Raw genomic sequence first — 43,369 nt, forward strand, 5'->3', positions numbered from 1 at the left:
CCGCGGGGGACGCCTCGCGTCCCCCTCTCGTCCGGGCAAAGCCCGGCCGATTCACCCCCCGAGGGAAGATCGCTTCGCGATCTTCCGAGCATCGAACCGGTCGATGCTCTAGGTTCCCTTCCGCCGGCTGACAGCCGGCCCGGACGAGACGCGCCGTACCCGGTCAGGCCAAGACGACGCACCCCGAAGGAAAGGAGTGCGTGTCATGGCATGGGTATCACTCATCGTCGCAGGGCTGCTCGAGGTCTGCTGGGCCATCGGATTGAAGTACACGAACGGGTTCACGCGCCCGCTCCCGAGCGCCCTGACGATCGCGGCGATCGTGGCGAGCATGTATTTGCTCGCGTTCGCGACGAAGTCTCTGCCGATCGGGACAGCGTACGCGGTGTGGGTGGGCGTCGGCGCGCTGGGCACGGCCATCGCTGGCATCGTGCTGTTCGGGGAGTCGGCGGCGCCGGCGCGGGTCGTGTTTCTCGCGCTCCTGCTCGCCTCGATCGTCGGCTTGAAGGCGAACGGGTGAGCGCGGACCGCCGCCGGGCGTGTCACGACGAGCTGCATCGTTGCCGGAGCCGCTCCAGTCCGTCGAGGAGCAGCTCCAGCCCGAACAGGAAGTCGTGCACGCCGCGGTGGGCGCCGTCGATGACGAGCTCCGTCAGCGCGCGCATGTAGGGGTATTCGTCGGCGGGGAGCCGCGGGAGGAACATCTTCGCCGCGCTCGCGTACTCCGAGGGATCGAGCGGGAAGTTGAGCTCCTGCATCGTGAACCCGTAGATGTGGCTGTCGATCGCGTTCCACGCGCGATCGGCCATCTCGTAGGAAAAACCCGCCTCCCGCAGGCAGCCGAGCGTCGCATTGATGTAGCGGAGCATCGCCGGCCCCACGTTGACGCGTGATCCGACCAGCATCGGAGCCCACGAGTGGCGCAAGAAGACCTCGTGGGCCGACGTCGCGCGCTTGCGCATGGCCGTCTTCCAGTCGGCACCGCCGACGGCGGGCACTTCGATCTCCGCCACGACGAGGTCCACGATGCCGTCGAGCAGGTCGTCCTTGCTCGCGACGTGGTTGTAGAGCGACATCGCCTCGACCCCGAGCTCCTGCGCGAGCCTGCGCATGGAAAGCGACGCGAGGCCCTCCTCGTCGGCGAGGCGGATCGCGGCGCGGAGGATGCGCTCCCGCGTGAGGGGGTCGCGCCGGGGCGCGCGCCTTTCGGGATTTTTGGCTTTGGCCATCTCTTTTCGCGCTCCCACCTTGACAGACTTACGGTGTAAGCACAAGCTGGACTTACACCGTAAGTTCGACACGCCATCGCGACCAGGAGACGGACCATGCACGCGCTCGTTCAACCCGAATACGGCTCGCCCGACGTCATGCGGCTCGAGGAGGTCGAGACGCCGACCATCGGCGACGACGATGTTCTCGTCCGCGTGCATGCCGCATCGGTGTGCAAGGGCGACGTGCACCTGCTCACGGGCAAACCCTACCTCGTGCGGCTGGGCTTCGGCCTGCGGCGGCCCAAGCATCGCATTGCAGGGCAAAACGTGGCCGGCACGGTCGAGGCCGTCGGACGCAACGTCACCGCGATGAAGCCGGGCGACGAGGTCTACGGCCAGGTGACCTGCGGCGGATTCGCCGAATACGTCCGCGCGCGCGAAAGCGAGCTCGCGCCGAAGTCGACGAGGCTCACGTTCGAGCAGGCGGCCGCGATGCCCGACTCGGGCATGACGGCATTGCAGGCACTGCGCGACGCGGGGCGGCTACGGGCGGGACAGCGGGTCCTCATCAATGGTGCGTCGGGGGGCGTCGGATCGTTCGCGGTTCCGATCGCCAAGTCGATGGGAGCCGAGGTGACGGCCGTGTGCAGCACGCGGCACGTCGACAAGGTGCGGTCGATCGGCGCCGACGAGGTCGTCGATTACACGAAAGAGGATTTTACGAGGCAAACCGGGCGCTTCGACGTGATGCTCGACCTCGTGGGAAACCGCTCGCCTTCCGCGTGCAAGCAGGTGCTGAAGCCGACGGGCACGTACGTGTCGTCCGCCGGTTCGCCGGGCGGACAGTGGATCGGGCCGATCGTCTGGATCATGAAGGTGCTGCTCGCAGGCGCGTTCGCGAGCCAGAAAATGAAGCCGTTCCTCACCCAGCCGCGGCGCGAGGATCTGATTGCATTGAACGATCTGGTGGAGGCCAACGCGCTTTTGCCGGTGATCGAGCAGGAATACTCGCTCCGTGACGCCGCGGAGGCGATGCGTCACGTGGCCGAAGGGCATGCGCAGGGGAAGACCGTGATCGTCGTCCGGCGGTGAACGAGGTCAGGCGCGCTTGTTCGTGCGGAATACGTCGAGCGCTTTGACGGCCCCGCCGGCCGCGCCTGTGTCTCCGGCGGCGTTTTTCGCCCAGGAACGCAGAATGGGCATCAGCGCCGGCCGCTGAATCCGGAGCTCGTCGAGCACGGCGTTCGCCTGCCCCCGCACGAGCGAGGCCATGATCCGCGCATACTCCTCGGCCGTGATGGGCCCCCGAAACCCTTCCACCGCCGCGACGTACGCGCGGTCGTATTTGGTTCGCTCTTCATGCTCCCCGCGGGACGATTCGTCCGCGAGCGCGCGCGAAAAACGGAGCTCGAGCGCCGCGAACGTCCGCTCCGACAGTTCATTGCGCCGCAAAAGGTCGGCGCGGCTCTCGCGTCGCTCCGCGATTTCGGCCGAGAGCGTGGCGAAACGATCGATCGTGAAGGTCGCCGGATCGAGCTCGGGCAGCGGCTCCGGCGCGATCTCGACGGGCGCTGGAGGCGGAGGCGCGGGCGGGGCGGCGATTTCGAGCGGCGCGGCGAGTTCGGGCGGCGCGGCGGCGCGGACCGTCGCGAGGGGCCCGATCATCGGCGGAGCCGCCGGCAGGCCCGGCGGGACCATGTCCGGCGGCGGGGGGCGCGAGGCGGGCGGCGGATCGAAGTGCAGCGCCGGAGCCGGCGGCGGCACGGAGGACGGGGGCCGCGAGGGCGGCGGCGCAGGCGGCGGCGCGGGCAAGGCCGCCCCCACGACGGCGAGCGGGGCCTTCACGAAGGGCAGCGCCGCCCCCGGATCGACCCGCAGAGGCTCGCCCGACAGGCTCGTGGTGTCCTCGACCGAGAGGGCGTCCGCGGAGTCCCCCGGCGCGAACGGCAATGCGGGGGACACCGCAGCCTGCTGGCTCGAGCGCCAATCGAGCTGCACGGTCCCGGGCGCGCCGGGGCCCGAGAGCTGCCGATCGCTCTCCTCGGTCGTCACCACGACGCACCCGTCCTCGTTCGGCGCCGAAAGCGGCACCGTGCCCCGCCAGGTGAGCGAACAGATGCCCCGGTTCGTGTCGATGAACAGCGTATCGCACCGGAAACGCAGATCGGCGGGCGCTCCGCTCTTCTGCACGAGCGCGCGTGGCTTGATCAGGAGCAGGCGCGTCGAGAGCTGCGGCGTGTGCGGGTGGAGGTTCGTCAGCGAGATCCGCTCGTCCCCCCGGAGCTCCGCGACCCGCTGATCGAGCGGCGCCGCGTTGAAAAACGACGCGTCGATCCCGGCGGGCAAGGGTCCCTCCCCCAGGCGGTGCGGATCCCAGCCTCCCGCGTGCCGGGGCAGTTTGTCGCTGCGCTCGGGCCACGTCGGCGCGATCGGCCCGAAGCCGACCGGCGGGATCACGTCCGAAGGCCTCGACAGGCGGAATCCCGGCGGCACGAGGTTCGGCACGCGCCGGAGGTGCCGCGGGTCGGGCGGCGCGTTCGCCTGCACGCCGACCGGGTTCGTCGTCCCCGGCCCGCCCGCGGCCCGCTCCCAGCGAAGCGCGATCCGGCCCGCCGGGGGCTCCTCGAGCAGGCGCCCGTCCATGGTCCACGCGCGCTCGCCGTGCACCTCGATCGTCTTGTCGAGCACGTCGGAGATCACGAGCCGCGCGAAAAAAGGCCCGCTCTGCGCGGCGTGATGCGCGTAGGCGTGGCCGACGAGGAGGATGTCCACGCCACGCTTGAACGGGGCGAGATCACTCGCCGCGCTCAGGCTGCGTCGCTCGTCGTCGTCCCAGTACTCGTCGTGCTCGTTCGGATCGTCCTGCTCCTCGGCGAGGACCGACAGTTCGGGGCCGAGGGCGAAGGTCGCCTTGCAGACGACCGTGAGCGCATACGCGCCCTCCCGCGGCTGCCAGAGGAGGGAGCCGACACGAAGGGGACACGCCGAGACGACTTCGATCGAGGCCATGACGAAAGCGCCGCGCGCCTCAGGGTGCCAGGAGCAGGACGCGCACCTGGCTCGGGACGATGCGCATCCCCGGCGCGTTCGTGCTGTTGTGGATGTTCACGCTCGTCAGGCGCGTGCCCGGCAGGCCGCCCACGAGCACGGAGAACGCGGCCGTGAGGCTGCGCGTCGGGCCCATCACGGTCCCGGACGCCACGCCCGTCGCGATGCCCGGATTGTCTCCCAGGCTGATCGGGATCATCGTCGCCAGGTTGTGCGCGGGCGTGCCGCCATAAAGCACGACGGGGACGAACGGGATCCCGAGCGGGCCGATGGAGAGGTTCGGATACGGGATCGGGATCGGCGCGGGCGCGGGCGGCACGGGGGTCAGGCACACGTCCGGGAAGCCCAGGTTCAGCCCACCCATCTGCGAGTTCGCGAACATGGTCCGTGCCTCCTATCCGAGCTGGATCTGCTTGCCGTCGACCTTGATGAGCTCCTCGGCGTGCACGACCGCATGCTCGGCGCGCATGGCGAGCGTCGTCTCGGCCGCGTAGTCGACCTTGTTCGCCTTGAGCTGGTCGATGTCCTCGACGGTGCGGAACGAGCGTTTTACGCGCTCGGACACGCGCTCGAAGATCGACTCCCGCGTGGTGCCCACGGTCTTGATGGCCTCGATCTCGGCCTTGAGGCGATCACCGAGGTAGGCGAGCTTCTGCACGAAGAGCTTGCCCTCGAGCGCGCTCACCGAAAGCGCCCGGCCGACGAGGCTGATCTCGTCGCCCGACGCGACGCTCACGCCCTTGGCTGCGCGCAGGCCGAGCTTGCCGGAGCCTGTGACGAGGTCGAGATCCCCTTCGACCTCGATCAACGTCTTTGGCTTCGCCTCGCTCTCGGCGCCTTCGAGCACCGCGAGCACGAAGCATCGCCCCCCGGGGCCGAAGGAGCAGAGCACCGCATCGCCCGGAGCGGGCGCGACGAGGCAGCTCTTCGCGCGCCGGGCCGCGCAATCGAAATCACCCACGCGGATCGTGACGACCCCGTCTTTCACGTCGACGACCGTCCCCTCGTCGATCGTCGTGAGCTCGCGATTCAACTTCCGTGCGGCGCTGTGCATGGCGTCTCTCCTGATCGAAGGGTCAATACGGCGGGTTCCAGTCCTCGGACGTGACGACCTCGGCCTCGTCTCCGAGGGCGGCGGCGCGGCTGCACCAGATCGTATCCTTGTCTTTGACGCGGTGGAAACGCGTCCGAAAGACCTTCGCGCCCGTGAAGTCGGCCGCCGAGACGTCCGCGTGCGTGAAGTCGGCGTAGGTCAGATCGCAGCCGGAGAGCCGCGCTCCCTCGCACGCGGCGCGGTGGAAGATGGCCTCGTCCACGCGCGCGCCCGAGAGATCGGCGAGCGGCATCTTGGCGTCGGCGAAGAGCGCCCGCGTGAGGCACGCCTTCGTGAAGGTCGCGCGCGCCATCTTCGCCTCGACGAAGATGGCCTGCTGCGCCTCCGCGCCGTCGAAACGCGCGCCAGCGAGGTTCGCGCGCATGAAGTTGCACTGACGCACGATCGCCCGCTCGAAGGAGGCGCCCTCGAGGTCTCCGTCGATGAACTGCGAGAGCGTCAGATCCATCGCCGCGAAGCTCACGCCGCGGAGCTTGGCGCCGAGGAAGAGCGTGTTGTCGAAGCGCGCCTCGGCGAAATCGGTCTTCTCGAGATCGGCCTTGTAGAGCGTCGTCTGCTTGAGGCACGCCCGGGCGAGGATCATGCCCGTCACGTTCGACTCGACGAACCCGGCGCGATCGAGGTTGCAGCCCGAGAGATCGGCGCGCGTGAGGTCGCTCTCTGCGAACCCCGAGATCACGAGGTCGGACCCGGCGAACCGCGCCTCCGTGAGATCGCACTGGTAAAACTTCACGACGGGCATGTTCCCGCCGCGCAGATCGGCGCCGCGCAGGCTCGAACGATTGAACACGGCGTGGCGCAGGTTCGCCTTGTCCATGCGGGCGCCCTCGAAGTCGCACTCGCTGAGCACGCTCTCCTTGAACAGGCATCCGCCGAGGTTCGCCCCGCGAAACGAGACGTTCTCGAAGATGCCGCCGGAGAGATCGGCGCCCGCGAGATCCAGACCCGAGAGGTCGACGCCGGAGAGGATCTCCCCGCCCTTGACCATCTGCACGAGCTCGCTCTTATCCACGGCTCTCCTTGCTGCCCGGCTTGATCACGGCGCGCGGCGCGCTCGGATCCACGGTGGCGAGCGCGCCTGCGCTGCCCTTCGGCGAGACGCGGACCTGCGTGACGAGGGCATCGTAAAAGCTCGTCTTGTCGTCGCCGACGGCGCGCAGGAGGTCGGCGCGGAAGAGGTTCGCGCCCTTGAAATCGGCGCGACCGAGCTTGGCCTTGAGGAAGATCGCGCCCTCGAGGTTCGCCGCGACGAGGCTCGCGCCCGTCAGATCGGCGCGCATGAACAGCGCGTTCTTGGCGACGGCGCGGTAGAGCTTTGCTTCCCGCAAGACGCACTTCGAGAGGTCGGAGGACGAGAGCGTCGCGCCGCTGAAATCCGCGTGGCTGAAGTCGGCCTCGCGCAGCGTCGCCGCGGCGATCGTCGCGCCCGTGAAGTCGGCGCCGACGAAGGTGCAGGGCTCGGCGAGCCGCATCCCGCAGAGGTTCGCCTGCAAGAACGACGCGCCGTCGAGCGTGCACCGCACGAGCGAGGCGTGCTCGAGCGTCGCGTTCGCGAAGTTCGCGTTCCTGAGGTCGACCTCGACGAGCATCGCGTGCACGAACGTCGACGCCCGCAGATCACAGCCGCGGAGAAGGTTGCCCTTCATGATGCACTTATCGAAGCGCGCCCCCGCGAGGGCCGCTCCATCGAGCAGAACGTCGGAGAGGTCGGCGAGCTCGAACACGACGTCGCGGAACGACGCGCCCGTCAGATCGGCCTTGCCGAGGATCGCGCCGCGCAGCGTGACCCCGTCGAGCTTCGCGTTCTTGCCGTTCGAGGCGCCGAGGTTCGCCTCCGTGAGATCGGCGCCCGTGAGATCGGCGCCCACGAACGCGGCCCCTGCGAGCACCACGCGCGCGAGCTTCGCGCCCGAAAGGTTGGACCCCGAAAGATCGGCGTTCTCCAGGAACGCCTCCGTGAGGTCCACGCCGCGGAGATCCATCTCGGAGAGATCGGCCCCCGAGAGGTCGATCCGCGCGAGGCTCCGGCCCTCCGCGTGCGCGGCCGCGACGCGCCTGCGCAGCTCGCTGCGCGCGGGCTCTTCGAGGCGAGCGGGGCGGTACTCGGCGAGGTGGGCTCCGTCGCGATACGCGTTCCGCGCCTCTTCCTCGGTCTTCCGGAGCTTCTGCTCCGTGGCTGGATCCGCGAGCGCCGCGTCGAGATCGGGCGTCGCGACGTTCGCGTTGTGGCAGAGCGTCTGGATGTCGCGCAGGCGCTCGAGCTCCTTGTCCGCGGAGAACTTCGGCGGCCCGGCGGCCTCCTTCTTCATCCGCTGGACCTCGGCGTCGTAGTCGAGGCCCGCCGCGGCGTAGCGCTTGCGCGCGTCGCCGAGCGCCTTCTCGTGCGCCGCGTCCATCTTGCGTTGCGCCTCCGCGAGATCCCGCTCCGAGCGCTCCACGAAGTCCGGAAGGTCCCCGAACGAGGGCCCGTCCACGGGCTTCGGCCCCTCCACGACCGGCACGAGATCCGGATCTCCGCCGGCCTCCACGATGGCCGCGCGTGTCTTCTCGGCCTCGCGCCGCGCACGCTCCGCGAGGTTTTTCTGGAGCAGGTTCTCCGAGCGCGTGAGATCGAACATCGCGTCGATCTCCCCGCCCCCCGAGGCCTTGCCGCCCGCGTCGGGCGGCAGGAGATCGCCGTCGCGGAACACCTCGGAGGCCTCGCGTTTCGGATCGAGCCTGCGCGCGAGCACGGCGCGGTAGTGCTCGATCGGCCGGGGCGCCGCGCGATCGTCGGCGGCGACGAGCAGGTGCAGGATGTCGTCGGCGTCGTCCTCGGCGATGGCCCAGAGCCCGCGGAAGGAGAGCGCCACGCGCTCGTGGTGCGGGAAGAGCTGCACCGTGTCGAGATGCAGCGGGATCTCGCGGAACACGTCGCCCTCGGCCATCCGTTGGGTCACAAAACATCGACCGATGACGCCCGGCAATCGCCCCTCGATCCGAGGTTTGTCGGGGTGCATGTTCTCGACGAGGATCTCCTCGACGCCCTCGAAATAGCCGGCCGCGAGCTTCTGATCGTTCGGCGCGGCGTTCCACATGGAGAGGTCCATGTCCTTCGCCAGGCCCGGCAGCTCCTCCCGCATCCACTTCGTGTCGTAGGTGCCGATCTTCGGCCACCGCTGGGCCCAGAGCAGATCGTAAGGCCCGAAGCCCGCCGGCGGCGGCCTATCGGAGGTGCCCTTGATGAGCTTGTCCGGCAGCTCGATGTTCGGCAGCCGGTGCACCGCGCGCCCGTCTTCCTTCGTCGGCGCAAACCCCACGCCGATCGGGTTCTGGGGAAACCCTTCGCCGCCGAAGGACCGGTCGTAGCGGATGGGCATCTCGGTGAAGAGCTCGGGATCACTCGGCGTGCCATCGCGCCGGAAAACCCGATCGCCGATGACGTAGAGCGTCTTGTCGATCGGGCCGACCTTCACCCGCACCGAGGCGGCGGGCCGCGGGACGCGGCCCTGCGTGTAGCAGCGGCCGTGGACGAGCACCTCGCCGCGCTGCTTGGGCATGCACTCGTCGATCACCGCCTCCTTGCCGAGCTCCGCGGCCGCGAGGCGCCAGAGCTCGACCTCGGAGAGGAGGTTTCGCGCGGGGCCGAGTTCGCAGAACACGAAGATCGTCGGGACGAAGTAGTGCTTGCGATCGAGCTCGAACGTCCGCGTCAGGACGCCGAGCTTCATGGGCTTGATCGTCTTCAAGATGCCGTCACGTGAACGTATGCACGCCCGAGGGGTGGATGAGGACGCCGATCGCCACGAGCTTCACCCCGTCCTCGTCGAGCTTCGCGCCCGCGGCCGTGGACTTGAGGCCCGTCGTGCGGAGGTTCAGGCCCGTGAACGAGATGGCCGTGCCCTTCGCGGAGGCCGTGAGCGCGCCGTAACTCGAGGACTTGCCCGTCGCCGCTGCTTTGAACACGAACATGTTGAGCTTCACCCCGACGAGGTGCAGCTTGATCAGCATGTTGATGTCGAGGCTCGACGCCTGGTGGGTGATCGGGCCCGCCGCGACGTGGATGGTCGCCGCGCCGACGTCCACGGTCTCCGAGCCGCCGATCTCCGTGTCGTAGTTCCCGCCGACGAGCTCACCGAGCACGGCCCCCGCGTGGATGGTCCGCGCGCCGGCGATGTCCGTCGTCTGGTTGCCGCCGTAGTCCTGAAGAACGATCGCCCCGACGGTCTGATCACGCGTCGCGCCGTACGTCTCGGTCCAGTCGGCCGCGATGCTCGTCGTCCGCGTCGCGCCGTACGTCTCGCCCACGTCGCCGGAGACGCTCTCTTTCAGCGAGCCGCCGACGATGTTCGCGTGGCTCGCGCCCGTCTGCCGCGCCTCGTTGCCGCCGATGATCACGAGCCGACTGCCGCCGATCATGCGGATCTGGTTCGCCCCGATGGTCTCGGTCTGGTTTGCGCCGACGTTGAGCGTGTCGTTCGCGCCGATCTGGATGGTCTGGTTGCCCCCGATCTCCTCGGTGTTGTTGGCCCCCACGGTCATGAGCGCGTCGGCGCCGACGTTCTCCACGCGCTCGCTCCCGACGTTCGTGACCATGTCCTTGCCGGCGTTCGTGTAGATGCGCTCGCTGCCGGCCGTGTCCTCGAACGAGATCTCGTTGCGCACGCCTCCGCCGGGCGTCGAGAGCGACCACATCGTGCTGTGCGTCGGGTTCGTCTGCGCGGGGCGGTTCTTGCCGTTGTAGACGCGGCCCGTGACGAAGGGGCGATCGGGATCGCCGTCCTCGAACTCGACGATGACCTCGCTCCCGACCCGCGGGTGCCAGAGGCCGCCCTGGCCGCCGCGCGCGAACGGCTCGCTCACGCGGACCCACTTGCTCGAAGGCTCCTTGGCGAGCCGTTTTTCCTCCGTGTCCCAATGAAATCGGAGCCGCACGCACCCGATCGATCGCGGGCCCCCGAGGTTCACCTCGGCCCCGCGCGCGCTCGGCTCCGCCGTCACGAAGGCGGTTTGCGATCCGAGGATCCGAGGCTTGCGTGTCCTTCGCGCGGGGCGGTAGCGGCTCTCGGAGACGTCACTCCCGCGGCCGCGGCAAGCGCACTCGATCTCGACGCGGAACGGCTCCGCCGGGGCGCCGCCCGCATCGACCGAGAGCACGCCTTGCTGATGGCCGACGGCACGCAGGCGCGTGACGAGGTACTCGCCCTCGTACCGGGCCTTGGGGTGCTCCAGCGTGAAGATCGATCCGGCCGAGAGCACGCGCGTCACCCCCTCGCCGACGGCGAAGGAAGCCTCGGTGTGCAGTTCGTCGAGCCTCGCCTCCGCGAGGGACGCTCCGAGCTCGGCGCTCTCGAACGAGCCGCCGTGGAAGGCGTACACGGACAAATCCTGCGAAACGCCCGAGAGCGCGTCCACGTCGAGCGCGGGCTTCTCCCAGCTATACGCCCCGAGGTGAACCTTGGTCTCACGCAACCGCGCGCCGAGGCGGAACGTGCCGATCGCGCGGCCGGGTTTGCCCGGACCGAACACGTCGTCGCCCGGGATGCGCGATCGGCCGAAATCCTTGTCCGAGAGCACGAGCAGGCTCGCGTCGTCGGTGTGCTCGAAGTGGTAGCTGATCCCCTCTTCTTCGAGCAGCCGCGCCACGAAATCGAGATCGCTCTCGTTGTACTGGACCACGTACGGCCGCGCCTTCGGATCGTCGAGCCGGCTGCCCTTGATCCGGAACGTGAAGCGCTCGGCCGCGGCCGTGAACGCAGGCGGGCCAACCGGCGGATCGAGCGAGGCGCCCGAGGCGAGCGTCATCCCCGCGTCGGTGCGGAGCACGCTCTCGAGGATCTGCCGGAGCGTCTTGTCGAGGAAGATGCGGCTCCGCGTGCGGTATCGCGCGCGCGCGAGCGGCGGCTCGAGGACCACGCGGTAGACCGAGCCCTCGGGGACGGTGGTGAGGTCCTCGGCCTCGGTGACGACGCCGTGCACGACCTTCCACGCGGGCGTCGAGGCCGTCGCGATCCAGAGGCTCGCGCGCTTGCCGATCATGGCTTCGGGATCGAGATCGACCTCCTTCGCGAGGAGATGGACCTCGTAGCGGAAGAGGCGGCTCATCCCCTCCTCGCCCTCGAAGCGCGCGACACGCAAGGGCTCCGGGGCCTCGGCCTCGTCCTCCCACGCAAACACGAAATCGTCGGTGTTCATCGGTGTCCTCGTGCCAGCGCGAGCGCCCTCAAAGCTTGATGATGAGCCCGACCCTCGTCTTGACCCCGTTGTTCTGCATGTGCCCTCCGTCGACGCGCGTGAGCAGGCCGAAGAAGTCCACGTCCGCGCCGACGAACTCCACGTTGAGCCCGGCGGCCGCGGCGCTCACGCCCATCGTCGACGACGAGTACCCCGTGGCGCCGAGCGCGATCCCGCCGATGGTCACGTCGAGGCCCGTGATCGTGTACTTGGCGACGTCGACGTCGCTCCGGTTCGCGTCGAGCGCCTTGTACCGAGGCGCGAGGTAGATCGCGCCGCCGCCCGTCGTGAGCGTGTGGTCGGCGGCGACCTTCGTCGTCACCGAACCTGCCACGATGCGGATCGAAGCGGCGGAGACCGTCGTGTCGAGGCTCGCGCACGAGAGATCACGGTTGCCCCCGACCATCTTGAGGTGCGCCGCTCCGAACGACTGCGTGTGCGCGCCCGTGATCGTCGTGGTCCGGTTCCCGCCCACGCTCTCCGTCTCCGACGCGGCGACGCTCGTCGTCAGCGTGCCGCCGATCTCTTCGGTCACGCCGCCGCCGACGAGCTCGCTGTGCGCGGCGGCGATCGTGATCGTCTGATCCGCGCCGACGAAGTGCCCCTCGTTTCCGCCGATCACCGTCATCGCGTTCGCGCCGATCGTCGTCGACACGTTCCCCCCGATGAGGGCCGTGTCGTTGCCGGCCACCGTGACCGTCTCGTCGCCGCCGATCGTCACGGAGCAGTTCGCGCCGATGGTCTCGGTGTCGTTCGCGCCGACCTTCATCGCGCTGTTCGCGCCCACGGTCTCCGTGCGCTCGTTGCCGACGTCGGTCTCCATGTCCTTGCCGGCGTTCGTGTAGATGCGCTCGGCGCCCGAGGTGTCGTCGAACGTGATCTCGTTGTGCACGGCGCCGCCGGGGCTCGCGTTCGACTTCAGCGTGCTCACCGTGGGCGCGCCGCCGTGGTACGGCCGGTTCTTGCCGTTGTAGACGCGGCCGACGACGAGGGGGCGATCGGGATCTCCCTCCTCGAAATCGACGATGACCTCCGTGCCCACGCGCGGGTGCCATACGCCGCCCATGCCGCTGCCCGCGAAGGGCTCGCTCACGCGCACCCAGGCGCTCGACGGCTCCTTCGCGAGCCGCGCCTCGTCCGTGTCCCAGTGGAACCGGAGGCGCACGCAGCCGATCTGCGCGCCCGCCGGGCCGCCGATGTGGATCTCCGCGCCCGACGACGACGGATCCGCGGTCACGATGGCCGTTTGTGTACCAACGATCCGTGGCCTCGGCGTGACGCGCGGCGGGCGGAACCCACTCTCCTCGATCGAGGTCCCCTGCCCGCGCCGCGCGCATTCGAACCGCGCAAGGAAAGGCTCGCTCGCGCCGCCGTCCGCGCCGCTCGGCAGCACGCCCGCTTGCTCGGCCACGACCTCGAGCGAGGTCACGAGGTACTCGCCTTCGAGGCGCGGCTTCTTGTGTTCGAGCTTGAAGATCGTCCCGGCGCCGAGGACCCGCAGGTGCCCCTCGCCCCGCGCGAACCGTGCCTCGGTCCTGTGCCGTTCGAGCCGCGCCTTCGCGAGCGGCTTTCCCTGGCTCGATTCGTCGGGATAACCGCCCGGATACACCACCTCGAAGAGGTCCGCGTCCTTGCCGCCGGCCCACGCGGCCATCTCGAGGCCCGGCTGCTTCCAGTTGTACTCGCCGAGCGAGACCGCCTCGGGCCGCATCCTGCCGCCCGTGAAGACCCCGCGGATCTCGCGCCCGTCGATGCCGATGCCGACGAGGTCCGGCAAAAGGCGCGGGCGGCCCGCGTCGCCGTCCGAGAACACGAGCAGGCTCGTCTCCGCGCCGTTCTCGACGTGGTAGGTGATCCCTTCCTCCTCGAGCAGGCGCGAGACGAACGCAAAATCGCTCTCGTTGTACTGCACGACGAACGGCCGAACGCGCCGGTTGTCGAGCCGCGAGGTGTCCTCGACGCGCCACGCGAATGCTTCCTTCGCGGGCGCGAAGCCGGCGTCGCCGAGATCGGGCGCGGGCGCCTCGGCGCCCGCCTCGCGGACGAGCGGATCGCCGAGGAGCACGGCCGAGACGATCTCGCGCAGCGTCCTGTCGAGGAAGATCCTGCACCGCCGTCGATGCAGCGCGCGCGCGAACGGCGGCGCGAGGACGACACGCAGCGTGCGTCCCTCGGGCAGCCGCGAGATCTCCTCGGCCTCCACGACGATGCCGTGCACGGTCTTGAAGACAGGCGCCGAGAGCGTCGCGATCCGCAGCGTCGCTCGTTTGCCCACGAGCGCCGGAACCGCGATGGTCCCGGCTGGATCGAGCAGGAGGATCTCGTAGCGGTAGAGCGACGAGAGCGCCTCGGTCCCGCGAAACCGCGCGACCCGCAGGGAGGCCCAGGGGTCGGCCCCGATGGCCTCTTCACAAGCGAACGTGTAGTCGAAGCTCGGCATACGTCCTCTTGGTCTCAGGCCTCGACGTTCGGCCCGCCGCCCTGGTTGTCCACGCCCGACGCGAAGAGCCCGACGGCGGCGATCTTGAGGATCCCGCCGCACATCCTCTTCTCGAAGCCGTACGCGCTCGGGCTCGCGCCGCTCTTCGACTTGGCGAGCCCCGTGACGTCACGGGTCATGCCGATCGCCTCCAGCGTGATCACGTTGTACGACGAGGAGGATCCCTGCGCGTCGAGCTTCGCGCTCTTGATGTCGTCCTCGAACGCCGAGAACGTGAGGTGCAGCGGACCCGACCGCGTGATCGAGCCGCCGACCTCGAGCGTCTGCGGTCCACCGCTCGCCTCGATCTCGACCGCGCCCACCTTCGTCGTGACACTGCCCGTCACCACGGTGCTGTAGTTGCCGCCGATCATCATCAGTCGCGCGGCGCTCACGTCGAGCGCGTGCGAGGCCGCGCTCTCGGTCACGTTCCCGCCCACCGAGACCTTCATCATCGCGCCGAAGCTCTCGGTCACCGCGCCGCCCACGATCGTCTCGCGCGAAGCCCCGTACGACTCGCTCACGTCCGCGCCGACGCTCTCGGTGACGCTCCCGCCGACGCCGATCGTCTGGGAGCCGCCGACCATGTTCAGCTCGCTCGCGCCGACCGAATGCGCGAGGTTGCCGCCGATGATGGTCACCGCGTTGCCGCCGATCGTGATCGTCTGGTTTCCGCCGATCGTGAGCGTGTCGTTCGCGCCGACGTTCTCCGTGCGATTCGCGGCGATGGTCTCCGTGTTGTCGCCGCCGACGGTCATCTTCGCGTTCGACCCCACGCTCTCGCGCCGGAAGTTCGCGACGTCCGTCGTCTGATCCTTGCCGGCGAAGTAGTGCAGCACCTCGCCGCCGGCCGCGTCGCCGAACATGATCTCGTTGTACGTGCCGCCGCCGGGCGTCGAGAGCGACTTCATCGAGCTCTCGTGCCCCGCGCCGCGCGCAGGCAGGTTCGCGCCGTTGTAGACGCGGCCGACGACGACGGGTCTGTCGGGGTCGCCCTCGTCGAAATCGACGATCACCTCGTCGCCGACGCGCGGATGGAACACGGCACCCTCGCCGGCGCCGGCGAAGATCTGGCTGACGCGCACCCACAAGCTCGAGGGCTCCTTCGCGAGGCGCGCCTTCTCCGTGTCCCAGGGAAACCTGAGCCGCACGCAACCCACGCTGAGCCCGTCCGGCCCGCCGACGTTCACCTCGGCCCCGGAGGCGCCGGGATCGGCCGTCACCAAGGCCGTCTGCACGCCGCGAATGCGCGGCTTCGGCGTGCGAAGCGCCGGACGGAACCGCGACGGCTCGACGGCGCTCCCCGTGCCGCGCCGCGCGAGCTCGAAGCGCGCCTCCCACGGCACCGCGTCCTCGGCCGCCGGCTGCGACAGGACGCCCGCTTGCGCTCCGCGCGCATCGAGCCGCGTGACGACGTACTCGCCCTCGTGGCCCGGCTCCTCGGCCTCGAGCTCGAAGATCGATCCGGCCGAGAGCACCCGAACCGAGCCCGCGCCGGCCGCGTACCGCGCCTCCACGTGATACCGATCGAGCCGCGCGGACGCGAGCGGCTCGCCCTTGCCGGGAGCATCCGCGTACGCGCCGGGATAATGGTACTCGGCGAGATCGCCGCTGCCGGCCTTGGCCATGATGTCGAGGGTCGGCTTCCTCCAGTCGTGATCATCGAGCACGACACGCGTTGGACGCATCCGCGCGCCGAGCGCTACGTTGCTCACGCTCCGGCCCGGGATCGCAGCGCCGAGCTGCGCGGGCTCGAGGCGCGGCCGGCCGGCGTCGTGATCGGTCAGGACGAGCAGGCAGGTCTCGCGGCCGTTCTCGAAGTGGTAACTGATGCCCTCTTCCTCGAGCAGGCGCGAGACGAACGCAAAATCGCTCTCCTCGTACTGCACGACGAACGCTCGCGCGCGAGGATCGTCGAGCCGCGAAGTATCCGTCACGCGGAAGGTGAAGAGCTCGCGGGCGGGGGAAAAGCTCGGCGCGCTGTCGTCGTCTTCGACTTCGGCGGCGTCCCGGTGCTCCATGAGCGGATCCCCTGCGAGGACGGCCTCGAGGATCCGGCGGAGGCTTTTGTCGAGGAAGATGCGGCACCGCGTGCGGTGCTGCGCCCGCGCCCAGGGCGGGTCGAGGATCACGCGGAGGAGCGTGCCCTCGGGGACATCGGCGAGCTCCGAGGCCTCGCGGACGATGCCGTGAACGACCTTGAACGGCGGGTTCGACAGCGTGGCGATACGCAAGGTCGCGCGTTTGCCCACGAGATCCCGAGGATCGACGTCGGACGCGCCGGCCTTCGCGAGCAGGGTGATTTCGTAGCGGTACGGCTCGGAGAGCGCTTCCCGGCCTCGGAAACGCACGACCCGGAGCGCCCCCCACGCCCCGAAAGGCCCCTCGCCGGGGATGGCTTCGCATGCGAAGGCGAAATCGTCATTGGGCACGCGCGGGTTCCCCTTCCTCGATGGGGATGTTCACCTGGCGCAGGCAGGGTTTCAAGAGGGCGGTGGCGGCAGCGCGAACGTAAACGTTGACGCGCGCGGTAACCGTATGCAAGATTGCTCATTTTGGCGCGCGTCGCCGCAATCGATCCATTACGTATCGCGACGGAGGACACTCCCGATCCACACCCCTCGCGAAATCGGAGGCTCAAAGCCTTGCCTTGCCGGGCGGCCGGCAAGGCAGCGAGTCTTCGCTTACGTTTCTCCACACTTCCGTTTCAGACGATGTAGGATGCGCGCCGGAGAACGAGCCGATGATCGAGCGCGCGACCCTGGGCGGTGTGGAATTCGAATACGATACCGAGCGGAAGACGTTACGCATGGCCGGGAATCCCGGCATTTTCATCTGGGTCGAGAGTACCCTGGCCGGTCTGCTCTCGGGGCTGCAGCGCATGGTGGGCACCGAGCGGATACGGCTCTCGCTCCACGGCGGTGGGCGCGACGGCGTCGAGGAGGATTGGGGGTACATCTGCCAGTCTCCCACCTTCGAACAGGGCTTCGCCCAGCTCACCAAGGTGGCCGCGTCCGCCGGCTGGGGCGTCTGGGAGCTCGTCTCGCTCGATCGGAATGCCAAGGAGGCGCGCGTCCGTGCCCGAAATCACTGGGAGGCCGACTGCCAGAAAGCGCTCGGGGTGAGCTGGGGTTCGAGTTACCTCGGCGGCAAGTTCGCGGGGATCTTCCAGCGATTGTTCGGGGTCTCGCAATGCTGGGCCGAGCAGGTCGCATTCGCGGCGAAGGGGGAGGATTACGACGAATTCGTCATCCGCCCCTCGGAAGCGAGCCTGGAGGACCGCATCGAGCGCCTGCTCGGCACCGACGAGGCGACCAAGGCCGATCTGGCGGTGGCCCTCGAGCGGGTGCGCAAGGAGGTCGAGGAGCGCGCCGAAACCGAAAAAGAGCTGCGGGACAAGCTCGACCTCATCGCGCGTCAGGAGGAGGCCATTCGCGCCCTGTCCACCCCGATCATCGAGGTCTGGGACGGCGTGATCACCCTGCCGCTGATGGGCGTCGTCGATAGCCAGCGCGCCGCCGAGACCATGGAGCGGCTGCTCGAGGCAATCGTGCGGAAAAACGCGCGCAACGCAATCATCGATCTGACGGGCGTGGACGTGATCGACACGTCCACCGCCGATCACATCCTGCGGCTCGTCCGCGCCGCCGAGCTGCTCGGCGCGCGCTGCGTGATCACCGGCATCCGCCCCGCCGTCGCCCAGACGATGGTGTCGATTGGCATCGATCTGTCGAAGCTCGTGACGCTCGCCAGCCTGCGCGACGGCCTCTTGCTCTGCATGGGGGGAGCGCGCACGGGCAGTCGAGCGAACGTTCGGTAGAAACCGTCAGCTTTCCCCTTCCTTTCCAGCCGACCGCGGTGGCCCCGCGCGAGGCAGCTCCACCGTGAACATCGTTCCGCTGCCCACCGTGCTCTCGACACGAATCGAGCCGCCGAGGGCCTCGACGATGGATCGCACGATATAGAGCCCGAGACCGAGGCCGGCATAGGCGCGCGACGAGACCGCCCGCTCGAACCGTTCGAAGATGTACGGCAGGCGATCGGGAGGGATCCCGATGCCATGATCGCGCACCGTGAGCCGCGCCATTCCATCCGCCTCGCCGACCCAGATCTCGATCGGACGACCGGAGCCGAACTTGATCGCATTCGAGATCAGATTGGTGACGACCTGCTCCAGGCGGATGTGATCCCAGCGCCCGACCATGGATGGCTCGGCGTGCAACGTCATGGGACAGGCGGCCCGGGACAAGTCCTCCGTGAAGCGCTCGGTGACGTCACGGACGACGGCTGGGAGATCGACGTCCTCGATCTGCAAATGCATGCGCCCGGTCGTGATCCTCGTGACGTCGAGGAGCTCCTGGATCAGGCGCGCGAGCTTTTTTACTTGTCGCTCGACCCGCGTCAGGGACGGCGGGAATGAATCGCCTGATTGCATCGTGGCTCTCTTCAGCGTCTGCACGTCGAGCTGGAGGCTCGTCATCGGCGTATTCAACTCGTGCGACGCAATCGACAATATTTCGTCGCGCAGACGAACGGCAGCCTGCGCGTCACGATAGAGGCGCGCGTTGTCGATGGAGATGGCCGCGCGGCGGGCGAGCTCGGTCGCGAGCTCGAGGTCGGCGGTACTGTATTGCCGATCGGGCGTCGCGCAGCCGAGGGAGAGCACGCCGATCGTCTGTCCGCGAACCGAAAGCGGCACGGCCATCGCCGAACGCGTGCCGAGCGCTCGAATCAGGCGTGCATGCTCGTCATCGATGGAGTGCGCCCCGAGCACCTCGTCCGTGACGAGAGGCAAAAGCACGGGTTTGCCCGTGCGGAGGACACGACCCGCCGGCTGGGGCGAGCCCGCGTCGGCCGCGTAGTGCTCCTCGAGTCGACGGAGAAGCGCCTCATTGGAGGGATCACGATGCGCGCCGCCGAGACGCCGGATCACGTCACCCTCGCCGACGTCGATCACGCACCAATCGGCCATCGACTGCACGCAGAGCCGCGCCAGCGCAGCGAACCTCGTCGAAAAGTCCAGCGACTCCGAGAGGATCTCGGAGGCCGTGGCGAGAAACTTCATGCGCTGCTCCGCCCGCTCGGCGGCGGCTCGCGCCTTCTGTTCTTCGACGACGACCATCGCGAGGAGCAGGACGAGCAGATTGAGGACCGCGATATACGTCTGCACGGTCAGGACGCGCGCAGCCACGGACGTGCTCCCCATGGCGAAGGGGCCGCGGCCATGACTCGTGTGCAAGGTCGCCATGAAATCGACGATGACCGTGGCGGCCGTCGCGCCCCGAGGTCCGAAACGAATGGCCGCCCATGCCGTCAGGGGAAACAGAAGGGCGGGAAGCGCCGATTCGATCTCGCGCGGGCGCACGCTTCCGAATACCCAGAACGCCCCGACCGTCAGTATCACGAGCAGGCTCGCGGCTTCGGCTGCGCGGCCGGAGCGCGACGGCACAGGCTCCGGCTCGGTCCAGGTCAAAAAGAGCGGACACAGCAGGATGACCCCAAGGGCATCGCTGCTCCACCACCCGACCGCCACGTGCCAAAACGAGCGTTCGTCCAGCCAAGCGACGCTCGCAGCCGCCGCGACGAGGGTGCCGGGGATCGCCCCGACCACGGCACCAAGGAAAACCAGACGCACGAGATCCCATGGGCGCCGGAGCACGAAAACCGGGTGTGCCTGCCGGCGCAAGAGCGAGGCGCCCGTGAATGGCAGGAGACCCGCCGAGGCGCCCCAGGCCATGGCCAGGGCGAGCGGTTGCCCGTGCAGCAAGACGACCAGCACCTCTGCCAGAAAATTGACGAGGAGCCACGCGGACCAGTGGGCCGGCGTCGTGCGGAGAAACCACGCCATGGTCAGGCCGCTGGGCAACCAGAACACGGCGTTCTTGGCGGGCGGGAAGACGAAAAGGTAGCTCGCTTCCGAGAGACCGAGGTAGGCCAAAAAGAGCACGACGCAGGCGAGAATCGTCCGCGCCGGCTGGACGCTCATGAGCCAGCGGCGCAGCCCGCCCGCGACCACGCCGCTCTCGCAATCGACGGAAAGGGTCCCCATGCGGACCAAAAAACCTTCTGGCCCATACTACGATCGTAGGGCCGCGCGACCACGCGTCACCTTCCACTTCTGCCGCCGCTCCACTCTCGCCTGCGCGGCTGCTCCCTTGCGCTCGGTATGGCTCGTCCGGGCGTGTCCCCACTCCTCCAAGAATTCCGCTCGCGTCGACCGCTCGCTCGATCCATGGTGCCCGCCCCATGGCCACCCGCACAGCTCCAGCGAAGAAAACTTCCAAGCGTACACCCGCCGCGACGAAGAAGAAGAGCGCCGAGCGCACGGCATCCGCGAAATCGAAGCCGAAGCGCGCGCCCGCCGCGCAGAAAGCTCCCCCGACCCCCGAGCAGGCGGCGCTCGCCTTCGACGCGGTCGCGTACCTCCGCAACTGGCGAAATGGCTCGCGGGGCGTGCGGGCGCTGCTCAAGAATCCCCACTGCGACTATGGCACCGCGCTGATGCTCTACTGGCTGGGCACGCCCTACTTCGAGCGGCAATACGCCACCGATCGGGAGATCCCCGAGTTCGCGCGGGCAGACATCGCCCTGATGCGCGAGCTCGAGCAGCGCCTCCTCGCGCGCGACTTCGCCACCGCGGTGGTCGCCTTCAACCCGCGCCGCGACATGCACTGCGCCATCGATCCGCTCGACTGGGTGACGCCCAATCCGAACCATCCGCCGCTCTTGCGACCGCCCCCGCCCGCGGCGCTCATGGAGCCGAGCGTGCCCGATCCCGCGTGGGAAGCCGCGGGGCGCCCGTCGGGGCGCCCGGTCTGGCAACCCCAAAAGCCTTGACGCCGTCGCGCCCACGCCGCGGGCTCAGAACCCGTCGCGATCGGTCGCCTTCTGCAAGATTTCGAGCCCGCGATGCGGCGCGCCATTGATATCCTGCGGCATTTGTCGCAGGATATCGACCGTCGCCGCCCATAGGCCGCGCTCCGTCGTGGCAGACAGCAAGGGCCCGTTGCGATACGAGCGCATCCCCTTGCTGATCGCCATGAACGCCCGGTGCGCCCCGGCGAGGTCGCCGGCCGCGGCCATCACCGCCGAGACCTCTTCGAGTACGATGTCCGGATACCCCTCGCCTCGGGCCATCTCGATCGCTTGATCCAGCAGCGCGGTGCATTCGTCCGCGAGCCCGCCGCGGGAGGCGAGCGCCGCCATGCGCTGGAGCGGCTTGCGCTGCTGCTCCATTTGCTCGCGGGCGCGCGTGAACCACGCCATCCATTCCGGATGCGAAGGATCCAGCGAGCCGAGCACGCCGACGCGCACCTCGAACACGTCCAGCTTGTTCGGCGCGCCCTTTTCGAGCTTCGCCGCGATATCGAGCCGCCCGAGCGCCGCCGCTGCGCCGGCGAGGTGGCGCGGGAAGTCGAGGCTCTGCTTGCGTAGCTTCGGCGCCGCCTTGAGGATCGTCTCGAGGTGCTTGCCGGCTCGCTCCGGGGCCACACGCGCGAAGCCCAACAAATACTCTGCCGAGCTCGTGTACTTCGGCACGAGCTCCCCGGCGAGGGCCGCCTCGGCGCGGGCCGGCTCGCCGGCGGCCGCCATCGCAGCCGCCAGCCGGAGATGCTCCGCGGTGGTCGAAAGCCGATCGAACTCGGAGAGCCACGAAACGGCCGCGTCCCATTCTTTCAGCGCGATGAGCCTGGAGAGCCCGCGGCGGAGCAGCACGAATTCGTTGTGCGCGTCGCGCTCCTTCATCCGTGAAACGAGATATTTCAGCTCCGCCGCCGACGCGCGCGGGCAGATCGCCGAGAACGCGGCCGGCGTCTCGGTCCACGACGGTTGTTGTTCTCCGCTGGCCATCACGTCGATCGCCTCGCGGACCCGTCCGACCGCGGCCAGGGCCTCGGCGACCACGCGGCGGTTCTCGCTCACATTGGTCTCGGGATCGACCGTGGCAATCGCCGACGAAAGCAGTTTGTCGCCGCGGACCTTTTCGCCGAGCAGCACCCAGCCCGCGCCGATCATCGCCTGCGGCCGCGACGCGCTGCGCTCCTTCGCCTCTTTCTTCGTGAGGAGCTTCTCGGCCTCCTCGAGCCAGCGGCGCAAGATCTTCGTCTGCGCGCCCGTCAGCGGCGCCTCGCTCTTGCGCCACGCGAGCGCGGCCACGACCGTCTCGGCGCGTGCTCGAGCCGAATACCACGGATTGTGCCACCGCGGCCAGCCGTCCGTGCTGTCGAGCACAGCCACAGCGCGATCGAAGAAGCCGAGCACCATCACCCGCTCGGCAAAGTTCCGTTCATAATCGTCGCGGATATAACCGTTGCTGATCGCCTTGATGCTCTCCCCGACCAGCGCCGCGATGTCCTCGACCGAGCCTCCCGGCGGCGGCCATTTCACTTTTTGCGGCCGCGCCGGCGGCTTGCCCTTCTTGCCGAACTTGCGCTTGAACGACGCCGGCGCCGCGGGATCGGCCGCTGCCGCCGCCGCGTCCGGCCACACCTTCGCCTCGCCCCAGCGCCACGGCCACGCCCATTTGCGATCGATGACCCACGCGATCTTGGCGTCGATCTCGGCCACGCTGGCGCTCGCGTCGGGCGGCCCGATCACCACACCCTCGGGCAATGCCGCGGCCACACGCTCGCCGTCGAGCGGGAACGCCGGGTTCCAGTCCCAGGTCGATCCGAAATCGTCGCCGTCCTGCGCGAGGGGGCTCTCCCCGCTCGCCTCGACGGCCGGGCGGAACCGACCTAGCTCTGACCCGTCGTGTTCCAGGAAAAACCAAAGCCCCTTCGCCGTGCTGCTGACGAGCACGCCGTCGCCATACGCCACGCCGCCGCTCGGCGCGGCGATGTCGAGCCGTTTCACCGGCGCATCGCCGAACTCCCAGACTTGCAGCCGCTCACCCACCGAGATCGCCGCCGCGCGACCGTCGGGGCGCCACGAGAAGTGGTACGTCTCGTTCGTCTCATCGGTCCGCGGCACTGGCACGTCGGGGCTGTAGCGGTACGTGCCGCGATCGTAAATGAAGATCCCCGGCTCCGCGCTCCACTCGTTCTCGGGTTGCACGATCGCCGCGAGCCGCGAGCCGTCCCGCGAATAGAGCAGCGACTCGGCGCCGACGTGCATGGGCAGCTTCCCATTGGGCAGACCGGTGCTCGCGTCGTAATGGACGATGCCGGCCGGGTGCATCGCGAATTCGGTTCCGTCGGGGGAGAACGAGACCGGCGGGTGCGCCTCTTGCTCCCACAAGATCTTTCCGGTCTTCGCGTCGAGCGCGAAGACCTTCGACAAACCGCTGCAGCCGACGATGCGATCGGGGTGCGACCAATCGATGCCATCCAACGGGTGCAGGCGCGGCTCGGAGTGCGGATCGTTTGGGTTCGAACGGTCGCTCGATTGACACCAGCGCGGCGCAGGCCGCCGACCGACGAGCGGTACGATCGCCCCGAGCGCGAGGTTCGGGCCCCAGCAGGCGATGTAGACGTCTCGGTTGTTCGCGGACCACGCCCACGCCGGCGGCCGGTTCCACCCGTCGGTCACATAGGCGCACGAGTCGGGCTCGCCGGACTTGCCGAACGGGTCGAAGCTGCCGACCCCGTTGGTGTCGAACGCGAGGCCGACGCGCTTTCCGTCGGGTCGCCATTGAATGCAGCCGGCATGATCGGGCCAGCCCACCCCGCCGCGCACGCGCAGCATGTTCACGCAGCGCCCGGCCCGCACGTCCCAGATTTGCAGCACGCCGCCGAGGTCGTAGTCGTCGCCGGTCCACGATCCGGTGGCGAGGAAACGCCCGTCGGGCGAGAGCTCGCTCCAGGCGATCTCGACGTCGTGCCCGTGCGCGTGCTGCAGCGTCGCGCGGGGTCGCAGCCGCTCCGTCGCGGCGCGGTGGGCCGCCGTGATCCCGTGCGCCGCTTCGTGGGCGTAGAGCACCTCGCGCAGGGCCGAAAAATCGCGGTCGGCCTCGAAATCGTCCCACGGCAGCGCCTCGATCGCGGCCGCGAGCGCCGGCCCGGGCGTCTTCGGATCGAGCGCCGCGAACGACGACGACGCGCGGCTCGAAGACGCCTTCGTCTTCTTCTTCGGACCGGCGAGCAAGGCCATCAGTTCGTCCTCGCCGTGCACCGTGATCCCGAGGCGCCCCGCCGCGTCGATCTTGCTGCCGGCTTTCTCGCCCGCGAACAGGACGTGCGTCGACTTGCCGACGCTGCTGCCGATCTTGGCCCCGAGCGCGGCGAGTTGCTTCTCCGCCTCGGCGCGCTTCAGCTTCGAAAAGGTACCGGTGAGGACGACGGTTTTCCCGCGGACATCGAGGGCCATGGCTCACGGATCTACACGTTTTCCCGCGCACGATCCATCGCTGGCGCACGCTCGATTGACTTCGCTCGCGTGTAACGCTCAACTCTGCCGATGGAGATCGGGGGATGACCGAAGCCACACTCGACACGAAGCCTGCGGAACCCGAAGCGCCGGCCGCGCCCGAAGCGCCCGCCAAGCTCGATTTCGAGCGCGCCGAGTTCGGCGAACCCGCGGCCACGCACGTGCAGTGCGGCATCTGCGCGTCGGCCATCACGACCGCGTACTATCAGCTCCTCGACAAGGTCCTGTGCAGCTCGTGTCGCGACGGCGTGCAGCGCTCCGTCGAGGATGCCCGGAGCGGCGCGGCCTTCGGAAAGGCCTTCCTCCAGGCCGGCGCCGTCGCCTTCGGCCTGGGCCTCGTGTACGCGCTCTTCGTCCACTTCACCCACATCCAGCTCGCGCTCGTGACGATCGGCATCGGCTTGCTCGTCGGGCGCACCGTGCAGCGCGTCACGCGCGGGTTCGGGAGCACGAGGCATCAGGTGCTCGCGGTGGTGCTCACGTACCTCGGGTCCGCGATGGGGTACCTCCCCGTGATCCTCGCTGAGCTGAACTCGGGCGACGGTGAATCGGCCGCGGGGGCCCTGGTCTTCGTCATCCGCTTCGTGGTCATCTCGCTCCTGACCCTGGCCGTGCCGATCCTCGACATCGCGAACGGCATCAGCGGCGTGCTCGGCGCGCTCATCATCTTCTTCGGTCTGCGCACCGCGTGGCAGGCGTCGCGAGGCGTCGGCGGCCCCGTCGCCATCAGCGGCCCGTATCAGGTCAACGCGAGCCCGAGCCCGTGAACCACGCCGTCTCGCGCTGCGCAGCCTGCGGAGTCGAGCTCGCCCCGGGCATGCTCGCTTGCCCCGCCTGCCACAAGCTCGTGCACAGCGCGCGCCTCGCGGCGCTGGCCACGGATGGCGAGGCCGCCGAGCGCGAAGGCCGCTTCACCGACGCCCTCACGCACTGGCGCGAGGCGCTCGGCCTCTTGCCCCCGGGCAGCACGCAGCACCGCGTGGTCGGCGAGACGATCCGCCGCATCAGCCTGGCCCTCGAAAAGGCTGGCAACACGCCGAAGCCGCAGGGCGGCCGCGCGACCGCGGTGGCGGGCCTCGGCGCGCTCGCGCTCGTCGCGTGGAACCTCAAATACTTCCTGCTCTCGCTTCTCGGAAAGGCGAAGCTGCTCGTCTCGGGGCTCGCGTCGCTTCCGACGCTGCTCTCGATGTTCGCGTGGCTCGCGCTCGATCGATCCCGCGGGCTCTCGTTCGCGCTCGGGCTCGTGGCCTCGATCTACGTGCACGAGATGGGGCACGTCGCGGCGCTTCGACTCTATGGAATCCAGGCGACCGCGCCGATGTTCGTACCGGGCCTCGGCGCCCTCGTGCGAATGCGGCAGTATCCGATCGACGCCCGCGAGGACGCGCGGGTCGGGCTCGCGGGGCCCGTGTGGGGATGCGCGGCGGCGGCGGTCGCGCTCGCGGCGGGGCTCGTCCTGAAGGAGCCCACGATGCTCGCGGTGGCGAGCGTCGGCGCGACGATCAACGTCTTCAACCTGGTCCCGGTCTGGCAGCTCGACGGCGCGCGCGGCTTCCGGGCGCTCGATACGCGGCAGCGCGGGATCGTGTTGACCATCGCCGCGGTCACTGCGCTGCTCTCGGACAACGTGATGGGCTGGATCGTGTGCGCGGCGGGAAGCTTGCGGATCAAACGAGATTTGCCGGCGGCGGGAGATTCGCGTGCGTTTCGCACGTTCGCCGGGCTCCTCGTCGCCTTGTCGGCGATCGCGTGGGCGGCCGGGAAGGCCGCCCCGCCGGGCTGAGCATCAGAAGCAGAACACCTTGCAGAGGACCTCGCCCACGTCGTCCACGACGTCGGTCACGTCGCTGCCCACGTCGTTTGCCAGGTCCTCGAGGTCCGACACGCCGCCCTCGAACCAGCCCAGGGTCGAATCGAGCGTCGAATTCACGATCGACCCGGCCGTCGCGGTCCAGTTCGTGACCTCGGCGGCAGCATTCTCGGCCGTGGATATGAGCGCGGTGCTGGCCGTCCCGGCGACCCCCCCGAGCTTCGAGCCGATCTCCGTGGTGGTTCCATGCAGCCAAACCGTCGACTCCCGCGCGGCCTCCCGCGTCCACACCACCGCGACGCCCGCGTGATGGCTGATCACGATACGGCCGTCGTTCACCGCGTCGACGAGGCCGACGCGGACGTCCTTGGTCCAGTCGATTTGCCACGCGTGGAGGTTGTAAGCCATGGTCAGGAGCGACTGGTTCCAGCCGACGACCCAGCCCTTCAGGGAATTGAACGGGGCGACGACATCGGTGCCCTTCACGTAGACGGAGACGCCGACCGGGACGACCACGAGCGGGACGCTGAAACCATATTGCCCGTCCTTGCCATACTTGAGCTCGCCGTACAGGCCCACGCCCGCCGACAGGTTGAGCGACGCGGTCGTGCCGGAGGGATCACCCACGCCCGTCGTGAGGACGACGAGGTTCGATTCGAAGCCCATCGCGACGCCGTCGTCCGTGAACATCGCGCCGGCCTGGCCGGAGCCGATCTCCACGGAGCTATACCCGAGCGCGTTCTGCGAGGAGCTCGAGAGGAGCGAGCCCGAGTAGGTCATGCCATAGCGTGACGACTCGAAATCACCCGAGAACGTGCCCACCGAATACGTGCGCCCCTCGGGGAGGCCTTGACGAGCAGCGTCGAGCTCGGCCGCCTCGACCGTCGCGCCCACGTTCGACACGAGATCGGAGACCGTCGCGAGCAAGCCCGCCTGCTGCGTGACGCTGAGCGTCTCCCAGAAGTCCGTGCCGACGCCGAAATTGTATCCGGCCGTGCGCAGCGCCTCGGCGATCACGAAGGGGTCGGCCACGACGAACCCATTGCCGCCCGGCAGCTCGACGACGAGCAGGAGATCCGGGGCGCCGTCGGCGTCGACGTCCTGATACACGAACTTCATGGTCGGCGCCGGGACGTCGTCGAGGGCGTGCGTGAGGGCGAGGCGCGGGCCTTCGAGGGTCGTGTTCTCCTTCGCGGCGAACGCGAAGTTGAGGTACGGCGTGTACTTGGCGCGGATGAGGACGAGCGTGACCTTGCCGTTCGTGTCCGCGTTGATGAAATCGACGAGCGCGTCGCTGGTGAACGAGACGGTCTTGCCCACGTCGGTGCGCTTCACCGTGAATTGCCCGAGCGAATCGACCTCCGAGTTCCGGACGCCGTCGGACGAGCTGTCGATTTCGTTCGAGAACGTCGCGTCGTTCGCCGTCGCCTCGTCGAAGCTCTCGGACGCCGCGCCGTCACGGATCCCGAAGACGGCGAAGTTCAAGCTCTCCGGGATCGTGCCGACGTCCTGGAAGTAATTCGCGACGTCGAGGCTCATCGTGGCCTTTTCGACCTTGGTCCCGGGCGTCATCTCGAAACGAACCACGCCCTTGCGTGTATTGGCGTGCGTGCCGCCGTTGTTCTTCACGAGGATGTTGCTCTCGGCCCCGTGGACCGTCGCATCCCCGTACCGAGCATAGGTGTCCGCGGCGGCGCCGAGCGTCTCCTCGGCCTGAATGAAAAGGCGCGGCCCGCTCAGGGTCGTGTGCTCCTTCGAGGCGAACGCCGTGTCGAAGCTGTTGCTCCGGAGGACACGCGTGATGATGAGCGTGATCACGCCGTCGTTATCGGCGTTGATGAAGTCGACCAGGGCCGCGCTCGAGAACCGCACGGTCTTGTTGAGGTCGGCCTGCGTGAGCGTGATCGTCCCGAGCGGGTCTTTCGCGGTCGTGGCGGGGTTACCGTCGAAGACGCCGGCCGCGGACGTGTTCACGCCCACGGCGGTATTGGTGATGACGCCGAAGAAATTCGACCACTTGGCCGACTCCTCCTCGACGTCTTCCATGGATCCCGAAGCCTCGGCGAGGCCCCAGATCCGGAAGTCGCAGGAGAGCGCCTCGTCGAACCTGGAGAGGTCGAGGTAAAGCGCCGCATCCGTGGCCTTGTCGGTCGGGTTGATCTGGAACCGCATGACGGCCGACACCGCGTTGTACGATTGGTCCGTGCTGGTGTTGCGCTTCATCTTGACGACGAGCTCGGTCGAGCCGCCGTAAGGGCCCGCGCTCTCGAGGTCCACGTGGGTGTCGTCGGTCGGCGTGACGACGGTGGCGCGGGCGATCGCCGCGTTCCCGACGAACGCGAGCGCAAATGCGATGCATCGCAAGAGGAAGGTCCTGAAGTGGTCGTGGCAGTGGTTCACGGTGCCTCCGAATGTCGACGAGGCGGCGCCTCCGCCTCACGGAGTCGAAGGTAGCTCGCTGCAAAAACCCCACAATGGCCAGGGTTCGCCACGACATGTCCACGTGTGGACACCCTCGAAATGGGGATGGCCGAGCCGCGTCGTTCGATGGTAAGCTCGATCGAGCGATGGGGGCATGGCATGGCCAATCTCGGCCACCCGGTGCTCCGGAAACGAACATCCCATGGACCTCGAAGAGCTCCGAGCCTTCCTCGCGGTGGCCGAGGCCGGCTCGTTCCTGGCCGCGGCGACGTCCCTCCACATGCCGCGCGCGACCTTGCGCCGGAGGATCGATCAGCTCGAAGCGCGCGCCGGCGTGCCCCTCGTCGATCGGACGAGGGACGGCGTCTCCCTCACCGAGGCGGGAAAACTCCTGGCGGCGCGCGGGCGGCTGATGGTGCAGGAGTCGAACGCGCTCCTGCAATCGGTCCGCGAGGCTGGATCCGAGCCGGCCGGCGTGCTTCGTATCCTCTTGCCCGTGGGTTTGCCCCCGCAGGTCCTCCTCCACGTGCACGGCATCGCGCGCAAGTACCCGCGCCTCGCCTTCCGGCTGCATTTCAGTGATAATCCCGTCGGGGGTCTCATGGAAAACGTGGACCTCGCCCTCCATTTCGGCGACACGAGCCCCTCGGGGCCGTGGGTCTCACGCGAGCTCATGCGCGTCCGCATATGGCTGGTCGCGTCGCGTGAATACCTGGCACGGCGCGGGACGCCGCGATCCATCGAGGAGCTAGCGAATCACGATTTGCTCGCCTGGGAGGCTCCGGGCGAGGATGGGCGATCGTGGCCGCTGCTCCGCGGCGGCACGTTCCCGGTCGCGCCGATCGTCACGGCGCAAGACATTCACGTGATCCGGCTGCTCGCAGTCGCCGGGCGCGGAATCGCGCTCGCCCCCGACCCCGGAATCCCTGATGACGGAGTCCCCGCGGGCACGATCGTCCCGGTTCTGCCCGACGTCGTGGGCCGGGAGATCGGATTCCGCGTGGTCGTGCCGGCCGTGCTCTCCGAGATCCCGCGCATCAAGGCGATGCTCGATCTGCTGGAGCCATTTCTCGGAAAACTGGGCCTGTAGAACATGCATTCCCGTTGCCGTTCGTTCCCCCGCGCCCTTGCCGCCCTGCCCGCCGCCGCGCTCACGCTCGCCGCCGCGACGGAGGCGCGCGCCGATGGTCGGCGACGGCGTTTCACGGGCCCCGGGAATCGGCGTGAGCGGCGTCTTTTGAGGATTCGCCCCCGCGGGCGAACACCGCGTGGAGCAGGATGCCGGTCACGCTGCCGGCCGTGATGCCGCTTTGCAGGATTACCTGGAGCCACGGGGGCAAACTTCGCCAGAAATTCGGAGCGCCGAGCGGGATGAGGCCCACGGCGAGCGTCGCCGCGACGATCAATCCATTCATGCGCCCTTGCTCGCTGTCGAAATCGACCCGCGACAGCGTGCGCAGCCCGCTCGCGGCCACCTGCCCGAACATGAGCAGCCCCGCCCCGCCGAGCACGGGCGCCGGAATCGCCGCGACGAGTGCCGAGAGCTTCGGCAAGAGGCCGAGCACGACGAGGATCAGGCCCGCCGCCGCGACGACCCAGCGGCTCCGCACGCGCGAGAGCGCCACGAGGCCCACGTTCTGCGCATACGCCGTGTACGGAAATGCATTGAGCACGCCGCCGAGCATCGTGGACAAACCATCGGCGCGCAGGCCCCGCGCGAGCGCTTCGGGCGTCAAGGGCCTTCCCGTGAGCTCGCCGAGCGCCACGAAATCCCCCGTCGATTCCACCATGACGACCAGCATGACGAGGGCCATCGAGGCCACCGCCCCCGGATCGAAATGCGGGAGCCCGAAGGCGAACGGCGTGGTCACGGCGATCCATTGCGCCTCGCGCACGCCCGCGAGATCGAACTTGCCGAGCGCCGCCGCGATGAGCGTGCCCGACACGAGCCCGAGCAGCACGGCCACGCCTTGCCAGAATCCCCTGAGCACGCGTTTGTAAAGAAGAACCAGCGCGAACGTGGTGAACGCGAGCGCGAGCGCCGCCGGCGCGCCGAAATTGGGGGACGACGGATCCCCGCCGCCCGCCCAGCGCACGGCGACGGGGAGCAAGGAAATGCCGATGAGCGTGATGATGCTGCCCGTCACGACCGGCGGGAAAAACCGGAGCAATCGCGCGAAAAACGGCGCGACGAGCAAGGTCAGCGCGCCGGCCGCGATGACGGCGCCGTACACGGAAGGGAGGCCGCCCGTCTTGCCAATGAGGATCATCGGACCGACGGCGGCGAACGTGCACCCCTGGATGACCGGCAATCGCACGCCGAAGCCCGGAAAGCCCACGGTCTGCACGAGCGTCGCGAGGCCGCAGGTGAAGAGGTCGGCGCCGATCAGATAGACGAGCTCTTCCCGCGAGAGGCCGAGGGCGCCGGCGACGATGAGCGGCACCGCGACGGCGCCGGCGTACATGGCGAGCACGTGCTGGAGGCCATACGCGAGGAGGCGCGGCAAGGGCAGCCACGCGTCGACGGGATCGGGGGCGCTTTGCGAGGCCATGGCCGAGGATCGCCCCGCGCGGCCGCGGACGCAAGACCCGGTCAAGCGTACGCGCGGCCGTGATGGCTCGACAATCGTCCTCAGCGCAGCTGCAAGCGGAAGCGCGCCCCCGGGCCCTCGTCTTCCTCGACCTCCGGCGCGAGCGGCGCGGCGGTCCGGCCAAGCGCTGGGTTGAAGGGCACGTCGGCCCAATCGAAGATGCGGCTCATTGCGTGCAATCGCTCGTTCTCGGGCAGCTCTTCGATCCCCACGCCGTGATGCCCGTCGGGCACGAAGTACCGGAAGGAGTCGTTCTTCGCCCGGGCCTCGAACGGGTTGGTGCTCCAAGGATCGTTTTCACCATAGATGAAGAGCATCCGCTCGCCGCGCGCCCACGTCCGCGCTTCGATTCGCGCCATGAGGCCGTAGTCGAACGGGATCGTCACCGGCACGGGCGTCAGGTTTTTCGCTTGGTCCTGCCCCGGATACCGCAGCAGATCCTTCAAGGGGGCCTCGTCGAAACGCGGATGGCCGAGCTGGGTGGCCGACTGGTAGAAATAGGGCCCGTAGTGCACGTTGATGGTCTCGTCGTCGTAGTTGAACGGGGCGCCGAGGTAGTCGACGTAGAAGTGAAGCAGCTCCTCGTCGCTCGCGTCCGGCGCTGGGAGATGAGGTTCGCAGAAATCCACGGGGCAGAACTGCCAGTAGAAGAACGAGGCCTCGACGACGCCGAACTCGAAGGCCCGGTCGGCCCCCACGATATCGTACGTGAGGCCCCACTCGGCCATCTCCGCCACCATCATCGGCACGATCTGCTCACGCCGGGCCAGAAGGGCGCGCTGGTATGCGATCAACCTCGCCCGCATCGCCGGGTCCCCCACCTGACGGATGAAGGTGACGTACCGCGGATCGCTCGGCGAATAGGTGGACGGCGACACGAACGCGACCGTGCCGTCCACGTCGTCCGGGTAGTAGTAGCGATGATAGATCGAGGTCATGCCGCCCTTGCTGCTGGCGCCGGAGATCCAGCGGCCTGAATAGACGGGCCTGAACGCCTGCACGATCCGGTGGTGATCACCAGCGGCCTGCTCGATATCGAGGTGCTCGTACGTCGGGCCCGGGGGCACGGATTCGCCGTAGTAGCGGTGCTCGGCGTAGAGCTGATTGGCCTGGAGCATCTCCGTGACCTCGCCCTGGATCACTCTCCGCGTGTTCACCGCATACCCGCTGGGGAGGAACGACGTGGGCGCGTCGAAGGAGCGGTGCAGGAGGGCGATTTTCTGGGTGAAGCGCGGGCCGTCCGGGTCATGGTGGTCCACGGGCTGCTCGAACTTGAGCACGAAGAAGCGCGTGCCCGGGATGGTCGAAGGATTCTCGCTGACCACCGTGAGCCCGGGGATCGATGCGAGCTCGGCGAGGACCTCGTCCGTCACGGCCGCCTGCGCAGCGGCGACGGATTCGTCCGGCGAAAGGCCCTCTCCGGTGCCGCACGCGGCGACGCCGAAAGCGAGGAGGGTCGATATCACGGGAAAGCTACGATTTTGCCACATGTCCATGCTTTCATATTGGCAATCGCCGTGCCGGGCACCACGCCTTGCAGCAACGCCATGCCCGCGGGAGCCTCCGATCCCCGTGCACATGTCGAGCAACCGGCTTGCGCAAATCGCGCAAACGGGCCGTCGACGTCGCGCGATTCGTGCAGACGAGGGACGTGCCGTGCCGGCTCTGACGCAGCGCATGAATCGCCGAGCAAGCGGGGCGCGATCCGTGATACGCTCCCGTCACGATGTCCGCGCCCTCCCCTGCCCTCACGTTCCCACGCGTGTACAACGCAGCCGAGCATTTCATCGATCGGCACCTCGCCGAGGGGCGCGGCGACAAGACCGCGGTCATCGACCATCGAGGCGCTGTCACCTACGCGGAGCTCGCCGAACGCGTGAACCGCGCGGGCAACGCGCTCCGCGGGCTCGGCGTCCGGATGGAGGAGCGGGTGCTCTTGTGCCTGCTCGACGGCCGCGATTTCCCCGCCGTCTTTTTCGGAGCGATGAAGATCGGCGCCGTGCCGGTGCCCGTGAACACGTTGCTCCAGCCCGACGATTACGCGTACCTGCTCGACGACAGCCGCGCCCGCGTGCTCGTCCTCTCGTCCTCGCTCTATCCGAAATTCGAGCCGCTCCTCGAGAAGGCGCGTTTCCTCCAGCACGTCGTGCTCGTGGACGCGGACGACGAGGCCTCCGGAAAACACGCGCACCTCGGCCCGCTCCTCCGCGCCGCCGAACCCACGCTCGCGGCCGCGCCGACGACGCCGGACGACGTGGCCTTCTGGCTCTATTCGTCCGGCTCGACCGGCCGGCCGAAAGGCGCGGTGCACCTGCATTCCCACCTCCAGCAGACCGCCGTGCTTTATGGCGAGCGTGTGCTCGGGATCACCCCCGACGACGTGGTCTTCTCGGCGGCGAAATCGTTCTTCGCGTACGGCCTCGGCAATGGGATCACCTTCCCGTTCCATGCCGGCGCGACGGCCGTCTACCAGCCCGACCGCGCGACGCCCGACACCGTGATGCGCGTGCTCCGCGAAAAACGCCCCACCATTTTCTATGGCGTTCCCACGCTCTACGCCTCGATCCTCGCCGATCCCAGAAACAACCGCGAGACCGGCTCCGATCGCCTCCGCGTCTGCGTCTCCGCGGGCGAGGCCTTGCCCAAGGAGATCGGCGAAAAATGGCTTCTGCGCTTCGGGGCGCACATCCTCGATGGGATCGGCTCCACCGAAATGCTGCACATCTTCATGAGCAATCGGCTTCACGACGTGCGCTACGGGACCTCGGGCCGCCCCGTCCCCGGCTACGACGTGAAGCTCGTCGACGATGCGGGCGAGCCCGTGCCCGACGGCGAGGACGGCTCGCTCTGGGTGCGCGGGCCGTCGAGCTGCGTGGCCTACTGGAACCAGCGGCAAAAGAGCCTCGACACGTTCCACGGCGCCTGGACCCGCACGGGCGACCGGTACGTGCGCGACGCCGAGGGTTATTTCACGTATGCAGGGCGAAGCGACGACATGCTCAAGGTGTCGGGGATCTGGGTCTCGCCGTTCGAGGTCGAGAGCGCCCTCACCGCCCACGAGGCCGTGCTCGAGGCCGCAGTCGTGGGCCACGCCGACGAGGCGAAGCTCGTCAAGCCGAAGGCCTTCGTGGTGCTGAAGCGGCCGGACGAAGCGTCGCCGGCGCTCGCGGATGCGCTGAAGGATTTCGTGAAGGGGCGGCTCGCGCCCTACAAATACCCGCGCTGGATCGAGTTCGTGCGCGAGCTGCCGAAGACGGCGACGGGGAAGATCCAGCGTTACAAGCTGCGGGAGGGATGAGGTCTCGCGCGGATCCCGTCCAGCAAGAGCGCCTTGCAATGGGCGAATCCCTCGGGAAAACTCATCCCGAGCGCGGCGAGGACGTCCGGGCGAAGGATGTTCTGCACGTTGTTGATGGCGATGCGGACGATGAAGTCCTCGGGCACGTCGGGCCGGAAGACGCCCGCGCGTTTGCCCGCGGAAAAGAGCGCGCGCGAGCGCGTGTGGACGACCTTGCTCCGCCATTGATCGACGCGCGCCCAGAGCGAAGGCGCGTCGCGCTGCAGATCGGTGAGCAGCGGACCACGCGCCTCTTCGTAGCCGCCGGCGACGATGCGCATGAACCGCTCGAGTTTGTCCTCGAAGCCCAAGCTCGCGTCGTCGAGCACGGCCGCGAGCGCGGCGTCGATCGCAATGAACACGGCGTCGATGACCGCCTCGCAGAGCTCCTCCTTGCTCGCGAAATGGCGGTAGAGCGTCTTTTTGCTCATGGCGAGCTCGCTCGCGATCTCGTCCATGGTGACGCGGCCGAACCCGTGCGCGAAAAAGAGACGGCGCGCGACGGCGAGGATGCGGCCGCGCGCCTCCACCTCGGCCGTCACGCGACGGCCCGCTGCACGGGCCCGAGGTACCGGAGCGGCGCGCCCTCGGACGGACCCAGGGTCACGTTGCGGCGCACGACGTGCGGCGGCTCGGCCGAGAGCACCTGGAAGCGGTGCGCCGAGAGGAGCGTGCCGAGCACGATCTTCATCTCGTAGAGCGCGAACGCCGCCCCGAGGCAACGCCGCGCGCCGCCCCCGAACGGCAGATACTCGAACGGCGTGAATTTGCGCTCCAGGAATCGCTCGGGCCGGAACACCTCGGCGTCGGGGTACAGCGCCGGGTGATTGTGCACGAGCACGATCGCCGCCATCACGGCGACCCCGGGCGGGAGCTCCCGACCGCGGAAGGTGAACGGCGCGAGCAGCTTGCGCGAGACCATCGCGACGACCGGATGCAGCCGCAAGGCCTCGTCGCAGACGGCCGAGAGATAAGGCAATTTGACGAGCGCCTCGGGCGCCGGGGACGGGCCGAGCTCGCGGATCTCGGCGAGGAGCCGGTCTCGAATGCGCGAGTTTCGATGAATGCCGTCGAGCGCCCAAGCCATGCCAATGGCCGTCGTCTCGTGGCCGGCGATGAGCATGGTGCGCAGCTCGTCGTCGATTTCCTCGTCGGACATCGGCCGGCCCTCCTCGTCGCGCACCGAGAGCAGGAGGCTCAGGATGTCGTCGCGGACCTCGCCGCTCTTGCGCCGGGCCGCCATCTCCTCGGCGATGAGGGCGTGGAAACGCGCGGTGTACTGCTGGAAACGCGCCCAGGGGCCGAGGCCGCCGAAGGAGCGGCGCAATGGCTCGATCATCATGAGCGGCGGCGTGTACGCCTCGATGTAGCCGACGATCGCCTCGCGGAAGAGCGCCACGCGCGCCGGATCCCGCACCCCGAAGACGGCCTCGATGATGACCTCGAGCGAGATCTCCTGGGTGAGATCCTGCGCCTTGAACCTCGCGCCCGCGGAGAGCTCGGACGCCTTGCGCAGCGTGATGTCCGCCATGAGGTCGCCGTACGCGCGCATGCGATCGCCGTGGAATGGCGGGGTGAGCAGCTTGCGCTCGCGGCGATGGCGCGCGCCGTCGAGCAGGAGCATCGAATGCCGACCGACCACGGGTTCGAGCGGGAGATTCGCGAACGGGGTGAAGAGGGACGGATCCGCGGTGAAGATCTCGCGGATCCCCTCGGGCTCCCCCGTGACGACGACGTTCCCCATGGGCAACCGGAGCGTGAACGGGTCGCCGTAACGGCCGACGCTGTCGAGGAAAAATTCCTTCGTATTGCGGGCGAGCTTGAACGCCTGGAGCGCGGGGAAACGAGGACCGGCAGGCAAGGTGTGCATCGAAACCTCCGTGGGAACTCAGGAAACTATATCGGTTTCCTCGGTTTCCTGCAAGCGCCAAGAACGTGCTTCGGGTTACGTAGGCCCGCCCTCTGCTTTCGCTCCCGAACCGCCTACGTCCTCCCCAGCACGAGGTCCACGACCCAGCAACCGCGCGCATGCCCCGCTTTGCTCCGGCCGTGGACGAGAATCGATTTCTCGTTACATCCAGCGTCCGCGAGGGCATCGGCGAGCACGACGAGCCGATCGAATGCTTTGTCGTCATGGATTGCGCGAGCCAAGGCCACCACCTCCGGGGTGCGCCACGCGGGCTCGGCCACGATCGGACGAAAAGGGTTTCCGAAGATGCATCGCAGGAGGTCGGCCTGGGCGCGCTCCTCGGCGAGCCGACTCGTGAAAAACCCGCTGCCCGATGGCCCCTCCCCGGGGTTCATGAGGGCCGCCCATGCCAGATGTGCATTCGAGGCGGCATAATACGCGGCCTTCGGGGCCTCCGCCCAGAGGGCCATCCCGCCCAGAGCAAGCGCTTCATGGGTCGGAAGGAGGGCTTCGTGTTCGGCGCCCCGAGACGCTCTCCATCGACCCTCCATGGCGTCGAGACGCGCGCGAACCTGCGCGGCGGCCCGCTCCCGCTCCTCGCTCGTCGCCTCCCCGTCGGCGAACCGCTCGGCGACCTCCACGGCCGCGCGAGCAAGCGGATCCGGCAAGAGATGGCGGATGCGATGATAACAAGCGCAAGCGAACAGCCGCAATTTGCGATCGCTGACCTTGCAGTCCGGGAAGGCCTCCAGGGCTTGAATCCGTGGGAAATTCGTCCCGAGGAGGAACCGCAACATCCGGCTCGGCTCGATGCCGCCGCACCATTCCTCCTCCGTCATCTCCACGTTCCACATGTCAGCACGTTTTTTACAGTGTATGATGTGCCTCGTCCACCACGACGCTGCCCATGTACCCGACGACGCCGCTGCAGAGCCCCACCGACCTCGTGCGAGACCTGAAACAGCTCGGGATTCGCGCGGGCGACACATTGATGATCCACGCCTCGCTTCGCGCCATCGGGGCTGTCGAAGGCGGCGCGCGCGGCGTCCTCGACGCCCTCGACGAGGCCGTCGGCGCGACCGGAACGTTGATGATGGTCCTCGGCGCGCGTGACGACTGGGCCTGGGTGAACGAGCTCCCCGAGCACGAGCGCGCCGCGCATCTGGAGAACGCCGAGCCCTTCGACAGCCTGCACACGCCCGCGGATCCGGACGTCGGTTACCTCGCCGAAGCGCTCCGCCAGCGCCCCGGCACGCAGGTGTCGGATCATCCCGAGGGGCGATTCGGCGCTCGCGGCGCGCGGGCCGCCGAGCTCCTCCGTGATCCGCCTTGGCACGATTACTTCGGTCCCGGCTCGCCGCTCGAAAGGTTATGTGAGCTCGGCGGACGCGTGCTCCGCCTCGGCGCCGACTTCAATACGACCACCGTGCTGCACTGGGCCGAGTATCTCGTGGAGCTGCCGGACAAACGCCGGGTACGTCGACACCGTCGCGTCGCCGGGAGCCCGGCGCCCGAGATCCGCCATGTCGATTGCCTCGACGACAGCGACGGGATCGTCGAATGGCCCGGCGAGGATTATTTCGCCCTCATCTTGCGAGCGTATCTGGAGACGGGCCGCGCGCGCGTCGGGACCGTGGGCCGGGCGCGGAGCGAGCTCCTCGAAGCCGCGGACCTCGTGCGCTTCGGCGTGGCCTGGATGAGCAGCCATTTCGCGCCTCAAGCGAGCGTGAGACGCATGTGAATGCGCAAATTCCAGTCGATACCATGTTCACGTTGCGCTTCGGTCACCGCGCGCATCTCCGGGGACCATTCTTCCGGCGGGACCACGACGAACCCGTGACGTGCGTACCAGGGCATGTTCCAGGCGACATCCGATTGCGTGTTCAGCACGAGGGTCCGCTCGCCCGCCGCGCGGGCCCGCGTGATCGAATCTCGCAAGAGCGCCGTCCCGATGCCGAGACGCCCGTGCGAGGGCAAGACGCTCACCTGCCCGAGGCAGAGCTCCGCGCCGAGCCGCGTGACGAGGAGCCAGCCGACGACCTCGCCGTCCACCTCGGCCACGGTGATTCGCCCTGCCTCCACGGCTCGCTGGGCCACGTCGAGCGGGATGGTCTCCCCGTCGAGGAACGACGTATGCCCCGTCGCGCGAAAACGCTCGTCCGCCGCGCGCTCGATGCTTCCGAGCACGGGGATGTCTTCGACGCGCGCCGGCCGCAGGACGAACGAGCTCACGGCCGAGCTCTATCACACCTTCGCGAATCGGGAACTCCGCGCGCCCCGTGGACTCCCTCTCCCATGGTTCGTGTTCTCGCCTGCGCCGTTTCGATGATGCTTCCGGCGCTCGGGCTCGCCTGCAGCTCGACGCGCCCACCCGTCGAGCCGCCGCCCCCCGCCGCCTCGGCGCCCGCCCCGACCGAAGATCCGCCTCCGCCCGTGACGCCCCGCGCGCCTGTCTCGACCGCCGATTGCCCCTTCCACTGGACGCCTCACGAGATCGGCGCGAGCGTGCTCCGGTTGCCGGCCGAATACGGCGGTCGATTCATGAATCCGCTCTACGACGCGGCTTGCGCCTGCGTGCGCCCCGGGGAAGCCGTGTACATCGTCGCCCGCATCGTCCCCGAGCGCGGGACGATCGAGGCCGTGACGGGCGATCGCGAAGACCTCCCGACACACGCCGATCCGAGCATCGACGCCTGCTTCGCCGCCGTGCTCGGGGCGACGACCTTCGAGCCGTTCGAGGTCGGCAGCGACGTCGTCTGCCCCGAAGAGCCTCCGCCGCCGCCCAGCAAAGGCCCCCCGTTCTTCCGCCCTCCGCGCCTGGCGAATTGCCCCGCGCGCGGCGAGCAGACCTCGAAAATCGTCTATCCGCTCCTCGTGGACCGCCGCAAAGAGGCGCCCACGCCCGCGCCGGCCGAGGGCCCGTAAAAAGACATCCTTTCTCGTCCGCTGCGCGCCCGTGAACTGCTAGAAGTCCCTCGTGCTCTCGGTCGTGAATTTCGTTCGTCTGGTGAAAATCGCCGCGTGGGCGGTGTTCCTCCTCGTCTTCCCGCCCATCGCCTTTGCGAACGGGATGTACGCGGCGACCGTCCTCCTCGCGGTGCTGGGCCTCCTCCTCGACGTGACGGCGCTCGGAGAGCTCCTGCCCCCATCGACACAGCCGAAGGTGCGCCGCGGCGTCGTCGCGACCCTGGCGCTCCTGCACATTTCGCTCCTCGTCCTGTCCGTCGTCCGCCTCGTGTCTCCGCGTTACGGCGCGTGGCAACGCATCGCAGGGACCGACGAATGGAACAATCCCGCGCTGGTACGTCCCGAGCACGGGCCGCTGCTCGCCGTGGGGGGCCGCGGAGACGTCTTTTCGCTCGGCAAAGAGGGCAGGTTCGTCCCGGTGTCCGACATCGCGGGCCCTGTGTACGTGGTCGGCGCGGGGGCGCATCGCGCGTGGTTCGTCGACGTCGAGGGCAAGTTCGCGTGGGGCTACGACGGTGCGTCCCTCGAAAAGGTCCCGCTCGGGTGGGGCGCCTCCACGCGGATGCCCGAGGGCGCCGCGCTCGACGACGCGTTTTTCGTCGTTCACTCCCGCGGGCTCGTGCGCGTGGAGCGTGACGGCCATCATAGCAACGTGCTCGACGGCGCATCGATCACGGGCGTCGCCACCGATGGATCACGCGTCATCGCGGTGGGCTCTCACGTCTTCGTCAGCGAGGACGGCGGACGGCATTTCGACAATCGCGGGGCGACCGGGCTCCAGGCTCCCTCGGTGTACGCGGGCGGAGATTCCTATTACCTCGTGCAAGGCGGGATCATGTCCTCGCGGCTCTTCGTGAGCGAGGCGGGCGGGCGCCTCGAAGAACGAAAGGCGCCGGTGCGCGACATTCGTGTCCTCGCGGTGGATCCGCACAACGGCCGGCGTGTATGGGTCGGGACCTGGGGCGAAGGGATCTGGCGCTCCGAGGACGCAGGGCGAACCTTCCAGGATCTCGAGCTCGAAGGGCTCGAGGTGCAATCCCTGGTGGTCGATTTCGCGAAGAAGGAGGCGGGCCCCGAAGCGTGGGTCGCCGCGACGAACCTCGCGACGCCGAGCGGCGTGTTTCATCACGCAGCACGCTGACCCCACGGGCGAAGGCCGGCCGTGGGACGAGGGCTTGCGGGGGCCCGACCGCGGAAACATGAATCCGCTTGGCGACACGTCATCGGCGGCCTTTCGCGGGGGGCTCTGGTATGCGGCGGTTTTCTTCCATCATCGCGGCGATGGCCGTTGTTTGCGGCGCCCACGTCTCGGCGGCGGCCGACCCGATGGTGGTCCGGATCGAGGGCGGAACGATCCACGGCAAGACGGAAGGCGAGGTCCAGGCCTGGAAAGGCATTCCTTTCGCCGCGCCGCCGGTCGGCGCGCTCCGCTGGCGGGCGCCACAATCGGTAAAACCCTGGAAAAACGTCCTCGAAACATCGGCCTTCCGGCCCGATTGCATGCAAACCGAAGACGTGGCGAACATCTCGGAGGATTGCCTCTATCTCAATGTCTTCCGTCCGGCCGCGCGCACGGAAAAACCCTTGCCCGTCATGGTCTGGGTGTACGGCGGCGCCCTCGTCCGGGGCGGCGCTTCGCTTTATCCGGGCGAGGGGCTCGCGCGGCAGGGCGTCTTGGTCGTGACCTTCAACTATCGCCTCGGCCGGCTCGGGTTCTTCGCGCACCCGGCGCTCGCGCGCGAGGCGCCGAACGAGCCGCGCGGCAATTACGGCTTCCTGGATCAGATCGCGGCGCTCCGATGGGTGCGACGGAACATCGCCGCCTTCGGCGGAGATCCGAACAAGGTGACGATTTTCGGCGAATCCGCCGGCGGCGGCTCCGTCCTCGTCCAGATGACCTCGCCGATGTCGCGTGGCCTGTTCCACCAGGCCATCGTGCAATCCGCCGGCCTTCCGACCGCGCGCGCCGCGGCGATGCCTCTCCGGGAGCTCTCGGCGGCCGAAAAGATCGCCGTCGATTACGCATCGGCTCTGGGCATCGGCGGTGCGGACGCGGCGGCGCTCGCGGCGCTTCGCTCGGTCCCTGCCGAGAAGCTCGTCGCGGGCAGCGATAGCAACGCGGTCCTCTGGGAATTGTCGGGTGGTCCCGAGGTGCCCGGCGTCGCGGGCGCAATGCGCGACGGTCGCCTCGTCGTCGAATCCCCCGAGGCGGCAATGCGCGCCGGCCGGCAAGCGAAGATCCCGGTCCTTTCGGGCGCCACCGATCACGACCTCGCCACGGGAAATGCACGAACCAAGGAGGAGCTGTGGAGCTTCTTCGGCCCGCTCTCCACACGGGCGCGGAAGCTGTACGATCCAGACGGCAATGCTGAGCTCTCCGCGCTCGTCCAGGACGTCCATGCCGACCGGGTGATGGTCGAGCCTTCGCGTCACCTGGCGGAAGCAATGACCCGGGCTGGACAACCCGCCTATTTCTACCGTTTCTCCTACGTCGCGGAATCGCGCCGCACTCAGGTCCCGGGCGCCCCCCATGCCACCGACCTCGCGTTCACGTTCCATCTCCCGTCGAGAATCGCAGGGGACCAGACGACATACGCGGATTGGGCGATGGCGCAGACGCTGAGCAGCTACTGGGTCGCTTTCGCGAAGACCGGCAATCCGAACAGCGCGGGTCGCCTCGTGTGGCAAACGTACGACCCCCGACGACGCGATGTGCTGAATTTCACGAACGACGGCGTCGTCTTCGGGCCGGATCCGCTGAGGGCTCGCCTCGATCTGTGGAAGGGGGTGTTCCAGGACACGCCTGCGGCCGTGATTTCGGTGAGACGCCCCGCATCCCCCGGACGGCCGGTCAACGCGCCCGCGCGGCGGTGATCCACTCGCTCCTCCCGGGTCGCCTTCGAGCTCCGCGCCGAGCTCGGAACCGACCTCCGAGGTTACCTTCGAGCTCCGCGCCGAGCTCGGAACCGACCTCCGAGAACGGTTCCATCCCCACTGACCCGGCGTAACCCGCTCGATCCGCGTCCGGCTGACGACGGATCACCCCCGTTGACGCATGGTGGTGCCAGTTCGGATCCCGAGGCTGCCGTTTCGGCCACCCGGCTGGCGCGTGGTGGTGCCACTTCGGACGTTGCCGCCCTTTGGGGCTCAGGGGCAGACTCACGCGCGGGCCTTCTCGCGGTCCTCGTTCAAGGGGAGGTGGCTGCCGCCTCCTCCGGCGACGTTCTCGCCGCCACCATCGCGCATGAGGCGGCCGAGCGGCTCCTGGCTACCATCCCCAAGCATGACGAGAGGACGGCCGCCGCACGAACCATGCACGAAGCGGTGGGGAAGCTCCTCGCCAACCAACCCCCGCAAACCGGCACGAAATAGAAGCCGCAACCCCCCCGGGAGCGACCGCCCGGGGGGGTTTGGCCCGGAGCGCACCGCCACCGCCTTGCGCCTCCACGTCGTCCGCCTCCGCCACGGATTCCGGGGGCTCTGACTCGTCGCAACCCGCTAGATCCCGGTTCCGCTGACGACGGCTTGGCCCTGTTGGCGCGCCTTGGTGCCACTTCGGACCCCGTGGCCGCCCTTTGGGGCATCCCTGGAGCCGACCCGCGCACGACTCTCCTAGCTATGCTCGTGCAAGGCGACGGCTTCGAGGAAGTGAATTGGCGTGACGGTACGAAAGGCCCTCTTTCCGCGTCCTTTGCAGCGATCCGCGTACGACCGGCTGACGGACCGAAGGTGGTTCTCACACATCGAACCCCCCCGGCTTTGCCGGGGGATTGTTAGTTCTACTGCGGGACATTAGAATCAAGCAAGAGGGGTTGGCGCATGTTGGTGGCGTGGGATGGCGGCTCTCTACAGGAGGACCCGTGCATGACATCGCCGGTGCGGTGACAGAATGGGCACCGTG

31 protein-coding genes and 1 riboswitch are annotated in these 43,369 nt (G+C 68.6%); of the genes, 12 read left to right on the top strand and 19 right to left on the bottom strand.

The genetic code is table 11. From position 1 onward, the window contains the following. Positions 1-118: 118 nt before the first annotated feature. Positions 119-183: riboswitch (guanidine-III (ykkC-III) riboswitch) on the top strand. A 22-nt stretch (positions 184-205) separates the two neighbouring features. Beyond that, positions 206-520, top strand: a complete 315-nt coding sequence (sugE, locus tag QHF83_RS42925) for a quaternary ammonium compound efflux SMR transporter SugE (protein ID WP_282423892.1) — start codon at positions 206-208, stop codon at positions 518-520. 22 nt (positions 521-542) lie between these two features. On the opposite strand, the gene QHF83_RS42930 is transcribed toward sugE, so the two are convergent. Continuing rightward, the gene (locus QHF83_RS42930; protein ID WP_282423893.1) at positions 543-1,229 is read right to left on the bottom strand and encodes a TetR/AcrR family transcriptional regulator C-terminal domain-containing protein; all 687 of its coding nucleotides are present in this window, start codon (positions 1,227-1,229) and stop codon (positions 543-545) included. 96 nt (positions 1,230-1,325) lie between these two features. Between QHF83_RS42930 and QHF83_RS42935 the strand changes: the two genes are divergently transcribed. Then, positions 1,326-2,303: an NAD(P)-dependent alcohol dehydrogenase gene (locus QHF83_RS42935; protein ID WP_282423894.1), complete on the top strand. Its 978-nt coding sequence runs from the start codon at positions 1,326-1,328 to the stop codon at positions 2,301-2,303. Between the two features lie 6 nt (positions 2,304-2,309). Here the strand turns inward: QHF83_RS42935 and QHF83_RS42940 are convergent, their stop codons facing one another. Genes QHF83_RS42940 through tssI (QHF83_RS42975) form a run of 8 tightly spaced genes read right to left on the bottom strand, consistent with a single transcriptional unit; the run spans position 2,310 to position 16,497 of the window. Continuing rightward, positions 2,310-4,220, bottom strand: coding sequence for a DUF2169 domain-containing protein (locus tag QHF83_RS42940; RefSeq protein WP_282423895.1), 1,911 nt, complete (start codon positions 4,218-4,220; stop codon positions 2,310-2,312). Between the two features lie 19 nt (positions 4,221-4,239). Beyond that, positions 4,240-4,641 carry a DUF4150 domain-containing protein gene (locus QHF83_RS42945; protein WP_272424309.1) on the bottom strand — a complete coding sequence of 134 codons (402 nt, stop codon included), beginning with the start codon at positions 4,639-4,641 and terminating at the stop codon, positions 4,240-4,242. A gap of 12 nt (positions 4,642-4,653) precedes the next feature. Continuing rightward, positions 4,654-5,313, bottom strand: a complete 660-nt coding sequence (locus QHF83_RS42950) for a DUF3540 domain-containing protein (protein ID WP_282423896.1) — start codon at positions 5,311-5,313, stop codon at positions 4,654-4,656. A 22-nt stretch (positions 5,314-5,335) separates the two neighbouring features. Then, positions 5,336-6,385 carry a pentapeptide repeat-containing protein gene (locus QHF83_RS42955; RefSeq protein ID WP_282423897.1) on the bottom strand — a complete coding sequence of 350 codons (1,050 nt, stop codon included), beginning with the start codon at positions 6,383-6,385 and terminating at the stop codon, positions 5,336-5,338. Continuing rightward, positions 6,378-9,083: a DUF2169 domain-containing protein gene (locus QHF83_RS42960; protein ID WP_282423898.1), complete on the bottom strand. Its 2,706-nt coding sequence runs from the start codon at positions 9,081-9,083 to the stop codon at positions 6,378-6,380. The genes QHF83_RS42955 and QHF83_RS42960 overlap by 8 nt, the downstream gene beginning before the upstream one ends. Before the next feature lie 25 nt (positions 9,084-9,108). Further along, a complete protein-coding gene (gene tssI, locus QHF83_RS42965; protein WP_282423899.1) occupies positions 9,109-11,547 on the bottom strand; it encodes a type VI secretion system tip protein TssI/VgrG in 2,439 nt (812 codons plus the stop codon). Between the two features lie 28 nt (positions 11,548-11,575). Beyond that, positions 11,576-14,026 carry a type VI secretion system tip protein TssI/VgrG gene (tssI, locus tag QHF83_RS42970; protein WP_282423900.1) on the bottom strand — a complete coding sequence of 817 codons (2,451 nt, stop codon included), beginning with the start codon at positions 14,024-14,026 and terminating at the stop codon, positions 11,576-11,578. A 14-nt stretch (positions 14,027-14,040) separates the two neighbouring features. Next, positions 14,041-16,497: a type VI secretion system tip protein TssI/VgrG gene (gene tssI, locus QHF83_RS42975; protein ID WP_282423901.1), complete on the bottom strand. Its 2,457-nt coding sequence runs from the start codon at positions 16,495-16,497 to the stop codon at positions 14,041-14,043. Positions 16,498-16,808: 311 nt separating this feature from the next. Here tssI (QHF83_RS42975) and QHF83_RS42980 point away from each other — a divergent pair, with 311 nt between their 5' ends. After that, on the top strand, positions 16,809-17,885 hold the full coding sequence (locus QHF83_RS42980; RefSeq protein WP_282423902.1) for an STAS domain-containing protein: 1,077 nt from the start codon (positions 16,809-16,811) through the stop codon (positions 17,883-17,885). A gap of 6 nt (positions 17,886-17,891) precedes the next feature. Here QHF83_RS42980 and QHF83_RS42985 read toward each other — a convergent pair whose 3' ends face one another. Beyond that, positions 17,892-20,114 (bottom strand): MASE1 domain-containing protein, encoded by a 2,223-nt coding sequence (locus QHF83_RS42985; RefSeq protein WP_282423903.1) that lies wholly within the window; start codon positions 20,112-20,114, stop codon positions 17,892-17,894. 197 nt (positions 20,115-20,311) lie between these two features. Here QHF83_RS42985 and QHF83_RS42990 point away from each other — a divergent pair, with 197 nt between their 5' ends. Then, positions 20,312-20,902, top strand: a complete 591-nt coding sequence (locus tag QHF83_RS42990; RefSeq protein ID WP_282423904.1) for a DUF4274 domain-containing protein — start codon at positions 20,312-20,314, stop codon at positions 20,900-20,902. Between the two features lie 24 nt (positions 20,903-20,926). Here the strand turns inward: QHF83_RS42990 and QHF83_RS42995 are convergent, their stop codons facing one another. Beyond that, the gene (locus tag QHF83_RS42995) at positions 20,927-24,373 is read right to left on the bottom strand and encodes a BRCT domain-containing protein (protein WP_282423905.1); all 3,447 of its coding nucleotides are present in this window, start codon (positions 24,371-24,373) and stop codon (positions 20,927-20,929) included. 104 nt (positions 24,374-24,477) lie between these two features. Here QHF83_RS42995 and QHF83_RS43000 point away from each other — a divergent pair, with 104 nt between their 5' ends. Then, positions 24,478-25,200 carry a hypothetical protein gene (locus QHF83_RS43000; RefSeq protein WP_282423906.1) on the top strand — a complete coding sequence of 241 codons (723 nt, stop codon included), beginning with the start codon at positions 24,478-24,480 and terminating at the stop codon, positions 25,198-25,200. After that, on the top strand, positions 25,197-26,216 hold the full coding sequence (locus tag QHF83_RS43005) for a site-2 protease family protein (RefSeq protein ID WP_282423907.1): 1,020 nt from the start codon (positions 25,197-25,199) through the stop codon (positions 26,214-26,216). Before QHF83_RS43000 ends, QHF83_RS43005 begins: the two co-directional genes overlap by 4 nt. Positions 26,217-26,219: 3 nt before the next feature. Here QHF83_RS43005 and QHF83_RS43010 read toward each other — a convergent pair whose 3' ends face one another. Further along, positions 26,220-28,643 (bottom strand): hypothetical protein, encoded by a 2,424-nt coding sequence (locus QHF83_RS43010; protein ID WP_282423908.1) that lies wholly within the window; start codon positions 28,641-28,643, stop codon positions 26,220-26,222. Between the two features lie 223 nt (positions 28,644-28,866). On the opposite strand from QHF83_RS43010, the gene QHF83_RS43015 reads away from it, so the two are divergent. Further along, positions 28,867-29,754, top strand: a complete 888-nt coding sequence (locus QHF83_RS43015) for a LysR family transcriptional regulator (RefSeq protein WP_282423909.1) — start codon at positions 28,867-28,869, stop codon at positions 29,752-29,754. 112 nt (positions 29,755-29,866) lie between these two features. Here the strand turns inward: QHF83_RS43015 and QHF83_RS43020 are convergent, their stop codons facing one another. Further along, on the bottom strand, positions 29,867-31,216 hold the full coding sequence (locus QHF83_RS43020; protein ID WP_282423910.1) for a nucleobase:cation symporter-2 family protein: 1,350 nt from the start codon (positions 31,214-31,216) through the stop codon (positions 29,867-29,869). Between the two features lie 80 nt (positions 31,217-31,296). Beyond that, positions 31,297-32,721 (bottom strand): S28 family serine protease, encoded by a 1,425-nt coding sequence (locus QHF83_RS43025; RefSeq protein ID WP_282423911.1) that lies wholly within the window; start codon positions 32,719-32,721, stop codon positions 31,297-31,299. 260 nt (positions 32,722-32,981) lie between these two features. Here QHF83_RS43025 and QHF83_RS43030 point away from each other — a divergent pair, with 260 nt between their 5' ends. Further along, positions 32,982-34,553 carry a benzoate-CoA ligase family protein gene (locus QHF83_RS43030; RefSeq protein WP_282423912.1) on the top strand — a complete coding sequence of 524 codons (1,572 nt, stop codon included), beginning with the start codon at positions 32,982-32,984 and terminating at the stop codon, positions 34,551-34,553. Here the strand turns inward: QHF83_RS43030 and QHF83_RS43035 are convergent. The 3 genes from QHF83_RS43035 to QHF83_RS43045 all read right to left on the bottom strand — a co-directional run bounded on the left by QHF83_RS43035 (position 34,532) and on the right by QHF83_RS43045 (position 37,355). Next, a complete protein-coding gene (locus QHF83_RS43035) occupies positions 34,532-35,134 on the bottom strand; it encodes a TetR/AcrR family transcriptional regulator (protein WP_282423913.1) in 603 nt (200 codons plus the stop codon). The genes QHF83_RS43030 and QHF83_RS43035 overlap by 22 nt on opposite strands. After that, positions 35,131-36,462, bottom strand: a complete 1,332-nt coding sequence (locus tag QHF83_RS43040) for a cytochrome P450 (RefSeq protein ID WP_282423914.1) — start codon at positions 36,460-36,462, stop codon at positions 35,131-35,133. The genes QHF83_RS43035 and QHF83_RS43040 overlap by 4 nt, the downstream gene beginning before the upstream one ends. Positions 36,463-36,575: 113 nt before the next feature. Continuing rightward, on the bottom strand, positions 36,576-37,355 hold the full coding sequence (locus QHF83_RS43045) for a hypothetical protein (protein ID WP_282423915.1): 780 nt from the start codon (positions 37,353-37,355) through the stop codon (positions 36,576-36,578). A 53-nt stretch (positions 37,356-37,408) separates the two neighbouring features. Here QHF83_RS43045 and QHF83_RS43050 point away from each other — a divergent pair, with 53 nt between their 5' ends. Further along, entirely contained in the window at positions 37,409-38,242 is an 834-nt protein-coding gene (locus QHF83_RS43050) for an AAC(3) family N-acetyltransferase (RefSeq protein WP_282423916.1), read from the top strand. On the opposite strand, the gene QHF83_RS43055 is transcribed toward QHF83_RS43050, so the two are convergent. After that, positions 38,218-38,733, bottom strand: coding sequence for a GNAT family N-acetyltransferase (locus QHF83_RS43055; protein ID WP_282423917.1), 516 nt, complete (start codon positions 38,731-38,733; stop codon positions 38,218-38,220). The two genes, QHF83_RS43050 and QHF83_RS43055, sit on opposite strands and share 25 nt — an antisense overlap. Before the next feature lie 63 nt (positions 38,734-38,796). On the opposite strand from QHF83_RS43055, the gene QHF83_RS43060 reads away from it, so the two are divergent. The 3 genes from QHF83_RS43060 (at position 38,797) to QHF83_RS43070 (ending at position 42,342) form a co-directional block, all read left to right on the top strand. Continuing rightward, entirely contained in the window at positions 38,797-39,426 is a 630-nt protein-coding gene (locus QHF83_RS43060) for a hypothetical protein (protein WP_282423918.1), read from the top strand. Between the two features lie 52 nt (positions 39,427-39,478). Next, entirely contained in the window at positions 39,479-40,609 is a 1,131-nt protein-coding gene (locus QHF83_RS43065) for a hypothetical protein (RefSeq protein ID WP_282423919.1), read from the top strand. A gap of 140 nt (positions 40,610-40,749) precedes the next feature. After that, positions 40,750-42,342 carry a carboxylesterase family protein gene (locus tag QHF83_RS43070; protein WP_282423920.1) on the top strand — a complete coding sequence of 531 codons (1,593 nt, stop codon included), beginning with the start codon at positions 40,750-40,752 and terminating at the stop codon, positions 42,340-42,342. A gap of 285 nt (positions 42,343-42,627) precedes the next feature. Here the strand turns inward: QHF83_RS43070 and QHF83_RS43075 are convergent, their stop codons facing one another. After that, positions 42,628-42,753: a hypothetical protein gene (locus QHF83_RS43075; protein WP_282423921.1), complete on the bottom strand. Its 126-nt coding sequence runs from the start codon at positions 42,751-42,753 to the stop codon at positions 42,628-42,630. Positions 42,754-43,369 lie beyond the last annotated feature (616 nt).

This window comes from Polyangium sp. 15x6 (assembly GCF_029960785.1).
Classification (GTDB): Bacteria; Myxococcota_A; Polyangia; order Polyangiales; family Polyangiaceae; genus Polyangium.

Coding starts and splice junctions, on each gene's coding strand:
- sugE (WP_282423892.1), top strand. CDS start 206: ATGGCATGGGTATCACTCATCGTCGCAGGGCTGCTCGAGGTCTGCTGG.
- QHF83_RS42930 (WP_282423893.1), bottom strand. CDS start 1,229: ATGGCCAAAGCCAAAAATCCCGAAAGGCGCGCGCCCCGGCGCGACCCC.
- QHF83_RS42935 (WP_282423894.1), top strand. CDS start 1,326: ATGCACGCGCTCGTTCAACCCGAATACGGCTCGCCCGACGTCATGCGG.
- QHF83_RS42940 (WP_282423895.1), bottom strand. CDS start 4,220: ATGGCCTCGATCGAAGTCGTCTCGGCGTGTCCCCTTCGTGTCGGCTCC.
- QHF83_RS42945 (WP_272424309.1), bottom strand. CDS start 4,641: ATGTTCGCGAACTCGCAGATGGGTGGGCTGAACCTGGGCTTCCCGGAC.
- QHF83_RS42950 (WP_282423896.1), bottom strand. CDS start 5,313: ATGCACAGCGCCGCACGGAAGTTGAATCGCGAGCTCACGACGATCGAC.
- QHF83_RS42960 (WP_282423898.1), bottom strand. CDS start 9,083: ATGAAGCTCGGCGTCCTGACGCGGACGTTCGAGCTCGATCGCAAGCAC.
- tssI (WP_282423899.1), bottom strand. CDS start 11,547: ATGAACACCGACGATTTCGTGTTTGCGTGGGAGGACGAGGCCGAGGCC.
- tssI (WP_282423900.1), bottom strand. CDS start 14,026: ATGCCGAGCTTCGACTACACGTTCGCTTGTGAAGAGGCCATCGGGGCC.
- QHF83_RS42980 (WP_282423902.1), top strand. CDS start 16,809: ATGATCGAGCGCGCGACCCTGGGCGGTGTGGAATTCGAATACGATACC.
- QHF83_RS42985 (WP_282423903.1), bottom strand. CDS start 20,114: ATGGGGACCCTTTCCGTCGATTGCGAGAGCGGCGTGGTCGCGGGCGGG.
- QHF83_RS42990 (WP_282423904.1), top strand. CDS start 20,312: ATGGCCACCCGCACAGCTCCAGCGAAGAAAACTTCCAAGCGTACACCC.
- QHF83_RS42995 (WP_282423905.1), bottom strand. CDS start 24,373: ATGGCCCTCGATGTCCGCGGGAAAACCGTCGTCCTCACCGGTACCTTT.
- QHF83_RS43000 (WP_282423906.1), top strand. CDS start 24,478: ATGACCGAAGCCACACTCGACACGAAGCCTGCGGAACCCGAAGCGCCG.
- QHF83_RS43015 (WP_282423909.1), top strand. CDS start 28,867: ATGGACCTCGAAGAGCTCCGAGCCTTCCTCGCGGTGGCCGAGGCCGGC.
- QHF83_RS43020 (WP_282423910.1), bottom strand. CDS start 31,216: ATGGCCTCGCAAAGCGCCCCCGATCCCGTCGACGCGTGGCTGCCCTTG.
- QHF83_RS43030 (WP_282423912.1), top strand. CDS start 32,982: ATGTCCGCGCCCTCCCCTGCCCTCACGTTCCCACGCGTGTACAACGCA.
- QHF83_RS43040 (WP_282423914.1), bottom strand. CDS start 36,462: ATGCACACCTTGCCTGCCGGTCCTCGTTTCCCCGCGCTCCAGGCGTTC.
- QHF83_RS43045 (WP_282423915.1), bottom strand. CDS start 37,355: ATGTGGAACGTGGAGATGACGGAGGAGGAATGGTGCGGCGGCATCGAG.
- QHF83_RS43050 (WP_282423916.1), top strand. CDS start 37,409: ATGTACCCGACGACGCCGCTGCAGAGCCCCACCGACCTCGTGCGAGAC.
- QHF83_RS43060 (WP_282423918.1), top strand. CDS start 38,797: ATGGTTCGTGTTCTCGCCTGCGCCGTTTCGATGATGCTTCCGGCGCTC.
- QHF83_RS43070 (WP_282423920.1), top strand. CDS start 40,750: ATGGCCGTTGTTTGCGGCGCCCACGTCTCGGCGGCGGCCGACCCGATG.
- QHF83_RS43075 (WP_282423921.1), bottom strand. CDS start 42,753: ATGCTTGGGGATGGTAGCCAGGAGCCGCTCGGCCGCCTCATGCGCGAT.